The organism is Pseudomonas sp. P7758 (assembly GCF_013386485.1).
Classification (GTDB): Bacteria; Pseudomonadota; Gammaproteobacteria; order Pseudomonadales; family Pseudomonadaceae; genus Aquipseudomonas.
The window spans coordinates 1-57,671 of sequence record NZ_JACARS010000006.1; the positions used below are offsets into that span (position 1 = coordinate 1).

General features: G+C 61.0%; 51 protein-coding genes (1 of these 51 running past the window's edge). 26 read left to right on the plus strand and 25 right to left on the minus strand.

The genetic code is table 11. The features are described from left to right. The first annotated feature begins 74 nt into the window (after positions 1-74). The 7 genes from cobU (at position 75) to HX873_RS01110 (ending at position 5,362) form a co-directional block, all read left to right on the plus strand. Positions 75-596 carry a bifunctional adenosylcobinamide kinase/adenosylcobinamide-phosphate guanylyltransferase gene (gene cobU / locus HX873_RS01080; protein ID WP_102368348.1) on the plus strand — a complete coding sequence of 174 codons (522 nt, stop codon included), beginning with the start codon at positions 75-77 and terminating at the stop codon, positions 594-596. Then, positions 593-1,648, plus strand: coding sequence for a nicotinate-nucleotide--dimethylbenzimidazole phosphoribosyltransferase (gene cobT / locus HX873_RS01085; RefSeq protein WP_177122265.1), 1,056 nt, complete (start codon positions 593-595; stop codon positions 1,646-1,648). Before cobU ends, cobT begins: the two co-directional genes overlap by 4 nt. Then, the gene (gene cobC / locus HX873_RS01090) at positions 1,645-2,220 is read left to right on the plus strand and encodes an alpha-ribazole phosphatase family protein (protein WP_102368349.1); all 576 of its coding nucleotides are present in this window, start codon (positions 1,645-1,647) and stop codon (positions 2,218-2,220) included. The genes cobT and cobC overlap by 4 nt, the downstream gene beginning before the upstream one ends. A 2-nt stretch (positions 2,221-2,222) precedes the next feature. Then, positions 2,223-2,951 (plus strand): adenosylcobinamide-GDP ribazoletransferase, encoded by a 729-nt coding sequence (locus HX873_RS01095; protein ID WP_003214923.1) that lies wholly within the window; start codon positions 2,223-2,225, stop codon positions 2,949-2,951. Positions 2,952-2,993: 42 nt separating this feature from the next. Beyond that, entirely contained in the window at positions 2,994-3,398 is a 405-nt protein-coding gene (locus tag HX873_RS01100) for a MarR family winged helix-turn-helix transcriptional regulator (RefSeq protein WP_003214925.1), read from the plus strand. A gap of 62 nt (positions 3,399-3,460) precedes the next feature. Then, positions 3,461-4,660: an MFS transporter gene (locus tag HX873_RS01105; RefSeq protein WP_177008978.1), complete on the plus strand. Its 1,200-nt coding sequence runs from the start codon at positions 3,461-3,463 to the stop codon at positions 4,658-4,660. Positions 4,661-4,810: 150 nt separating this feature from the next. Next, positions 4,811-5,362, plus strand: a complete 552-nt coding sequence (locus HX873_RS01110; protein ID WP_177015439.1) for a glutathione peroxidase — start codon at positions 4,811-4,813, stop codon at positions 5,360-5,362. A 65-nt stretch (positions 5,363-5,427) separates the two neighbouring features. On the opposite strand, the gene HX873_RS01115 is transcribed toward HX873_RS01110, so the two are convergent. The 3 genes from HX873_RS01115 to HX873_RS01125 form a co-directional block, all read right to left on the minus strand. Further along, complete coding sequence (locus tag HX873_RS01115; protein WP_177122266.1) at positions 5,428-6,702, minus strand: OmpP1/FadL family transporter; 1,275 nt, start codon at positions 6,700-6,702, stop codon at positions 5,428-5,430. A gap of 146 nt (positions 6,703-6,848) precedes the next feature. Beyond that, on the minus strand, positions 6,849-7,331 hold the full coding sequence (locus HX873_RS01120; RefSeq protein ID WP_087695206.1) for a hypothetical protein: 483 nt from the start codon (positions 7,329-7,331) through the stop codon (positions 6,849-6,851). A 265-nt stretch (positions 7,332-7,596) separates the two neighbouring features. Next, positions 7,597-7,821: a hypothetical protein gene (locus HX873_RS01125; protein WP_003214941.1), complete on the minus strand. Its 225-nt coding sequence runs from the start codon at positions 7,819-7,821 to the stop codon at positions 7,597-7,599. 846 nt (positions 7,822-8,667) lie between these two features. On the opposite strand from HX873_RS01125, the gene HX873_RS01130 reads away from it, so the two are divergent. Then, positions 8,668-8,991, plus strand: a complete 324-nt coding sequence (locus HX873_RS01130) for a sel1 repeat family protein (protein WP_023659092.1) — start codon at positions 8,668-8,670, stop codon at positions 8,989-8,991. A gap of 175 nt (positions 8,992-9,166) precedes the next feature. Beyond that, entirely contained in the window at positions 9,167-10,531 is a 1,365-nt protein-coding gene (gene rmuC / locus HX873_RS01135; RefSeq protein ID WP_173406092.1) for a DNA recombination protein RmuC, read from the plus strand. Between the two features lie 102 nt (positions 10,532-10,633). Here the strand turns inward: rmuC and HX873_RS01140 are convergent, their stop codons facing one another. Both HX873_RS01140 and HX873_RS01145 read right to left on the minus strand, forming a co-directional pair. After that, entirely contained in the window at positions 10,634-14,104 is a 3,471-nt protein-coding gene (locus tag HX873_RS01140; protein ID WP_102368351.1) for a PAS domain-containing hybrid sensor histidine kinase/response regulator, read from the minus strand. A 120-nt stretch (positions 14,105-14,224) separates the two neighbouring features. Continuing rightward, positions 14,225-14,971, minus strand: coding sequence for a 3-oxoacyl-ACP reductase family protein (locus HX873_RS01145; RefSeq protein WP_177019643.1), 747 nt, complete (start codon positions 14,969-14,971; stop codon positions 14,225-14,227). 114 nt (positions 14,972-15,085) lie between these two features. On the opposite strand from HX873_RS01145, the gene HX873_RS01150 reads away from it, so the two are divergent. Continuing rightward, positions 15,086-16,009 carry a LysR family transcriptional regulator gene (locus HX873_RS01150; RefSeq protein ID WP_102605104.1) on the plus strand — a complete coding sequence of 308 codons (924 nt, stop codon included), beginning with the start codon at positions 15,086-15,088 and terminating at the stop codon, positions 16,007-16,009. Between the two features lie 118 nt (positions 16,010-16,127). Here HX873_RS01150 and HX873_RS01155 read toward each other — a convergent pair whose 3' ends face one another. The 3 genes from HX873_RS01155 to HX873_RS01165 form a co-directional block, all read right to left on the minus strand. Continuing rightward, the gene (locus tag HX873_RS01155; RefSeq protein ID WP_177122267.1) at positions 16,128-16,856 is read right to left on the minus strand and encodes an aspartate/glutamate racemase family protein; all 729 of its coding nucleotides are present in this window, start codon (positions 16,854-16,856) and stop codon (positions 16,128-16,130) included. Between the two features lie 13 nt (positions 16,857-16,869). Then, positions 16,870-18,399: an NCS1 family nucleobase:cation symporter-1 gene (locus HX873_RS01160; protein WP_008432689.1), complete on the minus strand. Its 1,530-nt coding sequence runs from the start codon at positions 18,397-18,399 to the stop codon at positions 16,870-16,872. 352 nt (positions 18,400-18,751) lie between these two features. After that, positions 18,752-19,486, minus strand: a complete 735-nt coding sequence (locus HX873_RS01165; protein ID WP_003214958.1) for a phosphoadenylyl-sulfate reductase — start codon at positions 19,484-19,486, stop codon at positions 18,752-18,754. A gap of 152 nt (positions 19,487-19,638) precedes the next feature. Between HX873_RS01165 and thrH the strand changes: the two genes are divergently transcribed. Then, entirely contained in the window at positions 19,639-20,256 is a 618-nt protein-coding gene (thrH, locus tag HX873_RS01170; protein WP_102368354.1) for a bifunctional phosphoserine phosphatase/homoserine phosphotransferase ThrH, read from the plus strand. Positions 20,257-20,359: 103 nt separating this feature from the next. Here the strand turns inward: thrH and HX873_RS01175 are convergent, their stop codons facing one another. The 6 genes from HX873_RS01175 to HX873_RS01200 form a co-directional block, all read right to left on the minus strand. Further along, positions 20,360-20,716, minus strand: a complete 357-nt coding sequence (locus HX873_RS01175) for a type II toxin-antitoxin system HigA family antitoxin (RefSeq protein ID WP_087695204.1) — start codon at positions 20,714-20,716, stop codon at positions 20,360-20,362. Then, the gene (locus HX873_RS01180; protein WP_177122276.1) at positions 20,716-21,018 is read right to left on the minus strand and encodes a type II toxin-antitoxin system HigB family toxin; all 303 of its coding nucleotides are present in this window, start codon (positions 21,016-21,018) and stop codon (positions 20,716-20,718) included. The genes HX873_RS01175 and HX873_RS01180 overlap by 1 nt, the downstream gene beginning before the upstream one ends. Positions 21,019-21,246: 228 nt before the next feature. Beyond that, a complete protein-coding gene (gene pabB, locus HX873_RS01185; RefSeq protein ID WP_087695202.1) occupies positions 21,247-22,587 on the minus strand; it encodes an aminodeoxychorismate synthase component I in 1,341 nt (446 codons plus the stop codon). 5 nt (positions 22,588-22,592) lie between these two features. Then, positions 22,593-23,579 (minus strand): alpha-L-glutamate ligase-like protein, encoded by a 987-nt coding sequence (locus tag HX873_RS01190; RefSeq protein ID WP_003214969.1) that lies wholly within the window; start codon positions 23,577-23,579, stop codon positions 22,593-22,595. After that, on the minus strand, positions 23,579-25,111 hold the full coding sequence (locus HX873_RS01195; RefSeq protein ID WP_003214971.1) for an inactive transglutaminase family protein: 1,533 nt from the start codon (positions 25,109-25,111) through the stop codon (positions 23,579-23,581). The genes HX873_RS01190 and HX873_RS01195 overlap by 1 nt, the downstream gene beginning before the upstream one ends. A 5-nt stretch (positions 25,112-25,116) precedes the next feature. Next, entirely contained in the window at positions 25,117-25,650 is a 534-nt protein-coding gene (locus HX873_RS01200) for an ATP-dependent zinc protease (RefSeq protein ID WP_023659091.1), read from the minus strand. A gap of 272 nt (positions 25,651-25,922) precedes the next feature. Here HX873_RS01200 and HX873_RS01205 point away from each other — a divergent pair, with 272 nt between their 5' ends. The 6 genes from HX873_RS01205 (at position 25,923) to prpD (ending at position 34,369) form a co-directional block, all read left to right on the plus strand. Then, a complete protein-coding gene (locus HX873_RS01205) occupies positions 25,923-26,636 on the plus strand; it encodes a GntR family transcriptional regulator (protein WP_177122268.1) in 714 nt (237 codons plus the stop codon). Continuing rightward, complete coding sequence (prpB, locus tag HX873_RS01210) at positions 26,633-27,526, plus strand: methylisocitrate lyase (protein ID WP_003214976.1); 894 nt, start codon at positions 26,633-26,635, stop codon at positions 27,524-27,526. The genes HX873_RS01205 and prpB overlap by 4 nt, the downstream gene beginning before the upstream one ends. Positions 27,527-27,566: 40 nt before the next feature. After that, the gene (gene prpC, locus HX873_RS01215) at positions 27,567-28,694 is read left to right on the plus strand and encodes a 2-methylcitrate synthase (protein WP_134325934.1); all 1,128 of its coding nucleotides are present in this window, start codon (positions 27,567-27,569) and stop codon (positions 28,692-28,694) included. A 201-nt stretch (positions 28,695-28,895) separates the two neighbouring features. Then, the gene (gene acnD / locus HX873_RS01220; protein ID WP_177122269.1) at positions 28,896-31,490 is read left to right on the plus strand and encodes a Fe/S-dependent 2-methylisocitrate dehydratase AcnD; all 2,595 of its coding nucleotides are present in this window, start codon (positions 28,896-28,898) and stop codon (positions 31,488-31,490) included. Positions 31,491-31,532: 42 nt separating this feature from the next. Next, positions 31,533-32,723 (plus strand): 2-methylaconitate cis-trans isomerase PrpF, encoded by a 1,191-nt coding sequence (gene prpF / locus HX873_RS01225; protein WP_177122270.1) that lies wholly within the window; start codon positions 31,533-31,535, stop codon positions 32,721-32,723. Between the two features lie 161 nt (positions 32,724-32,884). After that, positions 32,885-34,369, plus strand: a complete 1,485-nt coding sequence (gene prpD, locus HX873_RS01230) for a 2-methylcitrate dehydratase (protein ID WP_102368359.1) — start codon at positions 32,885-32,887, stop codon at positions 34,367-34,369. Positions 34,370-34,482: 113 nt separating this feature from the next. On the opposite strand, the gene HX873_RS01235 is transcribed toward prpD, so the two are convergent. The 7 genes from HX873_RS01235 to HX873_RS01265 all read right to left on the minus strand — a co-directional run bounded on the left by HX873_RS01235 (position 34,483) and on the right by HX873_RS01265 (position 43,232). Then, positions 34,483-35,805: an AAA-associated domain-containing protein gene (locus HX873_RS01235; protein WP_008432668.1), complete on the minus strand. Its 1,323-nt coding sequence runs from the start codon at positions 35,803-35,805 to the stop codon at positions 34,483-34,485. A gap of 14 nt (positions 35,806-35,819) precedes the next feature. Then, positions 35,820-37,565 carry an ABC transporter permease subunit gene (locus HX873_RS01240; protein WP_134325938.1) on the minus strand — a complete coding sequence of 582 codons (1,746 nt, stop codon included), beginning with the start codon at positions 37,563-37,565 and terminating at the stop codon, positions 35,820-35,822. A gap of 227 nt (positions 37,566-37,792) precedes the next feature. Continuing rightward, on the minus strand, positions 37,793-38,521 hold the full coding sequence (locus HX873_RS01245) for an alanyl-tRNA editing protein (protein WP_003214990.1): 729 nt from the start codon (positions 38,519-38,521) through the stop codon (positions 37,793-37,795). 2 nt (positions 38,522-38,523) lie between these two features. Next, complete coding sequence (locus tag HX873_RS01250) at positions 38,524-39,516, minus strand: serine O-acetyltransferase (RefSeq protein WP_003214992.1); 993 nt, start codon at positions 39,514-39,516, stop codon at positions 38,524-38,526. A gap of 22 nt (positions 39,517-39,538) precedes the next feature. Further along, complete coding sequence (locus tag HX873_RS01255) at positions 39,539-40,453, minus strand: PLP-dependent cysteine synthase family protein (RefSeq protein ID WP_043225528.1); 915 nt, start codon at positions 40,451-40,453, stop codon at positions 39,539-39,541. A 24-nt stretch (positions 40,454-40,477) separates the two neighbouring features. Further along, positions 40,478-42,337 (minus strand): molybdopterin-synthase adenylyltransferase MoeB, encoded by a 1,860-nt coding sequence (gene moeB, locus HX873_RS01260; RefSeq protein ID WP_134325939.1) that lies wholly within the window; start codon positions 42,335-42,337, stop codon positions 40,478-40,480. 1 nt (position 42,338) lies between these two features. Next, a complete protein-coding gene (locus HX873_RS01265) occupies positions 42,339-43,232 on the minus strand; it encodes a DMT family transporter (protein WP_166742189.1) in 894 nt (297 codons plus the stop codon). Positions 43,233-43,382: 150 nt separating this feature from the next. Between HX873_RS01265 and HX873_RS01270 the strand changes: the two genes are divergently transcribed. Next, positions 43,383-44,807 (plus strand): PLP-dependent aminotransferase family protein, encoded by a 1,425-nt coding sequence (locus tag HX873_RS01270; protein ID WP_102370226.1) that lies wholly within the window; start codon positions 43,383-43,385, stop codon positions 44,805-44,807. A gap of 190 nt (positions 44,808-44,997) precedes the next feature. Here HX873_RS01270 and HX873_RS01275 read toward each other — a convergent pair whose 3' ends face one another. After that, positions 44,998-45,816 (minus strand): pyruvate, water dikinase regulatory protein, encoded by an 819-nt coding sequence (locus HX873_RS01275; RefSeq protein ID WP_003215001.1) that lies wholly within the window; start codon positions 45,814-45,816, stop codon positions 44,998-45,000. 178 nt (positions 45,817-45,994) lie between these two features. Here HX873_RS01275 and ppsA point away from each other — a divergent pair, with 178 nt between their 5' ends. From ppsA to HX873_RS01315, 8 genes are all read left to right on the plus strand, one after another. Next, the gene (ppsA, locus tag HX873_RS01280; RefSeq protein WP_003215003.1) at positions 45,995-48,370 is read left to right on the plus strand and encodes a phosphoenolpyruvate synthase; all 2,376 of its coding nucleotides are present in this window, start codon (positions 45,995-45,997) and stop codon (positions 48,368-48,370) included. Between the two features lie 107 nt (positions 48,371-48,477). Further along, entirely contained in the window at positions 48,478-49,467 is a 990-nt protein-coding gene (locus HX873_RS01285; protein WP_003215005.1) for an alpha/beta fold hydrolase, read from the plus strand. Positions 49,468-49,689: 222 nt separating this feature from the next. Beyond that, complete coding sequence (rraA, locus tag HX873_RS01290) at positions 49,690-50,181, plus strand: ribonuclease E activity regulator RraA (RefSeq protein ID WP_003215007.1); 492 nt, start codon at positions 49,690-49,692, stop codon at positions 50,179-50,181. 25 nt (positions 50,182-50,206) lie between these two features. Next, positions 50,207-51,202 carry a zinc transporter ZntB gene (locus HX873_RS01295; protein ID WP_003215009.1) on the plus strand — a complete coding sequence of 332 codons (996 nt, stop codon included), beginning with the start codon at positions 50,207-50,209 and terminating at the stop codon, positions 51,200-51,202. 86 nt (positions 51,203-51,288) lie between these two features. After that, on the plus strand, positions 51,289-51,534 hold the full coding sequence (locus HX873_RS01300; RefSeq protein ID WP_003215011.1) for a hypothetical protein: 246 nt from the start codon (positions 51,289-51,291) through the stop codon (positions 51,532-51,534). A gap of 2 nt (positions 51,535-51,536) precedes the next feature. Continuing rightward, positions 51,537-52,361: a mechanosensitive ion channel domain-containing protein gene (locus tag HX873_RS01305; protein ID WP_008432650.1), complete on the plus strand. Its 825-nt coding sequence runs from the start codon at positions 51,537-51,539 to the stop codon at positions 52,359-52,361. Between the two features lie 87 nt (positions 52,362-52,448). Continuing rightward, complete coding sequence (sigX, locus tag HX873_RS01310) at positions 52,449-53,039, plus strand: RNA polymerase sigma factor SigX (RefSeq protein ID WP_003215014.1); 591 nt, start codon at positions 52,449-52,451, stop codon at positions 53,037-53,039. Between the two features lie 107 nt (positions 53,040-53,146). Next, the gene (locus tag HX873_RS01315) at positions 53,147-54,130 is read left to right on the plus strand and encodes an OmpA family protein (RefSeq protein WP_003215016.1); all 984 of its coding nucleotides are present in this window, start codon (positions 53,147-53,149) and stop codon (positions 54,128-54,130) included. A gap of 60 nt (positions 54,131-54,190) precedes the next feature. On the opposite strand, the gene cobA is transcribed toward HX873_RS01315, so the two are convergent. The 3 genes in view from cobA to nirD are tightly spaced (at most 9 nt apart) and all read right to left on the minus strand, a layout consistent with a single transcriptional unit that may run on beyond the window. Next, positions 54,191-54,934 carry a uroporphyrinogen-III C-methyltransferase gene (gene cobA / locus HX873_RS01320; RefSeq protein ID WP_177122271.1) on the minus strand — a complete coding sequence of 248 codons (744 nt, stop codon included), beginning with the start codon at positions 54,932-54,934 and terminating at the stop codon, positions 54,191-54,193. Positions 54,935-54,943: 9 nt separating this feature from the next. Then, on the minus strand, positions 54,944-57,652 hold the full coding sequence (locus HX873_RS01325) for a nitrate reductase (protein ID WP_177122272.1): 2,709 nt from the start codon (positions 57,650-57,652) through the stop codon (positions 54,944-54,946). After that, positions 57,652-57,671 carry the final stretch of a nitrite reductase small subunit NirD gene (gene nirD / locus HX873_RS01330; protein ID WP_003215022.1) on the minus strand. 298 nt of this gene lie beyond the right edge of the window, so 20 of the gene's 318 nt are visible here — the last part of the coding sequence; the start codon falls outside the window, past its right edge; its stop codon occupies positions 57,652-57,654. The genes HX873_RS01325 and nirD overlap by 1 nt, the downstream gene beginning before the upstream one ends.

Here is a 57,671-nt window from a genome sequence, read left to right on the forward strand (position 1 = left end):
TGTAAGAGCGGAACCAATAGATGCCGTTACCGAAATAACGGATATACACACCGTCAAAAACAGAGGCACACCCCTTGCTCCAGTTGATCCTCGGCGGCGCCCGCTCCGGCAAAAGCCGCCTGGCTGAAAAACTCGCCACCGACAGCGGCCTAAGCGTCACCTACATAGCGACCAGCCAACCCCTGGACGGCGAAATGACCGCACGCGTCGCCCACCACCGCGAGCGGCGCCCGACCGAATGGGGCCTGATCGAAGAGCCCATCGAACTGGCCCGTGTCCTCAAGGAAAACGCCACCCCGAACCATTGCCTGCTGGTTGACTGCCTGACCCTATGGCTCACCAACCTGCTGATGCTCGAAGACCCCGACCGTCTCAAAGAAGAGCGTGAGGCCTTGCTCCAAACCCTGGCCACCCTCCCAGGAGAAATCATTTTTGTCAGCAACGAGACCGGAATGGGTGTCGTCCCGCTGGGCGAATTGACTCGCCGCTATGTCGATGAAGCCGGTTGGCTGCATCAAGCCTTGGCCGAACGTTGTCAGCGCGTTGTCCTGACCGTCGCCGGCCTGCCCCTGACTTTGAAAGGTACTGCGTTATGACCGACACCTGGTGGCTCAACCCCTGCAAGGCGATCGACCCCCAAGCCCACGAACAAGCCCTGGCCCGCCAGCAGCAACTGACCAAGCCCGCCGGCTCCCTCGGCCGGCTGGAAGCCGTGGCCGTCCAACTGGCCGGCCTCCAGGGCCAGGTCAAACCCAGCGTCGACCACCTGTGGATCGCGATCTTCGCCGGCGACCACGGCGTCGTCGCCGAAGGTGTCTCCGCCTTCCCCCAGGAAGTCACCGGCCAGATGCTTCACAACTTCGTCACCGGTGGCGCCGCCATCAGCGTGCTTGCGCGCCAACTCGACGCCAAGCTGGAAGTGGTCGACCTCGGCACCATCACCCCGACGTTGAACCTACCGGGCGTCCGCCACCTGAATATCGGTCTCGGCACCGCCAACTTCGTCAACGGCCCGGCAATGACCGAAGCCCAGGGCCAACTGGCCCTGCAAGCCGGCCGCGACAGCGTGCACCGCGCTATCACCAGCGGTGCGCAACTGTTTATCGGTGGCGAAATGGGCATCGGCAACACCACCGCCGCCAGTGCCCTGGCCTGCGCGCTGCTGGATTGCCAGGTCAGCGACCTGACCGGCCCCGGCACCGGCCTGAACGCCCAGGGTGTCAGCCACAAGGTCGCCGTCATCGAGCGCGCCCTTGCGCTGCACGCCAGCGACCGCGACGACGCACTGAAAACCCTGTTCAACCTCGGCGGCTTTGAAATTGCCGCGCTGGTCGGCGCCTACCTGGCCTGCGCTCAAGAAGGGGTCGTGGTGCTGGTGGACGGTTTTATCTGCACCGTCGCCGCCTTGGTCGCCACGCGCCTGAACCCCGGCTGTCGTGAATGGCTGCTGTTCGGCCACCGCGGTGCCGAGCCCGGCCATCGTCACGTGCTGCAAAGCCTCAACGCCGAGCCTTTGCTGGAACTCGGGCTGCGCCTGGGTGAAGGCAGTGGCGCCGCGCTCGCTGTGCCGTTGCTGCGCCTGGCCTGCGCGCTGCACGGGCAGATGGCGACCTTCGCCGAAGCAGCCGTAGCGGATCGCCCGGCATGACTTTGCGCCTGGACCTGCTGCGCCACGGCGAAACCGAACTGGGCGGCGGCTTGCGCGGCAGCCTGGACGATGCGCTCACGGCCAAGGGCTGGGAGCAGATGCGTGAGGCGGTGGTGGCGCAGGGCCCTTGGGAGCGTCTGGTCAGTTCGCCGCTGCAACGTTGTGCGCGGTTTGCCGAGGAGTTGGGCACGCGCCTGAACCTGCCGGTCACCCTCGAAAAGGATCTGCAGGAACTGCACTTCGGCGCCTGGGAAGGGCAGAGCGCTGCAGCCTTGATGGAAACCGACGCCGACGCGCTGGGCCTGTTCTGGGCTGATCCCTACAGTTTCACGCCGCCGCAGGGCGAGCCGGTTTCACAGTTTTCCGCGCGTGTTTTGGGGGCTGTCGGCCGCTTGTATCAAGCTTATGCCGGCCAGCGAGTGCTGCTGATCAGCCATGGTGGAGTCATGCGTTTGCTGCTGGCCCAGGCGCGAGGCCTGCCGCGTGAGCAACTGTTGAATGTCGAAGTCGGCCATGGTGGCCTGTTCAGCCTGCAGGTCGAGGCGGATGGCGTATTAAGGGAAGGACGCTGAGCATGTTGCCGTTCTGGATCGCCTTGCAGTTTCTCAGCAGCCTGCCGATTCGCTTGCCGGGCATGCCGCAACCCCAGGAACTGGGGCGTTCGTTGCTGTTTTATCCGGTGGTGGGGCTGCTGTTCGGGCTACTGCTGTGGGGCTTGAACGCCGTGTTGATGGGCGCGCCATTGCTGCTGCACGCCGCGCTGCTGTTGACCGCGTGGGTGTTGCTCAGTGGCGGCCTGCATCTGGACGGCCTGGCCGACAGCGCCGACGCCTGGCTCGGTGGCTTCGGTGACCGCGAGCGCACCCTGACCATCATGAAAGACCCGCGCAGCGGCCCGATCGCGGTGGTCACCCTGGGCCTGGTGTTGCTGCTCAAATTCACCGCGCTGGTGGCATTGATCGAGCAGCACAACGGCGCCGCGCTGATCCTCGCACCGTTGATTGGCCGCGCTTCGATGCTGGCGCTGTTTCTCACCACGCGCTATGTGCGCGCCGGTGGTCTGGGGCAGGCCCTGGCGGATCATTTGCCACGGATCGTCGGCCAACAGGTGCTGATCCTCAGTGGTCTGGCGTGTATCTTGATCGGCGGTTTCAGTGGCGGGATTGCCGTGCTGGTGGCTGCCCTTTGTTTTATCGGCTTGCGCCAATTGATGGTCAATCGCCTCGGCGGCACCACCGGCGACACCGCCGGCGCGCTGTTGGAGCTGCTGGAAGTGGCGGTGTTGATCAGTCTGGTGCTGTAACACTTTCTTGCATTTCATTAATCCCGGGTATATACACGCTCCATGCTTGCCTCCCAATGTTTATGCACAAACCTGCGTCGCGCCGCTCGTGGCGTCAGCAGGCATTACGACGGCGCTCTCGACGGCTTCGGGATCAACGTTGCCCAGTATTCTTTGCTGTGTAATCTGCAGCGCCTCGATCAACCGAGCATTTCCAGCCTGGCCGACGCCATGGGCCTGGATCGCAGCACACTGGGGCGCAACCTGCGGGTGCTGGAAGGCGAGGGCCTGGTGCAGTTGGTGGAGGGCGATGACTTGCGCAACCGCCTGGTCTTGCTGACCGAGGCGGGTATCGAACGGCTCGCCGCCGCATTGCCGGCCTGGGAAGCGGCGCAGCAGAAATTGATTGATAAGTTGGGCGCCGAAAAGCGCGAAACCCTGTTGGCCTTGCTGGATGAACTCGCTTGACGCGAGTTTGTTCGATGATAAGCGGGTATATACCCGCGAACGGAGAATAAGAAATGACCTCGATGTGGCGCACCAGCGGCTGGATTCTTGTGGGGAGTGCGCTGATCCTCGCGTTGTCCCTCGGCGTGCGACATGGCTTCGGCCTGTTCCTGGCGCCCATGAGTGCCGAATTCGGCTGGGGCCGTGAAACCTTTGCCTTTGCCATCGCCCTGCAAAACCTGATCTGGGGCCTGGCACAGCCATTTACCGGCGCCCTGGCCGACCGCTTCGGCGCCGCCAAGGTGGTGATGATCGGTGGTGTGCTTTACGCGCTGGGCCTGGTGTTCATGGGCCTTTCGGATTCGGCGTGGTCGCTGTCCCTGAGTGCCGGGTTGCTGATCGGCATTGGCCTGTCGGGCACCTCGTTCTCGGTGATCCTCGGCGTCGTGGGGCGTGCCGTGGCGCCGGAAAAACGCAGCATGGCCATGGGTATCGCCAGCGCCGCCGGCTCGTTCGGCCAGTTCGCCATGTTGCCGGGCACCCTCGGTTTGATCGGCTGGCTTGGCTGGTCCGCCGCGTTGCTGGTGCTGGGCCTGATGGTGGCGCTGATCGTGCCGTTGGTGACCATGCTCAAGGATCGACCGTTGCCTGCGGTGGCTGGCCAGCAGACCTTGCGCGAAGCCTTGGGTGAGGCCTGCTCCCATTCAGGGTTCTGGCTGCTGGCGTTCGGCTTTTTTGTCTGCGGTTTCCAGGTGGTGTTTATCGGCGTGCACTTGCCGTCGTACCTGGTGGACCAGCACTTGCCGGCCTCGGTGGGGACGACCGTGCTGGCATTGATCGGCCTGTTCAATATCTTTGGCACCTATACCGCCGGATGGCTCGGCGGGCGCATGTCCAAACCCCGTTTGTTGACCGGTTTGTACCTGCTGCGGGCGGTGGTGATTGTGATCTTCCTGTGGGCGCCGGTGACGCAGACCAGCGCCTACCTGTTCGGCATGGCGATGGGCTTCCTGTGGCTGTCCACGGTGCCACTGACCAACGGCACGGTCGCGACCTTGTTTGGTGTCAGAAACCTTTCCATGCTAGGTGGGATCGTGTTCCTGTTCCATCAACTGGGCTCGTTCCTCGGCGGCTGGTTGGGCGGGGTGGTCTATGATCGAACCGGCAGCTACGATTTGATCTGGCAGGTGGCAATCGTCCTGAGCCTGGTGGCAGCGGCGCTGAACTGGCCGGTGCGCGAGCGCCCGGTGGCACGTTTGCAGGCGAAAATGGGGGTGGCATGAATTCGACCTGGCATTGGCTCGGCGCAGCAGGAGCAGGACTCTTGCTGCTGCTGGCGTGGTGGGGCTGGCAACAGGGCGGCCTGGCATTGATGCAGTTGGGCATGGCGATCTGTTAAGTTCTGTGTCTGAGACTTTTCAAGGACACCTCACATGCAGATGCGCTGGTTCGCAGTACCCGCTCTGATGGTGGCTTTTGGCGGTGTCGCCATGGCTGCCGATTGCCCGCCGTTGCTTGAAGGCCAGTTGCCCAAGCTGCGCGCCAAGGAATCCATCGACCTGTGCCAGCGCTTTGCCGGCAAGCCGCTGCTGATCGTCAACACCGCCAGCTTCTGCGGGTTTGCGCCGCAGTTCAAAGGGCTTGAAGCGTTGTACCAGCGCTACAAGGGCCAGGGGCTGGAAGTGATTGGCGTGCCGTCCGATGACTTCAAGCAGGAAGCCAAGACCGGGGAGGAAACTGCCAAGGTTTGTTACGTTAATTACGGCGTGACCTTCACCATGACCGAACCACAGAAGGTCAAGGGCCCGGACGCGGTGCATCTGTTCAAGATCCTGGCGCAGCAGAGCAGTGCGCCGAAGTGGAATTTCTACAAGTACGTGGTGGACCGCCAGGGCAAGGTGATCGCCAACTTCTCCAGCCTGACCAAGCCGGATAGCCCGGACCTGATCAAGGCGGTGGAAGAGGCGCTGGCTTCGAAACCCTGATGGGCACCCACTAAAAAGCCCCGCCTCTTTTGCAAGAGTGCGGGGCTTTTTTGTGCCGCTTTACATCAGAACTTGTACGTCACGCCCAGGCCGAAACCGTTGGCGCTGTTTTCGTACTTGGCGCTGTAGGAACCCAGTGCATTGGACTTGTTGACTTTGACCGGCTCTTCCTTGAGGTAGGAATAAGCCAGGTCGACAGTCATGTTATCCATCACCGCATAACCCAGGCCCACACTGAAGATGGTCCGGTCGCCAGTAGGAATACGTGGGGAACGGTCAGTGTTGTTGGTTGGCGACTGGTCGAAAGTCAGGCCGGTACGCAGTACCACTTGCTTGGTGACCTGGTACGAAGTACCAAGGGCGTAGGCCCAGGTGTCGTGCCAGTTCTGAGGTTCAGTGATAGTGCCGATGACCGACGGTGCGAGGAAGCCGTTGGCGCCCGTTACACCCTGGTTCTTGACAGTGATGTCTTTCAGGCGGCTCCAGCGGGTCCAGGTCGCACCGCCATAGAGTTTCCAGGCGTCAGTCAGGTCCTGGGTTACCGACAGGTCGTAAGATTCTGGCGTGTCGATGCTCAGCGAGGCGTCGTAGCGGCCACTGCCAATGGCACCGGCAGTCGGGGCAGGCGCTGTCACCTCGGTGTGGCCGTCAAGCTTGTAGCTGACCTTGGAGTGGTAGGTCAGGCCGACGCGCGTGGTATCGGTGGCCTGTACCAGTACGCCGACGTTGAAACCAATGGCGGTATCGTCGCCCTTGATCGTGACGTTGGTCGAAGGCACGGCAGGGTTCAGGGTCAGTTCGGACTCCAGCTTGCCGGAGATCCGGTTGATGGTAGGACCGAAACCGATGGAAACCCGGTCGTTGAATGCGTAGCTGACCGTTGGCTGCAGAGTGATTACAGATACTTTGCTGTAGCTGCCGAACCCGCTGCCCTGGAAGCCGCGTTCATAATCAGTCACCAGGCCGAACGGTGCGTAAACACCAAAGCCGACAGCCCACTGATCGTTGAGTTTGTTGGTGTAGAAGCCGAACGGTACGCCGGTGAAGGGCACCATGTCGCCTTTGTTGGTGCCCCTGGAACGGCCGCCGGCATCTTTGATGTCGGTCGAGGCATCGATGGCTGCAACACCACCCGTGATTTGCTGGCCTTCAAGGCGAGCCATACCGGCAGGGTTGCCATAAACAGTGCTTGCGTTATCGGCAGATGAAGAACGTCCCGCAAAACCGGTACCCATCCCGGCAACGTCTTGTTCGTTGAGGGCGAAGCCGCTCGCGAACACTTGGGAGGATGCCATTGCAACGGCGAGGCTAAGTGTCGTCTTGAGCATTACTTTTTTCATTATTAGAACTCCGTGGTGATCACCGCTGCGGAAAGTAACAATAAATTTATGTTTGCGCTATAGGCTCAAACACAGGAGATAGAGCGGTTTTGTAGGACAATCCGACCAAAATCAACGTTTTTAGCCGAATCTTGCAAATCGCCCGGTCAACAGGCGACGTGATTCATGGGTGAAACACAGGTTTGCCAGGCCTGGGTGAAATCCCGGAGCCGGCCTTGAGGGTGAAATATTTCTTTCCAGATACGTGCCATCGCCAATACGTCGTCGGCCGGTGGCAGGTTTGGGCGGTGTTGTTCCACCAGCAGCCAGGCGATGGCGGTGGCGTAACGCAGGTTGACCGTCAGCTCAAGCTGCGGCCCGCTGAGGAAGGCATGCTGGCTGGCGAGTCCGCGTACCAGGCTGGCGCGCTCGGGGTCCAGCGCCAGATAGTTATCCCACAGCGCGCGATGGCGCGGCTCGGTGATGCTGTAGAGGCCATGGCCGCGGCGGTCGTGCAGGGCTGAGCCGAGCGCCGACTGGCTGGCGGCGATGCCCAGCAGCAGGGATTCAGCCGTCTGGTTATGGCGACCCAGGTAAAGCAGGGTGGGCCGGATCACATAACGACACAATTCGCTGGCGGCGATGCCCATAAATGCCTCAATCCATGAAATTAATCGGCGATACCTGAGCGAGGGCTTGGCAGCGGTGAATCGGATCTCAGGTCCGCCGGAAGCGGATCATGCCGCTTGAGTTGAAGTGTAGTGTCATATTTACGATGTAAAGGACTGTTTTTAAAATATTTTCATCATTTAGTTATATCGTTTATATCAATTTAAACTTAGCGCGCCTGAATTTCAGGCAATAAAAAACCCCGGGTTTTAACCGGGGTTTTTGTGTTTCAGCGATTCGGGTCGATCAGGCAACAAGTGCCTGGCGAGTACGATCGATCACGGCCTGCAGCGGTTCTGCGCTGGAGTATTGATCGGGGTACAGGCGTTCGCTGTGACGAGCGATGCCGTGTTCGTTGACCAGGGTAAAGCTGAAGCAGCCTTTGCGAGCGGCCATGATCAGGCAGTTCATTGGTGCAAAAGCGTTGGTGAGGGTGCGAATGGCATCCTGAGTGTGGATTTGAGTGGACATATTATTGGTGTTCCTACAAATGACACGGTTAAGAACCGTGCAACGTTAAAACGTTCCAGTGACGTTGATCACCATTGATCGAACGAAGAACCCGACTGGAACAAAGCAGCCAGTTTGAAGCGCTATTAAGTTGGCGCGCTTGGGCTGGCAGGTAGGTACTTAGGAGGGCAGGCAACACAACAGGGGCAAAGGTTCTGGGCCCGGGGTGAAGATCCTGATCAATTTGCAGGTTGGTTCTTTCAGAGTATGGAAACTTCGCGACACCCTTTGCATTGTTCAAAGGCCGTGTCGTCGCAAGTGATACCTGGAAACCATCGAGGTGGTCGATCCCTTTTTGTCGGCGGTGCCGTGAGGGAGTTGTTCGACCAGAATTGACTTTCAGCTTGGTACTAACGCCGCGGATAGTAACGGATTGAAACGATGAAAGGAAGTGTGCTAGGCAAAAAACTTTTCGTGCCCTGGGCCTGCGGTAACATTCCTCAGCCGCTGTCTGAGCAAAAAACCCGGTTGATATAACCGGCAAGTGGGTAGTTGTGCACATTGGTGGCGCCCTGTGTAACTGAACTGACATACGCCCCGCAAAGCGCCCGGGTGCCTGCAACTAAAATTTAAGTCAATGAAAAATCGAGCTTTTTTTTATTGGTGAAAAAATCGTCAGTTTGACTGCGGCCCCCGTTCCATGGGCCTTTGCGGGACTTACAAAACGGTTGTCCACTGAGTTATCCACAGCTTCTGTGGATTGTCCCAAGCGCTTGCTCTAGAACGGGCGTGCAGGCTTTTTTCAGCTTTACCTGTACGAAAAAAAGAGTAGAGTGGCGCGCCTTCCGTTCTGTCCCACAGTGCTTTATGAAGTTTCGCTCAGTATCACCTTCTGTTACCGACAGCCCTCAGGTTGTTACCGCACCCAAGCGTTTTTCCCTGAAAGTTGCCTTGTGGTTGCTCGACAGCCCGCGCCTGGGCCACAGCCCCAACGTCAAACATTTTGCAGGGCATTTGCTCAAGCAACCGGCTCGTGCTGGCGTGGTGGTGGCGCAAAGCCGTCTGGGCCAGTTGATGTGCCGCGAGTGCGGCAATGCCCGCGACCGCCGTATCGGCCACGAACTGCTGCGCCAGGCCGCCCGCGCCGGTGACCGCATCGCCCAGCGTGAACTGGGCCAGATCGAAGACTGAGCTGTCCTCAATGCGCTGGCTTGGTTAACCTTCTTCTTTTCGGGTGACGGCAGGAATCGCTATGGCTTTTGACTGGACCAGTGTTGTGCTGGGTCTCGCCGCTGCTGGGTTGCCGCTGTTGGGGCTGTGCTGGCAGATTCAGCGCCGACTGAGCGCGCGAATGGCCGGCTGGGAATTGCTCGAAGAGCGCCTGGCCACCGCACAACTGGCCCAGGAAGGGCTCGCCGCGCAGTTGGACGCCAGCCGTGACGAAATCAGCGACCTGAGCCAGGCCAACGCTGCCAAACAGGCTGATTTGGCCGCCGTGCGCCGGGAAGTCGAACTGCTGCAGATCGACCGTGACAACGCCCGCGACGCCGCCCACGCCTGGAACCTCGACCGTTCCGCCAAGGAAACCGAACTGCGCCGCCTGGATGCCTTGTCCGCGTCCCTGCGCGCCGAATTGCGCGAGCAACAGGAAAGCCATCAGCAACGCCTCAGCGACCTGCAAGGTTCCCGTGATGAGCTGCGCGCGCAGTTCGCTGAACTCGCCGGGAAGATCTTCGACGAGCGCGAGCAACGCTTCGCCGAAACCAGCCAGCAGCGCCTCGGCCAATTGCTCGACCCGCTCAAGGAGCGCATCCAGTCGTTCGAAAAGCGCGTCGAAGAAAGCTACCAGAGCGAAGCCCGCGAGCGGTTTTCCCTGGCCAAGGAGCTGGAGCGCCTGCAACAGCTGAACCTGCGCCTGTCCGATGAAGCCACCAACCTGACCCGCGCCCTCAAGGGCCAGAAAACCCAGGGCAACTGGGGCGAGTTGATCCTGGAGCGGGTGCTGGAACATGCCGGTCTGGAAAAGGGCCGCGAGTACCAGACCCAGGTCAACCTCAAAGGCCCGGACGGCGAACGCTTCCAGCCCGACGTGTTGATCATGCTGCCGGGGGACAAGCAGGTAGTGGTGGACTCCAAGGTCAGCCTGACCGCCTATCAACAGTACGTCGCCGAGGACGACCAGGCGATCGGCCAGGCAGCCCTCAAGCAGCACGTACTGTCCTTGCGCAACCACGTCAAAGGCCTGGCCGGCAAGGACTACAAACGTCTGGAAGGCCTGCACAGCCTGGATTTCGTGCTGCTGTTCGTGCCCATTGAAGCCGCATTTTCGGCGGCGCTTCAAGCCGAGCCGAACCTGTTCCAGGAAGCCTTCGACCGCAACATCGTGATCGTCAGCCCGACCACGCTGTTGGCCACCTTGCGGGTGATCGACAGCCTGTGGAAACAGGAACGGCAAAGCCAGAACGCCCGGGAAATTGCCGAGCGCGCCGGTTGGCTGTACGACAAGTTCGTGCTGTTTATCCAGGACCTGGACGAGGTAGGCAACCGCCTGCAGCAGTTGGACAAAGCCTACAGCGCAGCGCGCAACAAGCTGACCGACGGACGCGGAAACCTGGTGAGCCGTACCGAGCAACTGAAGCTGCTCGGCGCCCGCGCCAGCAAAAGCCTGCCGGCCGACCTGCTGGAACGGGCGATGACCGATGAAGACGGCGTGGCGCAGTTGCCAGAATAGTCACCGGTCTCTGTGGGAGCTGGCTTGCCTGCGATGCAGGCGCCTCGTTCCTCCAGATACACCGAGGCGATGCCATCGCAGGCAAGCCAGCTCCCACATGGGCTAAAGCGGCAGGTGCCGGCTCAACAAGGCCCGCAACGCCGCCGGCTTCACCGGCTTGGCCAGGTAATCCAACCCTGCCGCATGCACCTGGGCCACCATCTCCGGCCGCCCGTCGGCACTGATCACCACACCCGGAATCGGCTCTGCCAGTTGTGCCCGCAGCCAGCCCATCAACTCGGTGCCGGTCTCGCCGTGGTCGAGGTGGTAATCCACCAGGGCCAGTTGCGGCCGCACACCCTCGGCCAGCAACGCGGCACATTGCGCCTGGTCGCGGGCGGTCCAGACTTCACAGCCCCAGCGCGTGAGCAAACTGCGCATGCCGATCAGGATGCTTTCTTCGTTATCCACACACAGCACCTGTGCACCGCTCAACGGCTGGCCGCTTTCCTGCGCCGGCTTGGCAGGCGCGCTGACCTGAGTGCGCGCCAACGGCACACGCACGCTGAACACGCTGCCCTTGCCCGGCCATGAACGCACGCTCAAGCGGTGCCCGAGCACGCGGCACAGGCCATCGGCAATCGCCAGGCCCAGTCCCAGGCCTTTCTCGGCACGGGTCTGGTGACTGTCCAGGCGTTTGAATTCCTCGAAGATGACTTTTTGCTTGTCCTGGGGAATCCCGGGACCACGGTCCCATACTTCCAGGCACAACTCGCCGCGACGGCGCCGCGCACCCAATAGCACCGGCCCGTCGGCGTACCGGAATGCGTTGGTGAGGAAATTCTGCAACACCCGCCGCAGCAACTTGATGTCGCTGTCGACCCGCAAACGGCTGCCCCGCAGGCGGAAGCGCAAACCCTGCTCCTGAGCCAGAGCCTTGAACTCGGCGCCTAGCGTATCGAACAGTTCATTGAGCACGAAGGGCTGGCGCTGCGGATTGATCTTGCCGTTTTCCAGGCGGGAAATATCCAGCAGGTCGCTGATCAGGTCTTCTGCCGAACGCAACGAGCTGTCCAGATGCTGCACCAACTGCCGGGCGTCCGGCGACATGCCGTCGTTCTGGTGGGAGAGGGCGGCAGAGAACAGCCTTGCGGCGTTCAACGGTTGCATCAAGTCGTGACTGACCGCTGCGAGGAACCGGGTTTTCGACTGGCTGGCGGTCTCGGCCACGCCCTTGGCATCGGTCAGCGCGACGTTGAGTTGCGACAGTTCGTGGGTTCGCTCGGTCACCCGCTGTTCCAGGCCTTCATTGGCCTCGGTCAACGCCTGCTCGGCTTCGCGGAACGCGGTGATGTCGGTGAAGCTCATCACAAACCCGCCACCCGGCATCGGGTTGCCGATCAGTTCGATCACCCGACCATTGGGAAACAGCCGCTCGGAGGTATGCGCACGGCCCTGGCGCATCCAGTGCAGGCGGCGCGCCACGTGCACTTCGGCCTCGCCCGGGCCGCACAGCCCGCGCTCGGCGTTGTAGCGAATGATGTCGGCTATCGGCCGGCCCACACTGATCAGGCCTTCGGGGTAATTGAACAGCTCCAGGTACCGCCGGTTCCACGCCACCAGCCGCAGGGACTGGTCGACCACGCTGATGCCCTGGGTGATGTTTTCGATGGCGCCTTGCAGCAGTGCCCGGTTGAACTGCAGTACTTCCGACGCTTCGTCGGCGATGCGAACTACGTCCTCCAACTGCATTTCCCTGCCTTCAATGGCGGCTTTCACCACTGCGCGGGTCGATGAAGCCCCGAGCACACCAGCCAACAGGCGTTCGGTGTGGGCAATCCAGTCATTGTCGGCGTTCTGGTTGGGGTTGAAACCTTTGCCTTGCCGGTAGGCGAAGCGCACAAAACTCTGGTGCGCCCGTTCTTCACCGACAAACCGCGCTGCCAGGCTGAGCAAGTCGTTGATCTGCACCGAAAGCATCGAGCGAGCGCTGGCCCGCTGGCTGATTTCCTGGCCGATAAAACGCCCGGCCTGCCAATGCTCCGACACCCGCGTGCGGGACAACATCGAGACCCACACGAACAACGTGAAGTTGCCCGCGAGGGAAAATACGGTGCCCAGCGTCAGAGAAGTTACCGACAAGCCCAGCGGATGCGAATGCAGCCACGTCATGCCCGGGAAAAGGCTGAACGACCAGCCCAGACTTTTCGCGGTGACCGGCAGGACCAAGGTGTAGAACCACAGGAACGTACCCGCCGCCAATCCGGCAAACACGCCGCGCCGGTTGGCCTGTTTCCAGTACAGCGCACCCAGCATCGCCGGTGCCAGTTGGGTCACGGCGGCGAACGCAATCTGGCCAATGGTTGCAAGGCTGGCGGAGGACCCCAGCAGCCGGTAACTGACGTAAGCCAGCAGCAGGATGATGACAATGCTCACCCGGCGTACCGACAGCATCCAGTGACGGAACACTTCGAACGGCCGCTCGGCACTGGAACGGCGCAGCAGCCAGGGCAGCAACATGTCGTTGGAGACCATGGTCGACAGGGCGATGCTCGCGACGATCACCATGCCCGTAGCCGCCGAAGCGCCGCCGATAAACGCCAGCACCGCGAGCGCCGGGTGGGCTTCGGCCAACGGCAGGCTGATCACGTAGGAATCCGGCAATACCGAACCCGGCAGCAGCATCTTCCCGCCGAGGGCAATCGGGATCACAAACAGGGCGGCCAGGATCAGATAGGCCGGGAATACCCACTTGGCCAGGCGCAGGTCCTGGGGGTCGATATTTTCCACCACGGTGACATGGAATTGCCGGGGCAGGCAGATGATCGCCATCATCGCGACGCCGGTCTGCACCACCATCGAGGGCCAGTTGACGGTCTCTTTCCAGTATTCCTCCAGCCGTGGCGCGAGCATCGCCTGGCTGAACAAATCGTCGAAACCGTCGTACAGGCCGTAGGTCACAAACGCACCGACGGCGAGAAACGCGAACAGCTTGACCAACGATTCAAAGGCAATCGCCAGCACCATGCCGCGGTGGTGTTCCGTGGCGTCCAGGTTGCGGGTACCGAACACAATGGTGAACAACGCCAATACCAGCGACACGATCAGCGCCGTGTCCTGGGAGCGGGTGCCCGTGGTGTCGGCGCTGGCGCCGATCAGCAGGTTCACCCCCAGCACGATGCCTTTGAGTTGCAAGGCTATATAAGGCAGGACGCCCACCAGGCAGATCAGCGCCACCACCACCGCGAGGGATTGGGATTTGCCGTAACGGGCGGCGATAAAGTCGGCGATGGAGGTGATGTTTTCCTGCTTGCTGATCAGCACCATCTTCTGCAGGACCCACGGCGCGAGCACCAACAGCAGCACCGGTCCCAGGTAGATCGGTAAAAACGCCCACAACTGTTCGGCTGCCTGGCCTACGGCACCAAAGAATGTCCAACTGGTGCAATACACCGCCAGCGACAGGCTATACACCCAGGCACGCATCCGCGGCGGCAGCGGCGCATGGCGACGGTCACCGTAAAAGGCGATGGCAAACATAATGGCCATATAGGCCAGGGCAACGGCGGCGATCAGCCCGCTGGACAGCGTCATGAGAACTCCAGACATAAGAACGCCCGGGCATTCCCGGCCCGGGCGAACAGTCTCGCATGATGCTTGGCGTTAGTCAGTGTCGACCAAGGTCGGAGCGTGGTGTGATGTCGCAGCGTTGGTTCAGGCGCCGAAACCACCGTCGATGGTCAGGCTGGCGCCGGTGATGTAGCCGGCCTCAGGGCCTGCCAGATAGGCGACGAAACTGGCGATCTCTTCTACATGGCCATAACGGCCCACGGCCATGAAGCCGATCAGGCTTTCGGCGAAATCACCGCTTGCCGGGTTCATGTCGGTGTCCACCGGGCCTGGCTGCACGTTATTGATGGTGATGCCCCGTGGGCCCAGGTCGCGGGCCAGGCCTTTGGTCAGGCCGACCAGCGCCGATTTGCTCATGGCGTACGGGCCGCCACCGGCAAACGGCATGCGATCGGCATTGGTGCTGCCGATGTTGATGATGCGGCCACCTTCGCCCATGTGCCGCGCGGCTTCCTGGGTGGCGACAAATACGCTGCGTACGTTGATGGCGAGGGTGCGGTCGAAGTCTTCCAGCTTGAAATCTTCCAGCGGGCCGACGGCCAGCACGCCTGCGTTGTTGACCAGGATATCCAGGCGCCCGAACGCTTCGACGGTGGCGTTGACGGCGCTGCGGATGGCGTCTGCGTCGGCGCTGTCGGCATGAATCGCCAGGGCTTTGCCGCCTTGGCTGATCACGCTGTTCTGCAACGCTTCAGCCTTGGCAGCCGAACTGACGTAGGTAAAGGCGACGGCAGCGCCCTGTGCGGCCAGGCGCTTGACGATGGCGGCGCCGATACCGCGGGAACCGCCCTGGATCAAGGCGACTTTGCCGCTGAGGTTTTGTGTGGTCATGTCGTTCTCCAAAAGGTGTGTTGAGGTTGGAGTCGAGTATCGACCTCACCCGGCGCGCCCGGTAGACCGTGATTGCTATAGTCTGTGTAAACCAAAAGTTTAGAGTGGGGCGATATGGAAAGCTTTGGCAGTATCGAATGCTTCGTGCGCAGCGCCGAAGGCGGCAGTTTTGCCGAGGCTGCCCGGCACCTGAGCCTAACCCCGGCGGCCGTGGGCAAAAGTGTGGCCAAGCTGGAGGCGCGCCTGGGTGTAAGGCTGTTCCAGCGCAGTACCCGGCGCCTGACGCTGACTGAGGCCGGCAAGCTCTTCCTCGAAGAAGTCAGCGGCAGCCTCACCACCATTCAAAACGCCGTGGCTAACCTGGCCAGTGCCGAAGGGCGGCCAGTGGGCACGCTGAAAGTGAGCATGGGCACGGTGTTCGGCAACCGTTATGTGGTGCCGTTGCTGGGGGAGTTTCTAAAGCGCTTTCCTGATATCAACCCCGACTGGCATTTTGATAACCGCCAGGTGGACCTGATCGGCCAGGGTTTCGATGCCGCGATCGGCGGTGGTTTTGAGCTGCCCCAGGGCGTGGTCGCGCGCAAGCTGGCGCCGGCGCACCGGATCCTGCTGGCCTCACCGGAATACCTCGCCAAACGCAAGCCGGTAGTCGCGCCCGAGGACTTGTCTGTGTGCAACGGCATCCTGATCCGCTCACCGCAAACCGGGCGCGTGCGTTCGTGGCAACTCACCCACCGCACGCGCGAACAACGCCCGCTGGTGCTCAAGCCGCGCATGACCATGAGCGACTCGGGCGCTGCCTGCTGCGCCAGCGCCCAGGGCCTGGGGATTGCGCTGGTCAGCATGCCGATGGCGGTGCCGTATCTGGACAGCGGGCAACTGGTGCGAGTGCTGCCCGACTGGTACGTCGACGACGGCAACATCTCGCTGTACTACGCCGAACACAAGCTGCTGCCCGGCAAGACCCGGGCGTTTGTGGATTTCATCCTGGAGCAGTTTGTCGAACGCGAGTTGGGGCGGCGGTTCAGCGCCATTTGATCCTTGTGGGGATCAAAGTGTGGGAGCGGGCTTGCTCGCGAAGGCGGTGTGACAGTCACCACATGCATCGACTGATCCACCGCTTTCGCGAGCAAGCCCGCTCCCACCTTTCGGATCTTCAGTGTCCGAACTTTCTGGGCCAGCCGATCACTTTCTTCGGCCTCGGCGTCGCAAACGTGCGGATCTTCGAGGTCGACAGTCCCAACCGCACCAGGCCTTCGGCAATGGTGACCGCCGAGGTCACGCCGTCCACCACCGGCACACCCGTGCGGTAGCGAATCTGCTCATCCAGCCCGGCCATGCCGCCGCAGCCCAGGCAGATCACTTCGGCCTTGTCTTCGCTGATCGCCAATTCAGCCTGGCGCACGATGGCCTCCATGGCCCGCAGCGGGTCTTCCTCCAGTTCCAATACCGCCATGCCGCTGGCCCGTACCGACGCGCACCGCTGATATAAGCCGGCCAGTTTCAGCCGGTCCTCGATCAGCGGCACGGTGCGGTCCAGAGTCGTCACCACGGAGTAGGCATGTCCGAGGAACATCGCGGTGCTGGCGGCCGCTTCGGTGATGTCCACCACCGGCACGTTGAGCAACTCCTGCAAGCCTTCGCGGCCATGTTCGCCGTAGCCCGCCTGGATTACCGCATCGAACGGCTGGTCGTAGGCCATCACCCGGTCCATCACCGCGATGGCCGCCAGGTAGCTTTCGAAATTGCCTTCCACCGATTCGGCACCGAAAAACGGAGTCAGGCCGACGATCTCGGTGCCGGGGGACGCCACCGCCCGTGCCTGTTTGGCGATGGCCTCGGTGATGGACTCGGTGGTGTTGACGTTGACCACAAGGATGCGCATGGAATGTCCTTACTTAATGACTGACGTTATCGACTGCAATGCTTTCGCCGCTCACATCGGCGTAGTACGGCTGGCGCTTGGCGAAGAGCAGGTACAGCAGCCCTGCAATACCGGCGCCAATCAGCCAGGAGAAGGGCGAGACGAGGGCGAAACCGGGCAGCAGGGCCAGGAGAATGGCGATCACCGCGGCAGGAATGAAGGCCGCCACGGCGCGCAAATTGATCCCGCGGCTGTAGTAATAAGCGCCATTCGGGTCTTCGCTATACAGCTGCGGCACGTCCACCTGGCTTTTGCGGATCAACCAGTAGTCGACCATGATCACCCCGTACAACGGCCCCAGCAGTGCGCCCAGCCCTGAGAGGAAATACACGATCACCAGCGGGCTGTTGTAGAGGTTCCACGGCAGGATCAACACCGCCACGGTGGCGCTGATCAGCCCGGCGCGGCGGAAGTTCAGGTACTTGGGCGCCAGGTTGCTCAGCACAAAGGCCGGCGCGACGAAGTTGGCCATGATGTTCACCGCCACGGTCACAATCAGGAACGCCAGGCAGCCCAGCACCAGGAAGAATGTGTTGGGTATCGCCGCAATGATTTCCGTAGGGCTCTCGATCACCCGGCCATTGAGGTGGAACTGCCCGCCGCACAGCAGCACGGTGATGGCCGCGAACACCAGGATATTCACCGGCAGGCCCCAGAAGTTGCCGACCTTGATGGTCTTGCGGCACGGCGAGGAGCGGGCGAAGTCGCAGAAATTCAGGATCAGCGTGCCGTAGATCGCCAGCCACAGCGCGCCGCCGGCAAAGATATTGCGCCACATCTCACCACCGGTCAGCGGCTCGCGGATCGACCAGGCGATCTGGCCGCCGGCCTGGAAATACATCCAGCCGGCCAGGGACGCTACTGTCAGCAGAATCACCGGCCCGGCGAAGGCTTCATAGCGGCGCACCATCTCCATCCCATAGGCGAGGATGGCGAGCTGCACAAACCAGATCGCCACAAAACACGCCCAGCCCAGGGTGGACAGGCCGAGGATCGAGTTGTGGTCGTAGTCGGCAAAACCTGGATGAACCGCTGTCAATAGCACGCGGAAAACCACCGAGGCCAGGTAGGTCTGTATCCCGAACCAGGCAATCGCGATCACCGCACGAATCAGTGCCGGAATCTGCGCACCATGGATGCCAAAACTGATGCGGCTGATCACTGGAAACGGTACGCCGGTCTTCTGCCCCATATAGCCCGACAGGTTCATGAAGAAGTACACCAGCGCCGCGCCGATCCCCAGGGACAGCAGAATCTGCCAGCCACCCAGGCCCAGCGCATACAGGCCGATGGCGAAGGAGTAGTTGGCGATGTTGTGCACATCGTTGGTCCACAAGGCAAAGATGCTGTAGCGGCCCCAGCGCCGGCCTTCGGCCTTGGTGGGTGCCAGGTCCTTGTTGTGCAGGCGCGGGCTGAGGACCAACGGGCCGGGGCTCGTGGCCTCGGGGTTCAGGGTGGAGGAGGGCAGATCCAGTGCGATGTTATTGGAGAGACTTGTACGCATTCCGGCAGGCTCCTGGACATCAGCAGGAGAGCGGCTGATGTCAAAGTGTATGTATCTTTTTTATTAATTGTATACAAAGTGTGTTTTGCCTTAAGCCACATGCGTGCCAGATTTTCGCCGGGTGAAATACACGGCGATTTGGTTTTTAGCGTGATTGGAAATAACAGACTGAATTTAAAGCGATATAAATTGACCGTTTGAACAGCTATTTATTTTGTAGCGCAGAGAGGGGCGGGGATTTTAGAAGAGGTGTGACGAGGGAGGATGTAACTTTTCGGTGCAGGATCTTATAAGTGAACACAAAAATGGCACCGATGGTGACATTTCTGTGTACAGGATTCTGGCTCAGGCGTTACGCCTTGCTGATGATGTTCCCGGCGTGCAACCCGCATTCTTTTTGGGTTGCTTCTTCCCACCACCAACGGCCTTCGCGTTCGTGCTGGTTCGGCAGTACCGGACGGGTGCACGGCTCACAGCCGATGCTGATAAAACCGCGCTCGTGCAGGCTGTTGTACGGCAACTCCAGCATGCGGATGTAACCCCATACTTCCTCACTGGTCATCTGCGCCAGCGGGTTGAACTTGTACAGGGTGCGTTCCGGGGTGGAAAAAGCCGTATCGATTTCCAGCGCGGCCACCTGGCTGCGGGTGCCGGGGCTCTGGTCGCGGCGCTGGCCGGTGGCCCAGGCGCTCACACCGGACAGCTTGCGGCGCAGCGGTTCGATCTTGCGCACGCCACAGCACTCGCCATGGCCGTCCTTGTAGAAACTGAACAGGCCCTTTTCCTTGACGAAGGGTTCCAGCTTGCTCTGGTCCGGCGAGATCAGTTCGATGTCGATCTTGTAGAACTCACGCACCTGCTCGATAAACCGGTAGGTCTCCGGGTGCAGGCGACCGGTGTCGAGGCTGAACACCTTGACGTTCTTGTTCAGCTTCCAGGCCATGTCTACCAGCACCACGTCCTCGGCACCGCTGAAAGAGATCCACAGGTCGTCGCCAAACTGGCTGAAGGCCAGCTTGAGAATGTCCTGGGCGGATTTGTTGGCGTAAGTCGCGGCGAGTTCAGCGACGTCGAAGGCTTGGTTCATCAGGACGGTTCCTACAGGTCAGTGGCGCTGAGCGCTCTATAGGGGGGCGATGGTAACAAAATCCCGCCTGCGTTGCGGCGGCCAGCGTGAATCGCTAGAGTTCGGCAGTCCTTTTGCTCGCTCAACTCAATAACTTTAAATGGGAGTGTCTTGTGGAAATTGCCTGTCTCGACCTGGAAGGGGTGCTGGTTCCGGAAATCTGGATCGCCTTCGCCGAAAAAACCGGTATTGAATCCTTGCGGGCCACCACCCGGGACATCCCCGACTACGACGTGCTGATGAAACAGCGCCTGCGCATTCTTGATGAGCATGGGCTGAAGCTCTCGGACATCCAGGAAGTGATCGCCACCCTCAAGCCGCTGGACGGCGCCATCGAGTTCGTCAACTGGCTGCGCGAGCGCTTCCAGGTGGTGATCCTGTCTGACACCTTCTATGAGTTCTCCCAGCCGCTGATGCGCCAACTGGGTTTCCCGACCTTGCTGTGCCACCGGTTGATCACCGACGAGAGTGACCGGGTGGTGAGCTACCAGCTGCGTCAGAAAGATCCCAAGCGTCAGTCGGTGCTGGCCTTCAAAACCCTGTACTACCGCGTGATTGCCGCTGGTGATTCCTACAACGACACCACCATGCTGGGTGAGGCCGACCGTGGGATTCTGTTCCACGCGCCGGAGAACGTGATTCGCGAGTTCCCGCAGTTCCCGGCGGTGCATACGTTTGAGGACTTGAAGAAAGAGTTCATCAAGGCGTCGAATCGGCAGTTGAGCCTGTAAGTTATTGGGTGTGGCTGATGGAAGCCAGCTCCCACATGTTGACCGCGCTCCCATGTGGGAGCCGGGCTTGCCCGCGATGGGGCCGGTATGGCCACTGCACAGCCTAGACCCCTGCCAGCAAACTCTCATAAGGAATGCGCAAGCCTTCATGCAGGCGTTTGATCATCGACAAGCTCAGCTTGCGCTTATGATTCAACACTTCGGAAACCCGCCCGCTCGGACCTATGAAAGGCTCCAGGTCACGGGCGGTCAGGCCTAGTTGCTCCATTCGAAATTTAATCGCTTCTACGGGATCCGAAGGCGGCATTGGGAAATGCTCCGCTTCGTACTTTTCGATAAGTATCGCGAGAATTTCCAGCTCGTCACCCTCGGGCGAGCCGATTTCCGCTTCCCATAGCTGTTCGACGCGCGCGAGCGCAGCGGTCAGGTCTTCCTGGGAATGAATGGGTTTGATGTTCATCACACGGTCTCCGCATTGATCTGATCGTACTGCGCGTGGGTCCCCACGAAGCGTATGAACGCAAGCTGTCGCTGATAATTGATCGCCATGATCACTCGATACTTGTTGCCGCCTATGTTGAACACAACCCTGCCCCCTTTGAGAATGCTCGCTGTCCTTAGCTCTGCCTTGAGGGCCTGAGGGGTTGGGTAAACAGCTTTTTCCATATGGCGATACAGCTCGACCAGCGGCGTTTTGGCATCCATGCAACCAGCGTGGTTTTCCCAGAATATTCGTAGGCCAGACAGAGCGATTATCCGCATCGCTGCGACCTCCCAATTTGGGAGATAATAGGTGCGGTTGAGGGCAGATGCAATCTCGGAAATCTTTCCTGACAAGTAGGCAGTCGTTTCATGTGATCCTTCACAGACGGCTGGTGGACGGTTGAAACCGGACGCTATCCTCCGGCTTCGACCCCGTCTACTTCGGTACTGATTCAGGTCTTTTCTGCTGCGTGGCTCTACGTCAGCGAGCCAGGAAGGGGCTGGGTGCTACAGGCTTTCCAAGGTTTGTAACAACACCCGCACCTTGGTCATCGACTCCTGATACTCCGCCTGCCACTCCGAGTCCGCGACAATCCCGCCGCCGCCCCAGCAGCACACCTGACCATCCTTGACCAACAGGCTGCGAATGGCGATGGAGCTGTCCATCTCGCCGCGCACGTCCAGATACACCAGCGAACCGCAATACAACCCGCGCCGGGTCGGCTCCAGCTCGTCGATGATCTGCATCGCGCGAATCTTCGGTGCGCCGGTGATGGAGCCGCCGGGGAAGCTGCCGGCGATCAGGTCGAGGGCGTCTTTATCGTCCGCCAGCTCACCGGTGACGCTGCTCACCAGATGATGCACGTTGGGATAGCTTTCCAGGCTGAACAACTCCGGCACTTTCACCGAGCCGGTACGGCAGGTGCGGCCCAAGTCGTTGCGCAGCAGGTCGACGATCATCAGGTTTTCGGCACGATCCTTGGGGCTGGCCAGCAATTCAGCGGCGTTGGCTGCATCTTCCTCAGGCGTCGCACCCCTTGGCCGGGTGCCCTTGATCGGGCGGGTTTCCACCTGGCGCTGGCTGATTTTGACGAAGCGCTCCGGCGATAAACTCAATACCGCGCCATCATCCGGCAAGCTTTGGAACCCGGAAAACGGTGTTGGGCAGGCTTCGCGCAAGGCGCAGTAGGCCACCCACGGATCGCCACTGCACGGAGCACGGAAACGTTGGGCAAAGTTGACCTGGTAGCAGTCACCGGCCTGGATGTAGTCCTGGATACGGGCGAGGGCGTGCTGGTAGGTGTCGGCTGTCACGTCCGGGGCCATTGGGCCTTGCAGCTTGAAGGTGGCCGATGCGCTGATGGTCGGCTGACCGAACAAGGTAATCAGGCGTTGCCGTTCGCTTTCCGCCAGTTTGGGGTGGAACACCAGTTGGCTGGTCTGCGCCTGGTGATCGCTGATCAAGGCCCAGGCGTACAGGCCAAAGCGTGCATCCGGCAGGTGCAGGTCGTCCACCGCCAGGTGCGGCAGGTGCTCAAGATGACGACCGAAGTCGTAGCTCAGGTAGCCGATGAGGCCACCGGCAAACGGCAGTTCGTAGGGCGCGGGGATCGTGGCTTCACCCAGCAACGTCAGGTTTTCCCGCAGGCGCTGCAGGAAATCACTGCCGCTTTCGTCGGGCAGTACCGCCAGGGTCGTCTCGGGCCAGGCGCTCAGCAGGTCATAACGGCCGCGCTCGGCCGCCGGTCGGCCACTGTCCAGCAGCACCGCGCCGGGCGCATGGCGGATTGCTGCAAAGTATTCGGCAGGGTTGGCCCGGTAGGGCAGCGGGTGTACGGAGCAGGTCACTGGGTTTATCCCTCGACCGCCGGAATATGCCCAAACATTTCCTGCACAAACTTAACCCGTTCCTCCGGTGTTTCCGTCACGCCCGCCGCCTTCAGCTCTTCCAGTCGAGCCTCCACGGCATGGGTGCGCAAGGTCAGGCCGCAGTCGTTGGCAATCTGGATGTTCAGCCCCGGGCGAGCGTTAAGTTCCAGGATCAGGGGACCCTTTTCCTGGTCCAGCACCATATCCACGCCGATATAGCCCAGGCCGCACAGCTCGTAGCAGCCGGCGGCGAGCTTCATGAAACCGTCCCAGTTGGGCAGTTGCACGCCGTCCACCGCATTGGTGGTGTCGGGGTGCTTGGTGATGATGTTGTTCAGCCAGGTGCCGCGCAGGGTCAGGCCGGTGGCGAGGTCGACACCCACGCCAATCGCGCCCTGGTGCAGGTTGGCCTTGCCGCCGGACTGGCGGGTGGGCAAGCGCAGCATGGCCATCACCGGGTAGCCCATCAGCACAATGATGCGGATGTCCGGTACGCCTTCGTAGCTGATGCTCTTGAAGATCTGGTCGGGCACCACCCGGTATTCGATCAGCGCGCGGTCACGGTGGCCGCCGAGGGAATACAGGCCGGTGAGGATGCTGGAAATCTGATGCTCGATTTCTTCATGGCTGATGATCTTGCCGGAGACCGTTCGATAGCGCCCTTCAAAACGGTCGGCGATCACCAGGATACCGTCACCACCGGCGCCCTGGGCCGGCTTGATCACGAAGTCGCTGCGCCCGCCGATGATCTCGTCGAGCTTGTCGATTTCCTTCTCGGTGGAAATGACCCCGTACATTTCCGGCACGTGGATGCCGGCGGCCATGGCCCGTTCCTTGGTGATGATCTTGTCATCGACGATCGGATACAGGCTGCGCTTGTTGTACTTGAGCACGTAGTCGGCATTTCGCCGGTTGATGCCCATGATCCCCCGCGCTTCCAAGGCCTTCCAGGTCTTCCAGAAGCCGAACATTACGAGTCAGCCTTGAGGAAGGCCTTGAAACGCACCAGTTCGGTCAGGCGGTAGCCGCGATAACGACCCATGGCCAGCATGAAGCCCACCAGGATCAACAGGATCGCCGGGAAGGTGAACACGAAGTAGATCAGTTCCGGCACGCTCATGATGATGTGCGCCAGGGAAGCGGCGAACAGCGTGCCGATCGCGACTTTCATCGCATGGCCGCCACCGCGTTCTTCCCAGGTGATCGACAGGCGTTCGATGGTCATGGTCAGGATCACCATCGGGAACAGTGCCACCGACAACCCGCGCTCCAGGCCGAGCTTGTGGCTGAACAGACTGATGGCGGCGATCAGCACCACCACGAAGGTCAGCACCACCGAGAGCCTCGGCAGCATCTGCAGCTTCAAGTGTTCCAGGTAAGACCGAAGCGACAGCCCCAGCGCCGTAATAATGGTGAACAGCACAATCCCGAAGCCCAGCTGTGTCTCGCGGAACGCCAGGGCAATCAGCACCGGGGTAAACGTGCCGAGGGTCTGCAGGCCGATCAGGTTGCGCAGGATCAGGATCACCAGCACGCCAATCGGGATCATCACCATGATCATGAAGGTCTGCTGGGTTTGCAGCGGTAGGCCGTACAGCGAGTACTCGAGGAAGTTGGCGTCGGTGTTTTCGTCCGTCAGCTTGGCCAGGCGAATCGCGTTCATTTCGCTGTTGTTGAGGCTGAAGGTCACCATGGCCTTCTTGCCGCCGTCGACGGTGATCAGGTTTTCATCACCGGTCCACCACAGCAGGCGGTCGGCCGGCAGGCCTTGCTCGCCGGTGTCGGGGTTGAAGTACAGCCAGTCGTTGCCATTGAAACTGCGCAGCCAGAGTTCCGGGGTTTGCGGCTGGTCGGCCACCAGGCGGATGGTGTGGACCTTTTCCACCGGCACGTGGGCGATGGACAGCAGCAACTCGACGATCTTGGCCTTGTGCGGCGTCGACGGGTCGCCCGCCAGCAGCAGCTTCACGTTGTCGTCGTTGAGGTTGTTGGTGCGCTTGATGGCTTCGCTGATAAAGGTCTCGACGTCGGCCGAGTGCTGGCGGATCGGCGCCAGCAGGGCTTCGGCGGCGATTTTTTCCGGGCCTTCGACGGCGATGCTGTCGCGGAAGGTCGGGCCCTTGACCTTGACCTTTTCACCGCTGTAACGCTTGGTCAGCACCAGGCGGTAGTAGAGGGTCTGGTTGCCCTTGGCCCGGCGTGCCGACCAGGTGACCTTGCGGTTGCCGTCGAGGCGATTGACGCTGACGCCGTAGTTATTCGAGATAAAGCTTTCATTCAGGCTGACGAAGTCGCGGCTCAGGGGCGGCACGAACATCTGGATTTTCACCGGGTCCTTGGCGCTGGCGACGAACTCGACCTTGGCGTCGATGTTCCACAGGTCGTCGGTGGCGTCCTCGGTGACGGGAATCCCCAGCACGAAAATCTGATAGGCGGTGACCGAAATGCCCAAGACCACCAAAACGGCGATCAGGATTTTCAGGTGCAGATTAAGAGAGCGCATTCAAATTACTCAGCGGTATGAGCGTCGGAGGCGCAGGCAGGTTTGCCCGCCGCGTATTTAAGACTGGGGTCGACCAGCGCATCAAAGCGTTTCAGCGCTTCGGAGCCGATCAGCAGCGGGTATTGGAAGGCGCTGCGGTCAGTCAAGTTCACTTCGATACTGCGTAAAGCGGTGCCCATGCAGATGTCCAGGGCGATGACTGGACGGGCGGTGTAGTTCTTGTCTTCATCGGGGTCGTAGTCACCGGCGCGGCGCTTGATCTTGCTAACGCGGGCCAGGGGACGCTCGATGGGGTGGGAGTGTGCGGTGTCGATGGCCAGGTAGAAGCGCACCCAGGACTCGCCGTTGCGCTTGAAGCGCTTGATGTCGCGGGCGCTCAAGGACGCGGTCTTGGCCCCGGTGTCGAGCTTGGCGGCCACTTCCAGGTCAATGCCGGCCAACTTGGCGTATTCATTGAGTCCATAAACGGTCTTCTCGGCAGCAACGCCAAGGCCCGGGATAAACAGTAGAAGCAAAAGGGGGAAGGGCTTGAGTCTCATAAATCCTGACGCGGTGCAGTGCGATGTTCAATTCAAGGCGACTGGCATTGCTGCGCAAGCTCCCTCGTGCGCCTTTTCATCCAGGGATGTGAGGCAAAAGTGGCCGGCATTCTAACATGAAGGTTTTCTGGCGCCAGCGCTGGCAGCCGGCCATGCCCCGATAGAGTGCAAGGCGGGTTATTAGACGATTGTCGACAATGTGTATTTATTCTTTGACTATCCGGGGCTGATTGGCTAGTTTTTGCGGCATTGCTTTTAAAGGTGTCGACAATATGCTGGATCAACTGGAATCCCCAGTGATGGCCCAAGACGATTCCCAGACCATGTCCGAGAACGTCTTCCGGCGTATCCAGGCCGCCATCGTCAAGGGCGAAATCGCCCCCGGCAGCAAGATCTCCGAGCCGGAACTGGCGCGCACCTATGGCATCAGCCGTGGCCCGCTGCGCGAGGCGATTCATCGCCTGGAAGGCCAGCGCCTGCTGGTGCGCATCCCCCATGTGGGCGCGCGAGTGGTCTCGTTGAGCCATGAAGAACTGATCGAACTCTACGAAATCCGCGAATCCCTGGAAGGCATGGCCTGCCGCCTGGCCGCCGAGCGCATGACCGACGCCGAGATCGAAGAGCTGCGCCAGGTGTTGCACACCCACGAGCGCGATGCGGCCTTCCAGGCCGGTGTCGGCTACTACCAGCAGGAAGGCGACTTCGATTTTCATTACCGGATAATTCAAGGCGCCGGTAATCGCACCCTGACCCAAATGTTGTGCGGCGAGCTGTATCAGTTGGTGCGCATGTACCGCATCCAGTTCTCCGCCACCCCCAATCGTCCACGCCAGGCCTTTGCCGAGCATCACCGCATTCTTGACGCGATTGCCGATCGCGACGGTGAACTGGCCGAGTTGTTGATGCGCCGGCATATCGGCGCCTCCAAACGCAACATTGCCCGTCACTTCCCGGACGGCGCTCCCCAATCACGAGGTGAGTCATGAGTTCCAATAACAACACCACTCCAGGCCAGCGTTTCCGTGACGCGGTTGCCAGCGAGCACCCGTTGCAGGTAGTCGGCGCGATCAACGCCAACCATGCGCTGCTGGCCAAGCGCGCCGGCTTCAAGGCGATCTACCTGTCGGGTGGCGGGGTGGCTGCCGGCTCCCTCGGTGTGCCGGACCTGGGCATCACCGGCCTGGATGACGTGCTGACGGACGTGCGCCGCATCACCGACGTGTGCGACCTGCCGCTGCTGGTGGACGTGGACACCGGTTTCGGCTCCTCCGCGTTCAACGTGGCGCGCACCGTCAAGTCGATGATCAAGTTCGGCGCGGCGGCGATCCATATCGAAGACCAGGTGGGCGCCAAGCGTTGCGGCCATCGCCCGAACAAAGAAATCGTGTCCCAGCAGGAAATGGTCGACCGCATCAAGGCTGCGGTGGATGCGCGTACCGATGACAGCTTCGTGATCATGGCCCGCACCGACGCACTGGCCGTGGAAGGTTTGGAATCCGCCCTGGAACGTGCGGCCGCCTGCATCGAGGCCGGTGCCGACATGGTGTTCCCGGAAGCCATCACTGAGCTTGAGATGTACAAGCTGTTCGCCTCCCGGGTGAAAGCGCCGATCCTGGCCAACATCACCGAATTCGGTGCGACACCTCTCTATACCGTCGATCAACTGAAATCTGCGGATGTTTCCATCGTCCTGTACCCGCTCTCGGCCTTCCGCGCCATGAACAAGGCGGCCGAGAACGTCTACACCGCGATCCGTCGCGACGGCACCCAGCAGAACGTGATCGACACCATGCAAACCCGCATGGAGCTTTATGATCGCATCGACTACCACACCTTCGAGCAGAAGCTCGACGCGCTGTTCGCCGCCAAGAAGTAACGCGAGCGCCTCACTAATAACTACAAGATTGGAGATAACCATGGCCGAAGCAAAAGTACTCAGTGGAGCTGGCCTGCGTGGCCAGGTTGCCGGGCAAACCGCACTGTCCACCGTGGGCCAGGCCGGTGCCGGCTTGACCTATCGCGGCTACGACGTGCGCGAACTCGCCGCCGATGCCCAGTTTGAAGAAGTCGCTTACCTGCTGCTCTACGGCGAACTGCCGACCAAAGCCGAACTGGCCGCCTACACCGCCAAGCTCGGCAAACTGCGCGACCTGCCCCAGGCGCTGAAAGAAGTGCTGGAACGCATCCCCGCCGACGCGCACCCGATGGACGTGATGCGCACCGGTTGCTCGTTCCTGGGCAATATCGAGCCGGAGAAAGACTTCTCCGTGCAGCGCGACGTGACCGACCGCCTGCTGGCCGCGTTCCCGGCGATCATGTGCTACTGGTACCGCTTCAGCCACGACGGCCAGCGCATCAACTGCGTGACCGACGAGCCGAGCATCGGCGGGCACTTCCTGCACCTGCTGCACGACAAGAAGCCCAGCGACTTGCACGTCAAGGTGATGAACGTGTCGCTGATTCTCTACGCCGAGCACGAATTCAACGCCTCGACCTTCACCGCCCGCGTGTGTGCGTCGACCCTGTCGGACCTGTATTCCTGCGTGACCGCCGCCATCGGCTCCCTGCGTGGCCCGTTGCACGGTGGTGCCAACGAAGCGGCGATGGAGATGATCGAGCGTTTCTCTTCTGCCCAGGAAGCGGTGGAAGGCACCCTCGGCATGCTGGCGCGCAAGGACAAGATCATGGGCTTTGGCCACGCGATCTATAAAGACAGCGACCCGCGTAACGAGGTGATCAAGGGCTGGTCGAAAAAACTCGCCGACGAAGTGGGCGACACCGTGCTGTTCCCGGTTTCCGAAGCCATCGACAAGACCATGTGGGAGCAGAAGAAACTGTTCCCCAACGCCGACTTCTACCATGCCTCGGCGTACCACTTCATGGGCATCCCGACGAAGCTGTTCACCCCGATTTTCGTCTGCTCGCGGCTGACAGGATGGGCAGCTCACGTGTTCGAGCAGCGAGCCAACAACCGCATCATCCGTCCGAGCGCCGAGTACATCGGCGTTGAGCAGCGCAAGTTCGTGCCAATCGAACGTCGCTGAGTGGAGAAACCGCTGATCTTGGGGTGAAACCGGATCAAAAAGGTGGGAGCGGGCTTGCTCGCGAAGGCGGTGTGACAGTCGCCATGTGTGTTGCATGACACACCGCTTTCGCGAGCAAGCCCGCTCCCACATTTTGATCGCATTCCACCTTGGATCAGCAACGGTTCTTCCTTTTGCAACTACCGTGACCGAGTCCTGACGATGAACACTGAACACCGCAAACCGCTCCCCGGCAGCCGCCTCGATTTCTTTGACGCCCGCGCGGCAGTCGATGCAATCACCCCCGGCGCCTACGCCACACTGCCGTACACCTCCCGCGTACTCGCGGAAAACCTGGTGCGTCGCTGCGACCCCGCAACCCTCAATGCCTCCTTGAGCCAACTGATCGAACGCAAGCGCGACCTCGATTTCCCATGGTTCCCGGCCCGCGTGGTATGCCACGACATCCTCGGCCAGACCGCCCTGGTGGACCTTGCCGGCCTGCGCGATGCCATCGCCCTGCAAGGCGGTGACCCGGCCCAGGTCAACCCGGTGGTGCCGACCCAACTGATCGTCGACCACTCCCTGGCCGTCGAAGCCGGTGGTTTTGACCCGCAGGCGTTCGAGAAAAACCGCGCCATCGAAGACCGTCGCAACGAAGACCGTTTTCACTTTATCGAGTGGACCAAAAAGGCCTTCAAGAACGTCGACGTGATCCCGCCGGGCAACGGCATCATGCACCAGATCAACCTGGAGAAAATGTCTCCGGTGATCCAGGTACGTGACGGCGTGGCCTTCCCGGATACCTGCGTCGGCACCGACAGCCACACGCCTCACGTTGATGCCTTGGGCGTGATCGCCATCGGCGTTGGCGGCCTTGAAGCAGAGAGCGTGATGCTCGGCCGCGCCTCGTGGATGCGCCTGCCGGAAAGTGTTGGCGTGGAGCTGACGGGCAAGCTGCAACCGGGCATCACCGCCACCGACATGGTGCTGGCGCTGACCGAGTTCCTGCGCAAGCAGAAGGTCGTCGGTGCGTGGCTGGAGTTCTTCGGTGAAGGTGCTTCGGCGCTGACTCTGGGCGACCGCGCCACCATCTCCAACATGGCCCCGGAATATGGCGCCACCGCCGCGATGTTTTACATCGACCAACAGACCATCGCCTACCTGAAACTCACCGGTCGTGAAGACGAGCAAGTCACCCTGGTGGAGCAGTACGCTCGCCACACCGGCCTGTGGGCGGACGACCTCAAGGGCGCGCAATACGAGCGTGGCCTGAGCTTCGATTTGTCCTCGGTGGTGCGCAACATGGCCGGCCCGAGCAACCCCCACGCCCGCGTCGCCACCAGCGACCTGGCGGCCAAGGGCATCTCCGGCCAGTGGGATGACGTGCCGGGGCAAATGCCCGACGGCGCGGTGATCATCGCCGCCATCACCAGTTGCACCAACACCAGCAACCCGCGCAACGTGATTGCCGCCGGCCTGCTGGCACGCAATGCCAACAAGCTCGGCCTGCCCCGCAAGCCGTGGGTCAAGTCGTCCCTGGCACCGGGTTCGAAAACCGTCGCGATGTACCTCGACGAAGCCGGGCTGACCACCGAACTGGAGCAACTCGGTTTTGGTGTCGTGGCGTTCGCCTGCACCACCTGCAACGGCATGTCCGGCGCACTCGACCCGGTGATCCAGCAAGAGATCATCGACCGCGACCTGTACGCCACCGCCGTGCTTTCGGGTAACCGCAACTTCGACGGCCGTATCCACCCGTACGCCAAGCAAGCGTTCCTCGCGTCGCCGCCGCTGGTGGTGGCCTATGCGATTGCCGGCACCATCCGTTTCGACATCGAAAAAGACGTGCTGGGCCTGGACGCCAACGGCAAGGAAATCCGCCTCAAGGACATCTGGCCAAGCGACGAAGAAATCGACGCGGTGGTCAAGGCGTCGGTCAAGCCGGAGCAGTTTCGCCAGGTGTACATCCCGATGTTCGCGATCCACGAAGACACCGGCCCGAAGGTCACGCCGCTGTACGACTGGCGCCCGCAGAGCACCTACATCCGTCGCCCGCCGTACTGGGAAGGTGCCCTGGCCGGTGCACGTCCGCTCAAGGGCATGCGCCCGCTGGCGGTGCTGCCGGACAACATCACCACCGATCACCTGTCGCCGTCCAACGCGATCATGCTCGACAGCGCCGCGGGCGAATACCTGGCGAAAATGGGCCTGCCGGAAGTCGACTTCAACTCCTACGCGACCCACCGCGGCGACCACTTGACCGCGCAGCGCGCCACCTTCGCCAACCCGAAACTGTTCAATGAAATGGTGGTTGAAGACGGTAAGGTCAAGCAGGGTTCGCTGGCGCGCCTGGAGCCGGAAGGCAAGGTCACGCGCATGTGGGAAGCCATCGAAACCTACATGGAGCGCAAGCAGCCGCTGATCATCATTGCCGGCGCCGACTACGGCCAGGGTTCGTCCCGGGACTGGGCGGCCAAGGGCGTACGCCTGGCCGGTGTTGAAGCGATTGCCGCCGAAGGTTTCGAGCGCATCCACCGCACCAACCTGGTGGGCATGGGCGTGCTGCCGCTGGAGTTCCTGCCGGGCACCGACCGCAAGACCCTGAAGATCGACGGCACGGAAACCTACGACGTGATCGGCGAACGCACCCCGCGTGCGCAACTGACGTTGCTGATCAACCGCAAGAACGGCGAGCGTGTCGAGGTGCCGGTGACCTGCCGGCTGGACACGGCTGAAGAAGTGTCGATCTACGAGGCGGGCGGCGTGTTGCAACGTTTTGCCCAGGACTTCCTGGAATCGGCTGTAACTGCCTGATAACTGCGGCCGGGGTCAACGCCCCGGCCCATGAGGACCACCATGGCACACGTACCGCAGATCAAGATTCCCGCCACCTACATGCGTGGCGGCACCAGTAAAGGCGTGTTTTTCAGCCTCAAGGATTTGCCCGAGTCGGCCCAGGTGCCGGGCGCGGCGCGGGATGCATTGTTGTTGCGGGTGATCGGCAGCCCCGACCCGTATGACAAGCAAATCGACGGCATGGGCGGCGCGACTTCCAGCACCAGCAAAACCGTGATCCTGGCCAAAAGTACCCGAGCCGATCACGACGTGGATTACCTGTTCGGACAGGTGTCCATCGACAAACCGTTCGTGGACTGGAGCGGCAACTGCGGCAACCTGTCGGCGGCGGTGGGTTCGTTCGCCATCAGCGCCGGCCTGGTAGATGCCGCGCGCATTCCGCACAACGGCGTGGCCGTGGTGCGGGTGTGGCAGGCGAATATCGCCAAGACCATCATCGCTCACGTACCGATCACCGACGGTGCGGTGCAGGAAACCGGCGACTTCGAACTCGACGGCGTGACCTTCCCGGCCGCCGAGGTGCAGTTGGAATTCATGGACCCGGCGGCGGAAGAAGAGGGCGGCGGTGGCTCGATGTTCCCTACCGGCAATCTGGTGGATGACCTGGACGTGCCGGGTGTCGGCACATTCAAGGCGACGCTGATCAACGCCGGGATTCCCACCATCTTCATCAACGCCCAGGACCTGGGTTACACCGGTACCGAGTTGCAGGGCGCGATCAATGGCGACCCCAAGGCCCTGGCGATGTTTGAAACCATCCGCGCCCATGGTGCGCTGCGCATGGGCTTGATCAAACACCTGGACGAAGCGGCCCAGCGTCAGCACACGCCGAAGGTGGCGTTTGTGGCGCGGCCTGCGGACTACGTGGCGTCCAGCGGCAAGGCGATCAGGGCGGGTGATGTCGACCTGCTGGTGCGGGCGCTGTCCATGGGCAAGTTGCACCACGCGATGATGGGCACGGCGGCGGTGGCGATTGGCACGGCGGCGGCGATTTCCGGCACGCTGGTGAATTTGGCGGCGGGCGGCGTGGAGCGCAATGCGGTGCGGTTCGGGCATCCCTCCGGGACGTTGCGCGTAGGCGCCGAGGCCAGCCAGATCGACGGTGAATGGGTCGTGAAAAAAGCCATCATGAGCCGCAGTGCGCGAGTGTTGATGGAAGGGTTCGTACGCGTCCCCGGCGACTCTTTCTAACCGATCGTTCCCACGCTCTGCGTGGGAATGCATCCCGTGACGCTCTGCGTCACCCTTTTACGGGACGCAGAGCGTCCAAGGCGGCATTCCCACGCAGAGCGTGGGAACGAACACCCTGACCCTGAGGATGGACCACACCTAACCCACTTTGGAGTACTGCCATGAGCGCCAACGTCGACCAGAACAACCGCCCCGACTACGACCAGGTCCTGCAGGACATCGCCGACTACGTACTGAATTTCAGGATCGAATCCCGCGATGCCCTCGACACCGCCCGCAACTGCCTGATGGACACCCTCGGTTGCGGCCTGCTGGCCCTGCGTTTCCCGGAGTGCACCAAGCACCTGGGGCCGATCGTCGAAGGCACGGTGGTGCCGTTCGGCGCACGGGTGCCGGGCACCTCGTTCCGCCTGGACCCGGTCAAGGCCGCATGGGACATCGGCTGCATCGTGCGCTGGCTCGACTACAACGACACCTGGCTTGCCGCCGAATGGGGTCACCCTTCCGATAACCTCGGTGGCATCCTCGCGGTCGCCGACCATCTCTCGCAAAAACGCGTGGCCAACGGCGACGCACCGCTGACCGTGCGGGCCGTGCTTGAGGCGATGATCATGGCCCACGAAATCCAGGGTGTGATTGCCCTGGAAAACTCCTTCAACCGTGTCGGCCTTGACCACGTGCTGCTGGTGAAAGTCGCCTCCACCGCCGTCACCGCCAAGCTGATGGGCGCCAACCGTGAGCAACTGCTGTCGGCCCTGTCCCAGGCGTTTGTCGATGGCCAGGCATTGCGTACTTATCGTCATGCGCCGAACGCCGGTTCGCGCAAGTCGTGGGCGGCGGGGGATGCGTCGAGTCGCGGGGTGCGCCTGGCGGATATCGCCATGCGCGGCGAGATGGGCATTCCCGGTGTGTTGAGCGCGCCGCAGTGGGGCTTTTACGACGTGCTGTTCAGCCACACCAACAAGGACCTGGCGCTCAAGCCCGAAGACAAGCGCGCCTTCAGCCTGTCGCAGCCCTACGGCACGTATGTGATGGAGAACGTACTGTTCAAGATCAGCTTCCCCGCCGAGTTCCACGCACAAACCGCCTGCGAGGCAGCAGTCACCCTGCACCCACAGGTGAAGCACCGCCTGCATGAGATCGACAAGATTGTGATCACAACTCACGAATCGGCGATCCGGATCATCTCCAAGGTCGGGCAGTTGGCCAACGCGGCGGACCGCGATCATTGCCTCCAGTACATGACCGCCGTACCGCTGGCGTTTGGCAACCTGGTGGCCGAGCAATACGAAGATGAATTCCACGCGGCCCATCCGATCATCGATGAGCTGCGCGAAAAGATGGTGATTGTCGAGGAGCCGCGCTACAGCCGCGAATACCTGGAGGCCGACAAGCGCTCCATCGCCAATGCGGTGCAGGTGTTCTTCAAGGATGGTTCCAGCACCGAACAGGTGGCCGTGGAATACCCGATTGGCCACCGTCGCCGTCGGGTGGATGGCATTCCGTTGCTTGAAGACAAGTTCAAGGCCAACCTGGCGACCCGGTTTACCGCGCAGCGCAGTGCCGAGATTTTTGCGCTGTGCAAGGATCAGGCACGGCTTGAGGCCACTCCGGTAAACCGGTTTGTGGACCTGTTCGTCATCTGAAGAACACCACTGGTCAAATGTGGGAGCGGGCTTGCTCGCGAATGCGGAGTGTCAGCCAATACATATATGGCTGATCCACCGCATTCGCGAGCAAGCCCGCTCCCACATTGAACCTACATGCTGCCTTCCACATCATCCAGGCTGAATGTCTCGGTATGGTCGTCATAGGAGAAAATCTCCGCATACCGCCCCCAGGCCACCACGCTTTCCAGGGTTTTCTCCACAAAGGCTTCCGTCATCGAGTCTTCCAGCTCCTGCTCGAAGCGCACCCGTGGCGCCCGGTGGCCGCTGCGCTCAAGCAACACCTGGTGAATGCGCGCGGCCAATGGCACGTGGCGGATCAAGTGTTCGGCGAACAGGGTTTTACGCTCCTGGGTGCCGTAGTCGGCGAACAGTTTGCCGGCATCGGTCAGGGTGATATCGGCACCCTTGAGTTCGGCGAAACCCAAATGCTCAAGCATCTCCGCCACCGGGAACAGATCGTCGACTTCCAGCAAACGCCGTTCAGCCACGGTCGGCAGGCCGGCGTGGCCATTGTAGGGCTCGGCGGCCAGGGTTTCGATCAGGCCAGCCATCAGGTTGGTGGAGACTTCCGGCAACAGGCTGCCCATTTTCAGCTCAGGCAAACCTCTGCTCGCGTCGGCGCTGCGGCGGTCGGTCATCAGGGCGTAGATGTCGTCGACCATTTGCCGGAAGGTCGGGTCCAGGCGGTTGCGCGGGTGGGCAAACGGCACCTTGATCTCGGCCACCACCCGGCCAGGGTTGGACGACAGCACCAGGATACGGTCGCACATCAGCACCGCTTCTTCGATGTTGTGGGTCACGATCAGGATCGACTTGATCGGCAGTTGCTTGCCGCTCCACAGATCCAGCAGGTCGGTACGCAGGGTTTCGGCGGTGAGTACGTCCAGCGCCGAGAACGGTTCGTCCATCAGCAGCAGGGTCGGGTTCACCACCAGCCCGCGGGCGAAACCCACGCGTTGGCGCATGCCGCCGGACAGTTCGCGCGGGTAGGCGTTTTCAAAACCGTCCAGGCCGATCAGGTCGATGGCCGCCAGGGCGCGCCTGCGGGATTCCTTGCGCTCGACCTGCAAGGCTTGCAGGCCGGCCTCGACGTTTTCCAGCACGGTCAGCCACGGGAACAGCGCGAAGGTCTGGAACACCATGGCCACGCCTTCGGCCGGGCCGGTGAGTGGCGCGCCGTTGTAGCGCACTTCGCCCGACGACGGCTGAATCAGCCCGGCGATGATGCGCAGCAAGGTCGACTTGCCCGAGCCGGACCGGCCGAGCATGCCGACAATCTCGCCTTCGTGCAGGCTCAAGTTCACGCCGCTGAGGACTTGCAGCTCGTCTTTACCTTTGCCGAACACCCGGTTCACGTTTTTCAACGAGTAGATTTCCGGAGTGTCGGCGGCATGCTCGGTATAGGTAGTCATCACAGCGAGTCCCATCAATTCAGACGAAGTTTGTTTTCAGCCATGGCGTACATCGGCCGCCACACAGCGCGGTTGAACGCCACCACGAAGATCGACATCACCACCACGCCCAGGGCGATCTTCGGGAAGTCGCCGGCCGCGGTGGTCTGGGCGATGTAGGCGCCCAGCCCGTGGGCGACCACGTTGTCGTGGCCCCAGGACACGTACTCGGACACGATACTGGCGTTCCAGGCACCCCCCGAGGCGGTAATCGCGCCGGTGACGTAGTACGGGAAAATCCCCGGCAGCATCACCTTGCGCCACCACAACCAGCCGCGAATGCGGAAGTTGGCGGCGGCTTCCTTGAAGTCATTCGGGAACGCGCTGGCTCCGGCGATCACGTTGAACAGGATGTACCACTGGGTGCCCAGCACAATCAGCGGGCTCAGCCAGATATCCGGGTTGAGGTTGTAGTGCAGGATCACGATGACGAACACCGGGAACAGCAGGTTCGCCGGGAAGGCCGCAAGGAACTGCGCCAGCGGCTGGATTTTTTCCGCAAGCGCAGGGCGCAAGCCGATCATCACGCCCAGCGGCACCCAGATCAGCGAGGCGATCAGGATCAGGCCAGCCACACGCAGCAGCGTGATGAAGCCCAGCACAAATACGTGGCCGACTTCGGCCAGGGTCACTTCGGTGCCGACGTACTGCACGATGTGGTACAGCGCATAAGCGGCCAGCAGCGCGATGAGTGCGCCCCATACCCAGTCGATCACTTTTGACGCTTTCGGGGTTTCTGCCGGCAGCGCCTTGAGTGCACCGCCCGCCAGGCTGAAGCGCTTGTTGCCAATGCGGCTGATGGCGCGGGTGACAGGCCGCAGGATGCGCTGGACGATGCGCGTGCGCTGGATCAGGTTCAGCAGCCAGGATTGCGGCGCGGCACCCTGGGAGGCGGTGGTTTCCATGCGGAACTTGTCGGCCCAGGCCACCAGTGGGCGGAACAGGAACTGGTCGTACATCAGGATGACCACAATCATCGCCAGGATCACGTAGCCCACGGCGTGCAGGTCTTTCTGGGCAATCGCCAGGGCCAGGTATGAGCCCACGCCCGGCAAGGTGATGGTCTTGTCGCCGACGGTAATGGCCTCGGAGGCGACCACGAAAAACCAGCCGCCGGACATGCTCATCATCATGTTCCACACCAGCCCGGGCATGGCGAAGGGCACGTCGAGCTTCCAGAACCGCTGCCAACCGGAAAGTCGCAGGTTGGTCGACACTTCCACCAGGTCATGGGGCAGCATGCGCAGCGACTGGTAGAAGCTGAACGTCATGTTCCAGGCCTGGCTGGTGAAAATCGCAAAGATGGCCGCGAACTCCGCGCCGAGCACACGCCCGGGGAACAGCAGCAGGAAGAACGTCACTGTGAACGAGATGTAACCCAGCACTGGTACTGATTGCAGGATGTCGAGCACGGGCACCAGCAGTTTCTCGGCGCGCCGGCTTTTGGCGGCCAGGGTGCCGTACAACAGGGTGAACACCAGCGCTGCAACCATCGCCGCCAGCATGCGCATCGTGGTGCGCATCGCGTATTCCGGCAGGTTGGCCGGGTCCAGCGAGATCACTTCACTCTGCAGGGTGGCGATAGGCGCCCAGGTTTCCCGCGCAGTGATGGAGAAAAACAGTAAAAAGCCGATCACCAGGGGCAGGGCGACCAAATCCCAGCGGTTGGGGAGCAAGCGCAATGTGGATGCAGGGATGTAGTGACGGAACACTCTTTTCATAGGCAGTCATTCCTGCAGCGTTCAGGTTCAGGGGCGTGATGGGAGTGAGCTTAGCTGCTGCACGAATGACCCACCGAGAAGGGCGGGCGCTGTTTTCGCGAGTCAGGGGCAACGAGGCGTTGCTGGCGGGATTGTACGTTTCTGAATGTTACAAGCGCATAAATTTGCTGTCAGTTTCCTGTACGAACGGCGACTAGGGCGTCGGCGCCCCGGTCGTCGCTCGGCGGTTATTCAAACCGCAGGATCACCCTGCGATTGTGTTTGCTCTTCTTCTCGATTTTTTCGCAGAACACCCGGCCGATTTCCTCGGTATTGGTCACATGGGTGCCGCCGCAGGGCTGGATATCGATCCCGGCGATTTCAATCACCCGAACTGCCCCCTGGATGACCGGTGGCGCCACCGCCTGGGTGCGAGTGATCTGCAGCAGGGTTGAATACTCCGAGGCGGGCATGGACAGGGTTTTCACCCCATGAGCCTGTTCGATCAAGGCATTGAGGTCACGGGTGATGGTCTCTTTGTCGAGGGTCATTTCCGGCAGGTCGAAATCCAGGCGGCCCTTGTCGGCGCCGATGCTGCAACCGGTCACCGGAGCGTCGATGATCGAGCACAGGAGGTGCAGGCAGGTGTGCATTTTCATGTGCTGGTAGCGACGTTCCCAGTCCAGGCTGGCGTCTACCTGCATCCCGGCGGCCAGTTGCTCGGGGCAGTGTTCTACCTGGTGCCAGATGATCGAGCGCAGCACCGGGTCACGCACGGTGCCGGTGATGTCGACGCGGCTGCCGTCGGGCAGGATGAAATGGCCGGTGTCCCCCGGTTGGCCGCCGCCGGTGGGGTAGAACAGCGTGTGCTCCAGGGCGATTCCCTGTTCGCTGACGGCAATCACCCGCGCACTGAAGGCATTCTGGTAAGGCGCGCTGTCGAACAGCGCGAGGGTTTCCATGGTGTGCACGGACATGTTCAACCTCCGACGATCAGTGGGCTGGCTTGCAGCAGGCGACGAACCATCGCGCTCAAGCCAGGAGGAGATAGCAGGGTGATTTCAAATTCGGGCCCGGTCACTTTCAGGTTCAGCGGCAGGCGCGGCGGGTAGGCGTTGGTTTCGATGTGCCGCAGGCGGAATTGCAGGTGATGACGTTCCTTGACTGTCGGCTCCAGCAGCAGGCCGGGCAGGGGATGAAAGTCAGCGTCCAATACCGTCACCTTGTGGCTGGCGTTGACTTCGCCCACCACGTGCAGGCGTTCGTCGAGGGCAAACGCGCCGAGGTAATTGCTGTGGTCCGACTCATCGTTTTTCTGCAACTGGATCTGGTTGACCACCTTGACCTTGGTGCCGGCCGGCACGTCCTGGGTGATCACGCAGGACGGGCTGATGAACACGTTGTCGCCGATCAGCACGTAACCGAGCACCCGTGCGCCGGAGCCGACTTCCACGTTGTTGCCCAGCCGCGGGTGGCGCTTGCCGTCCGGGTTGTTGGCGATGCCCCGGGCGCCGAGGGTCACGCCGCAGAGGATGTAGCAGTCGTTGCCGATCTCGCAGGTTTCACCTATGACCGTGCCGTAACCGTGGTCCAGCACAAAGCGCCGGCCGATCCGCGCCGCGGGGTGAATTTCGGCGCCGGACAGGATCTTGCCCTGGTTGCTCAGCTTCAGGGCGATGGCGGAAAACACGCCGTTGTTCTTGTCCGGGAAATTCCACACCAGGTGGGCCAGGCGGTAATACAGCACGGCCTTGAACGAGGCGTAGGACTCGAGGATCAGCTCTCCGCGCCCACGGGACGCCGGGTCGCGCCAGGCATAGGCGATCAGGTCTTCGGCCACCGCCTGGGCCGCCGCCTGGATCAGCGGCGCGAGATGCGCCTCCAGCTGCTTCAACTGCGCAGGCGTAAGCGTGGTGATGAGGTGGGTGAGCAACTCATCGTGCAGTTGTTGCATGTCGATAAAGCCCCCCATGGAGGCACCCCCGCAATAGTTGTTATTCAAAACAGGGCAGATAGCTGTCGGCACTGTCGTAGACCATGGTCAGCACGACGGTGTCGGTGGGCAGCTCCGGCGCCAGCTTGGCGATGGCTACCATGTTGGCGGCCGACGACAGCCCGAGGCTGATGGCGTCGGTGCGCATGATGCGTTTGATCATGTCGAGGCATTCCTGGCGCGACACCTTGAGCATTCCGTCAATGATCGCGACGTTGAGAATGCTCGGGATCAAGCCGATCGACAGGCCCTGGATATGGTGCGGCGCATGGCGGTCGCTGAGCAGGTCGCACTCTTCCGGCTCCACCCCCATCACGCGGATCGCCGGCCAGGTGCTCTTGAGGGTTTCGCCGATGCCGGTGATATGGCCCCCGGTGCCGATGCCGCTGACGAAGTAGTCCACACGCAGCTCGCCGAAGGCGCGGATGATTTCCCGGGCGGTGGTGTCACGGTGGGTCTGCGGGTTGGCGCCGTTGCGCTGCTGGTTGAGCATCACGTAGCTGGGGTTTTCCAGCTGCAGCTCCATGCACTTTTCGCCGTGGGAATTGTTGCCCAGGCGGCTGTCCGACAGCACCACCCTGGCGCCGTACAGGCGCAGCAGTTTCTGCTTCTCGGGGCTGTAGTTGTCGGGGATCACCAGCACCACTTTATAGCCCAGCACGTTACCGGCCATCACCAGGCCGATGCCGGTGTTGCCGCCGCTGGGCTCAATGATGGTTTGCCCTGAGCCACGAATCAGAATGCCCCGGCGCTCGGCGTCGAGGATCATGCCCAGGGCGATGCGTGCCTTGTGGCTTCCGCCGGGGTTGAGGGATTCCAGCTTGGCGTAGACCTCGATGCCGAGGTCTTCGGAAAACTGTTCCAGGCGCACGATGGGCGTTTGGCCAATGGCGTCGAGTATCGAGTTATGCAACATCAAGTAAGAGCCCATGGCCGCTGATCAGTACAAAGGCATGTCGGGTTCGACGTCGCGAACCCAGTGTTTCATGCCACCTTGCAGTACTTTGGTGTTGGCGAATCCGGCGGCCAGCAAGGTGCTGGCGGCTTGCTCCGCGCGGGTCCCGGCGTAGCAGATGAGGTAGTGCGTGTTGTCGCGGCTGAGGTTGGCGAGTTGCCCGTCGAGCTCGGCCAGCGGGATGTGCACCACCCCCGGCAACTTGCACACTTCCAGCTCGCTGGCGTCCCGCACATCCAGCAGTACGTCGGCCTTGCTGTGTTGCTCGAGCAGTTGCTTGAGCACCCGCGGCTTGATGTAGCGTTCTTCGGCCAGGGAAGGTTGGCTTGGCAGGGCGTCGGCGCAGACGGCGGGGGCGATGGTTTGGCTGTGGCGCAGTTCCGAGCAGCAAGGGCAGTCGGCGCGGCGCTTGAAGCGGATCTCGCTGAACTTCATCGCCAGCGCATCAAAGCGCATCAGCCGGCCCGAGAGTGGTTCGCCAATGCCGATCAGCAGCTTGATCGCCTCGGTGGCCTGGATCATCCCGACCACCCCGGGTAATACGCCGATGACCCCGCCGGCGCTGCAGTTGGGCGCCAGTTCCGCCGGTGGTGCCTGGGGAAACAGGCAGCGATAGCACGGCCCGCCTTTATAGTTGAGCACGCTGATCTGCCCGTCGAAGCGGTAGATGGCGCCGTACACCAACGGCTTGCCCAACTGCACGCAGGCGTCGTTGACCAGGTAGCGGGTTTCGAAATTGTCGGTGCCGTCGATCACCAGGTCATAGGCGCCCACCAGTTCCAGGGCGTTGTCGGTGTTGAAGGCGGTGTCGTAGGTGTTGATCTGGATGTGGCTGTTGAGGTCCTGCAAGCGCTGCTTGGCGGACTCGACCTTGGGCAGGCCCAGGGTGCTGTTGCCGTGGACGATCTGGCGTTGCAGGTTGCTGCTTTCCACCACGTCGAAATCCACCAGCCCCAGGGTGCCGATGCCGGCTGCCGCCAGGTACAGGCTGATGGGCGAACCGAGGCCGCCGGTGCCGATGATCAGCACGCGGGCTTTCTTCAGGTTCAACTGGCCTTCGCGGCCGACGCCGGGCAGGGTGATGTGGCGCACGTAGCGCTGCACTTCTTCGTTGCTCAGTTGGTCGACGTCCATGCCGCCGGAAGTGGCCAGCAACACTTCGATTTTGGCTTTTTCGGGCAACCGGTCGTTGGCGTCGATCAGTTCCTCTTCGGCGGTGAACAGGAAGTGTTCCTTGAGCTGGTTGTTCTCGTAGAGCAGGTGCGCCCGCAATTGCGGGTGCTCGATGCAGAGGTTTTCAATGACTTCGCGCAATGTCGATCCGGCACCCTCGAGGGTCGATGCTGGCAGCTTGGCCACGCGGACCAGGATGTCGGGGAAAGAGACAGCGTTCATGCACAACTCCGTTTGCAGGTCGTTGAAGGGTTTTTGGGCGAAGTGTTTGCCATCCCAGGCAAACAGCTTGGAACCTTGGGTCTTGCCCTGGCGAACATCCACCACCAGGTAGCTTACGGGGTAGATCGGCTCGCCCATGAAAAGGGCCTTGTCCTGGTCTTCGTCGCTGAAATACGCGCCGACGTCAGGGTGGGAGTGGTAGATCACCACCACCGGGTTATCACTGCGAAACGCCTTGTTCATCATCAGCGTGTCGGCCACCGAAAAGGTGTAGCCGTTGGCGGCGCTGCGTGAATACATATCCGGGTTCTTGCTGTGCAGCTCGTTCTGGATGTTGCTGCCCAGGTACACGCTGCCATCGGCGAAAACGAAACCGCAGCATTCCTCGGGGTAGCTGCGGTCGGCGTGGGCGTAGATCTGCTCCAGTGCGCTTGGGCTCAGGACCTTCATCTCAGTTTTTCTTCGCCAGGAGCTTTTCGATGGGCAGCTTGGTGATGGCAAAGCCGGCCAGCAGGATCGCCGAATACATCATCAGGTCCCTGGAAATCTGCACGCCCTCGTACCAGGCCCCGATGATCACCGCGAACACCGGGAAGATGATGAACACGAAGGACAAAATGATCGGGCTCAGGCGCTTGAGCAGCATGAAATACACGATAAAGCCGCCCACCGAGGCCACCAGCCCGAGGTAGAACAGCGCACTCCAGGACCGCAGGGTGATGTCTTCAAAGGTCGGGGTTTCAAACCACAGCCCGGCGACAAACAGCATCAACCCGGCGATGCCGATGGGCAGGGTGTTGTAGGTGATCACGCTGATGGCACTGCCTTGTTTCTTGGTAATCACGTAGCACAAGGCATGCATGATCGCCGCAGCCAGGATCGCCAGCACGCCGAAGAACTCGGCGTGGTCCAGGTGCAGGCCCTGGCTCTTGATGATCATGTACAGGCTGCCGAAACCGATGGCGATACCGATCACCTGGGAAAAGTAGATGCGCTCGCGCAGGAACAGCGCGGAGAAAATCAGGATAAACACCGGCATGCAGCTGAACAGCAGCGCGGTAAGGCCGGACGAAACATGCATCTCGCCGTAGTTGAGCAGGTAATACGGAACGCTGAAGTAGGACAGCGTCACAAACACGAAAAACCAGCGGCTTTCCCGGGGAAACAGGATCGGCTCGCGGCGCACCCAGGCGAAACACAGGAACAGCGGAAACGCGATCAGGAACCGCAGCCCGGCGGAGGTCAGCGGTGGCACGCTTTCCACAGCGATCTTGATGCCCAGCCAGGTAGTGCCCCAGCTGAGACACACGATCAGGAACATCACACTGGTAATCAGCCCGGCCAACCACTGCTTGTGAGTTTTTGTTTTTTCAGCATTTTCGAGAACGGCGGACATTGGCATCGTGACATTGCTTCCATGAGACCGAATTGACCTCTATATTGAGTGCCATGATTCGGTGATTGAACCCGTAAAAGCACACTATTAGGGCGAATGATGGCTGTCAAAACAAATATTGACATGGTGTCAATTATGCGAGAAGGACTCTCCAACGGGCAGGGCGTGAAGTACAAGCGCCTGTCCGATGTCATGGAGCGAGGCATCCTTGAAGGCTTGATTGAACCGGGAAGAAAACTGCCGCCTCATCGGGTGCTTTCCGACAATCTGGGGGTCACCATTGGCACCATCAGCCGCGCCTACGGTGAGCTGGAACGCCTGGGGCTGGTAGTGGCGCGGGTCGGCGACGGCACTTTCGTACGCAAGCGTGGGATGGAGCGCCAGCGGGATGAAGGCTTTCGCAACTTCAGCGACGAGCCGCGGCAATACTTTGATATGAGCCGCAACATGCACATCCCCGGGCAGGAGACCACGTTCCTGGCCCAGAGCTTCCAGACGCTGGCGAACAACGCCAAGTTCTTGCAGGACATCAGTGCCTACACCCCGGATGCCGGGCTGCCGCGTTACCGGGCGGCGGGTGCGCAGTGGCTGGTGCAGCGGGATTTCCACCCGATTCCCGAGCAGGTGATTTGCGTGAACGGCGGCCAGCATGGGTTGCTCTGCGCAATGATGGCGCTGTTGCGAGCCGGCGATACGGTGGTGACCGAACAGTTGACCTATCCGGGGTTGATCACCGCCGCGCGCATGCTGGGCATTCGCCTGATCGGCCTGGAAATGGATGAAGAAGGGCTGCTGCCGGGGGCGCTGGATGAAGTCTGCCGCAATCACCGGGTGTCGGCGTTGTACTGCACGCCGACCATCCAGAATCCTACGACAGCGGTGCTATCGGTCCCGCGCCGTGAGGCATTGGTGAAGGTCTGTCGGGAACACAACCTGCTGATTCTCGAGGATGAGGCCCACGGTGTGCTGGTGGAAGACCGTCCGCCGCCCCTGAGTCATTTTGCCCCGGAGCGTACGATTCTGATCAGCAGCCTGAGCAAGGCGGTATCGGCAGGCTTGCGAGTTGGGTACGTGCATGCACCGCCGGCGCTGGTCAGCCGGATTTCTGCGGCCCTGCGTTCCACCTGCTGGATGGCCACGCCGGTCACCCTGGAACTGGCGACCCAGTGGATCGAAAACGGCACGGCGGAACACCTGTTGCACCAGCAGATCCAGGAAATCAGCCGCCGCAAGGCACTGGTGGAAGGTTTGTTGATCGGGCTGGAGTACCGCACTCACCTGAACAGCCCGCACTTCTGGATCGAAGTCCCGGAGCCATGGCGCGCGTCGGAAATCGAGGCGGAGTTAAAGCAGAACAATTACCTGATCGCGACAGCCGAAGCGTTTGCCGTGGGGCAGACGGCGGTGCCGCAATTCATTCGGGCGAGCATCTGCAATACGTCGGGGGATGATCAGTTGCTGCTGGATGGGTTCGATGCGCTGGCGACGGCGCTGGGGCAGGGCGGGGGGCGGTTTCACCTGTGAACCCAACAGCTTGTTGTGAACATGACCCCTGTGGCGAGGGAGCGTGCTCCCGCTGGGCTGCGAAGCAGCCCCAAAGCCATTCACTAAATACCAGTCGTCTGGTTTGCGACTGCTGCGCAGTCGAGCGGGAGCAAGCTGCCTCGCCACAGAAGCTCCCTCGCCACACAAGCACCTTGGCCAGAGCGCGGAGTTACTTGAACCGCCGCTCCACCCCTTTCTCCACCAGAATCTTCGCCGAAATCTCTTCCACCGAAAAATGCGTGGAATTGATGTGCGCAATATTTTCCCGGCGGAACAGATTTTCCACCTCCCGCACTTCAAATTCGCACTGCGCATAGCTGGAGTAACGGCTATTGGGCTTGCGCTCGTTGCGAATCGCCGTCAGGCGGTCCGGGTCGATGGTCAGCCCGAACAGCTTGTGCTGGTGCGCGCGCAGGGCGCTCGGCAGCGTCAGGTGCTCCATGTCGTCTTCGGTCAGCGGGTAGTTGGCCGCGCGAATCCCGAACTGCATGGCCATATAAAGGCAGGTCGGCGTCTTGCCGCAGCGGGACACGCCCACCAGGATCAAATCAGCCTTGTCGTAGTAGTGGGTGCGGGCGCCGTCGTCGTTGTCGAGGGCGAAGTTCACCGCCTCGATCCGCTCCATATAGTTGGAGTTATGGCCAATGGAGTGAGATTTTCCGACAGAGTATGACGAATGTTCACTTAACTCTTGTTCCAGCGGCGCCAGGAAGGTAGAGAAGATGTCGATCATGAAACCATTGGAGGTGGCGAGGATCTCACGAATGTCCTGATTGACGATGGTGTCGAAAATGATCGGACGAAATCCGTCTTTTTCGGCCGCCAGATTGATTTGTTGTACCATGGCTCGCGCTTTATCCACGCTATCGATATAGGGTCGCGTGAATTTGCTGAAGGTAATGTTTTCGAACTGCGCCAGCAGGCTTTGACCCAGGGTTTCGGCTGTAATGCCGGTGCCGTCGGAGATAAAGAAAGCAGATCGTTTCATTTGAGCCTTGGGCCTTAAGCTGATGACGAATCTTGGATATGATAGGCGCGATTTTGCCGTCCCGCAGTGGGCCGCATTCTCACTTATTTTCCAGGTCCAGGCCACAAACGCCGGTAACCGCTCCTACTGAGCCGCCGGCGTCCTGAGCTTTTCCAACACAGAAAGTGGAGAGATCACCTTGGTAGAGTACGTAGTTTCCCTCGATAAGCTCGGCGTCCATGATGTAGAGCACGTAGGGGGCAAGAACGCATCCCTGGGCGAGATGATCAGTAATCTTGCGGGCGCCGGTGTATCGGTGCCAGGTGGTTTTGCCACCACCGCCCAGGCTTACCGTGATTTCCTCGAGTTGAGCGGCCTCAACGATCAGATCCATGCCGCCCTCGATGCGCTGGACGTCGATGACGTCAACGCCCTGGCCAAGACTGGCGCCCAGATCCGTCAATGGATCATGGAAGCCGAGTTCCCCGAGAAGCTCAACGCCGAGATCCGCACCGCGTTTGCCACGCTGTCGGCCGGTAACCCCGACATGGCTGTCGCCGTGCGCTCCTCGGCCACCGCCGAAGACCTGCCGGACGCCTCCTTTGCCGGCCAGCAAGAAACCTTCCTGAACATCCGCGGCGTGGAAAACGTGATCCGCGCAGCCAAGGAAGTGTTTGCCTCCCTCTTTAACGACCGTGCTATTTCCTACCGCGTACACCAGGGTTTCGACCACAAGCTGGTGGCCCTGTCTGCCGGTGTGCAGCGCATGGTGCGTTCGGAAACCGGCACCGCCGGCGTGATGTTCACCCTGGACACCGAATCGGGCTTCCGCGACGTGGTGTTCATCACCGGCGCCTACGGCCTCGGCGAAACCGTCGTACAAGGCGCGGTGAACCCGGACGAATTCTACGTCCACAAACACACCCTTGAAGCCGGCCGCCCGGCCATCCTGCGCCGCAACCTGGGCAGCAAGGCGATCAAGATGATCTACGGCGACGAGGCCAAGGCCGGTCGCTCGGTGAAAACCGTTGATGTCGACAAGGCCGAACGCGCGCGTTTCTGCCTGACCGACGCCGAAGTCAGCGAACTGGCCAAACAAGCGATGATCATCGAGAAGCACTACAAGTGCCCGATGGACATCGAATGGGCCAAGGACGGCGACGACGGCAAGCTGTACATCGTCCAGGCCCGCCCTGAGACCGTGAAGAGCCGCACCTCGGCCAACGTCATGGAACGCTACCTGTTGAAAGAAACCGGCACCGTGCTGGTGGAGGGCCGTGCCATCGGCCAGCGCATCGGCGCCGGCAAGGTGCGGATCATCAAGGACGTGTCCGAGATGGACAAGGTCCAGCCAGGCGACGTGCTGGTCTCCGACATGACCGACCCGGACTGGGAACCGGTGATGAAGCGCGCCAGCGCCATCGTCACCAACCGTGGCGGGCGTACCTGCCACGCGGCGATCATCGCCCGCGAGCTGGGGATTCCGGCAGTGGTCGGTTGCGGTAACGCCACCCAACTGTTGAAAGACGGCCAGGGCGTGACCGTGTCCTGCGCTGAAGGCGACACCGGCTTCATCTTCGAAGGTGAGCTGGGCTTCGATATCAAGCAAAACTCCATCGACGCCATGCCCGACCTGCCGTTCAAGATCATGATGAACGTCGGCAACCCGGACCGCGCCTTCGATTTCGCGCAATTGCCGAACGCCGGTGTGGGCCTGGCCCGCCTGGAGTTCATCATCAACCGCATGATCGGTGTGCACCCCAAGGCTCTGCTGAACTACGACGGCCTGCCGCCGGACATCAAGGAAAGCGTCGACAAGCGCATCGCCGGCTACAACGACCCGGTGGGCTTCTACGTCGAGAAGCTGGTGGAAGGCATCAGCACCCTGGCAGCGGCGTTCTACCCGAAAAAGGTCATCGTGCGCCTGTCGGACTTCAAGTCCAACGAGTACGCCAACCTGATCGGCGGCAAGCTTTACGAGCCGGAAGAAGAAAACCCGATGCTGGGCTTCCGTGGCGCCTCGCGCTACATCAGCGAAGCCTTCCGCGACTGCTTCGAGCTGGAATGCCGTGCCCTCAAGCGCGTGCGCAACGAGATGGGTCTGACCAACGTCGAAATCATGGTGCCGTTCGTGCGCACCCTGGGTGAAGCGAGCCAGGTGGTGGACCTGCTGGCTGAAAACGGCCTGTCCCGTGGCGAGAACGGCCTGCGCGTCATCATGATGTGCGAGCTGCCATCCAATGCCATCCTGGCTGAAGAATTCCTGGAGTTCTTCGACGGCTTCTCCATCGGTTCCAACGACCTGACCCAGCTGACCCTGGGCCTGGACCGCGACTCCGGGATCATCGCCCACCTGTTCGACGAGCGTAACCCTGCGGTCAAGAAGCTGCTGGCCAACGCCATCCAGGCGTGCAACAAGGCCGGCAAGTACATCGGGATCTGCGGCCAAGGCCCTTCCGATCACCCGGACCTGGCCAAGTGGCTGATGGAGCAGGGCATCGAAAGCGTCTCGCTGAACCCCGATTCCGTACTGGAAACCTGGTTCTTCCTGGCTGAAGGCCAAGCCCAGGCGTAACACGCAACACCCAAAAGTGCCGGTCAACCTTGCGGTTGGCCGGCATTTCTCATTCTGTACAGGGCGGAACTCCTTCCGGACGCCGCCCTTTTTTGTGCAAGAGCATTATGCAAAGCAGCAGCAACCTGTTTCCCGTCGCCTTGATCAGCGCTGAGCGTCGTGGCGACCTGAGTGAAGATGTGTATCGGCTGAAACCCGGCAACAGCCCTGACGGTACCGTCGAGCTGGCCGTGACCCGCCTGGGCCTGGCTGACGTCCCGGAAAACCGGGGCGTGCCGGTGGTTTTGTTGCATGGCAGTTTTTCCAACCGCCGCTTCTGGTACTCGCCCAAGGGGATCGGCCTGGGCGCCTACCTGGCGCGCGAAGGGTTTGACGTCTGGATCCCGGAAATGCGCGGTCACGGGCTGTCCCGGCGCAATCAGGACTACGCCAGGAATCGTGTCGCCGACTATGCTCGCTACGACTTGCCGGCCATTGCCGCCTTCGTGCGTGAGCAAAGCGGGCAGATTCCCCACTGGATCGGGCATTCCCTGGGTGGCACAACCCTGGCTGCGGCCTTGGGTGGGCAGCACCTTGGCGCGCCGGCAGTGGCCTCGGTGGCGCTGTTTGGCTGCCAAGTCAGTCGCACGCATTGGCCGTTGAAGTTGCCACCGGTGGAGTGGACCGGTCGCCTGCTCTTGAAACGTTTCGGCCAATTGTCCGGCGCTCGGTGGAAACGCGGCCCGGAGGACGAGCCGGCGGGTGTATTGATTGAAGCCATGCGCTGGAATGGGCTGTTCGGCCGCTTTGGCGAAGGTAAGCAGGATTGGTGGAAAGGCCTGGCCGAGGTTGACGTGCCGCTGTTGGCGGTGAGCGCCGCCGGCGATCACCAGGACCCGGACTGGGCCTGTCGCAAGCTCTTTGAGCAGGTCGGCTCCGAGCATCGCCAATACCTGTGCCTGGGGCGCCAGCAAGGGTTCAGCGGGGATTTCGGGCATGTCGAGATGCTCGTCAGCAAGGCCGCCCAGGCTGAAGTGTGGCCGCTGGTGACGCGCTGGTTGAAAAATCCGCTTACACCTCTGCTGGGGGCGCAGGCGCAGGAACTGGCAGCGGTTTGAGCGCAAGGCTCTATCAGGGGCGTTTCGCTTGTTTGCCGTAGAGGCTAAGATATGACGCGTTGGGTGGTTCTGGTCATATTCAGTCGCGCAGTGGGTCTTGCGTTGCTATCCGATGGGCCTGACTATTCGGCCCGGATTAAAGAACCTTCACGGCAAAGCGTTTCCAGATGTAAGTAAACAGTGGGATGTTTGACACCTTCTTTCACCTACAGGAGTTTCTCGATGAACCATTACCTTACCCCCGACCTGTGTGACGCCTATCCGGAGCTGGTGCAGGTGGTTGAGCCGATGTTCAGCAATTTCGGCGGCCGGGACTCCTTTGGTGGCGAGATCGTGACCATCAAGTGCTTTGAAGACAATTCCCTGGTCAAGGAACAAGCCGAACTCAATGGGGCCGGCAAGGTGCTGGTGGTCGATGGTGGGGGTTCCCTGCGCCGCGCGTTGCTGGGCGACATGATCGCCGAGAAAGCCGCGAAAAACGGCTGGGAAGGGCTGGTGATCTACGGCTGCATCCGCGATGTCGACGTAATCGCCCAGACCGATCTGGGCGTGCAGGCCCTGGCCAGCCACCCGATGAAGACTGATAAGCGCGGTATTGGCGATTTGAACGTGGCGGTGACATTCGCCGGCGTGACCTTCCGCCCGGGCGAGTACGTGTACGCCGACAATAACGGTGTGATCGTCTCCCCCAGCCCGCTGAAGATGCCTGAATAAACAGCAGTAGCCGACAGGGGTGAGGATGTTCGAGGAAGAAAACGCGCAGTGGGGGCTGGTGCATGCCCTGGTGCTGGACGGTAAAGGTGGTGCGCGTTCGATTGCCCGGACAGAGCTTGATGAGCTGCAACTGCAGCCTCAGGAAAGCCTGTGGCTGCATTGGGACCGTAGCCATCCCCAGACCCAGACCTGGTTGCGCAAATCCAGCGGCCTCAGCGAATTCGCCTGTGACCTGCTGCTGGAGGAGAACACTCGCCCACGCCTGTTGCCGCTGCCGGATGCCGAACTGCTGCTGTTTTTGCGCGGGGTCAACCTCAATCCCGGCGCCGAACCGGAAGACATGGTCTCGGTGCGGATCTTTGCCTCGGCAGCGCGGGTGATTTCCCTGCGTTTGCGCCCATTGCGCGCCACCGACGAGTTGCTGGTGCAACTGGCAGACGGCAAGGGGCCGAAGACTTCCTCGGAACTGGTCCTGTATATGGCGCAGTACCTGACCAACAAGGTTCAGGATCTGGTCAGCGACTTATCCGAAATCGTCGATATCGAAGAAGAAAAACTGGATGCCGACGAACGGTATACTCCGGAGCACGGCAGCGTTTTGCAGATCCGTCGGCGCGCCGCCGGGCTTAAACGTTTCCTGTCGCCGCAGCGGGATATTTTCGCGCAGTTGACCCGGATCAAATTGCCCTGGTTCTGTGACGACGATGCTGACTACTGGAACGAATTGAACAACAGCCTGACCCGCTACCTGGAAGAGCTTGAGCTGGCCCGGGAGCGCGTGGGGCTTGTGCTGGAGACCGAAGACCGGCGTTTGAGCCTGCGCATGAACCGCACCATGTACCGCTTCGGGATCATCACCGGGATCTTCCTGCCGATGAGTTTCCTGACCGGTTTGCTGGGCATCAATGTAGGCGGAATTCCGTTCTCTTCCAGCCCTTACGGGTTCCTGATTGCCTGCCTGATGATGGTCACGGTGGCGGTCGGGCAATGGTGGTTGTTTCGACGGTTACGTTGGGTTTGAGCTGAATGTGACCTGAACGTGGAAAGAGGTCATGTGACCCGAAGAATTTTACCCTCGTCTTTTAAATCACTTGCGAGAGGTTTTTTATGCACGATCCGTTCGAACAGTCTTTGCGTGACATGCTCAATGCCTCGCCGTCCAACCGGGACGACGATGCTTGCCTGGGTCGCGTCTTGAAAACCGCCAACCGCCAGGTCGGGGCGGGGGATCTGTTCGGTCTGCTTGGCCGCTGGTTGCCGGCGTTGATGATGGCCTTGAACAATGGTTCGGCCCATGTCTCACCGGTTTCCCGTCGTAAACCTCTTGCTCGCACTGCTGATAAGGCTGAATGAATATGGAACTCGATCTCTGGACCCAGAGTCTGGTAACTGCAATGACTGCGTTGTGGACCAAGGTGGCGAATTTCATTCCCAACCTGTTTGGTGCACTGGTGGTGGTACTGCTGGGTTTTGTCGTGGCCAAGCTGCTCGACACCCTGCTTTCCAAATTGCTGGCTAAGCTGGGTCTTGATCGATTGATGGGTGGCACCGGCCTGACCAAGATTTTGGGGCGTGCCGGGTTGCAAGTGCCGATCTCGACACTGATCGGCAAGATCGTTTATTGGTTTGTTTTGCTGATTTTTCTGGTTTCTGCGGCTGAATCCCTTGGACTTGAGCGAGTTTCAGCTACGCTCGACATGCTGGCGCTGTATTTGCCGAAAGTATTCGGTGGCGCGCTGGTGTTGCTGGTAGGGGTTTTGCTGGCGCAACTGGCCAATGGCCTGGTGCGTGGCGCGGCTGAAGGCGTGGGTCTGGATTACGCCAGCGGCCTGGGGCGAATTGCCCAGGGTCTGGTGATTATCATCAGTATTTCGGTCGCGATCAGCCAGCTGGAGGTCAAGACCGACCTGCTGAACCATGTGATTGTGATTGTTTTGATTACCGTTGGTCTGGCCGTTGCGCTGGCCATGGGACTGGGAAGCCGGGAAATTGCCGGGCAGATTCTTGCGGGAATCTATGTGCGTGAGCTATATCAGGTTGGGCAACAAGTGCGTGTGGGCGAGGTCGAAGGGCAGATCGAGGAGATCGGCACGGTCAAGACGACAGTGCTGACGGACGATGGCGAACTGGTTTCGCTTTCGAACCGGATCCTGCTGGAACAGCATGTGACTAGCCGCTAACCCGGCGAATCCTGCTAATGTACGCCGCCGCAAACCTGGGTATCCAGGCCATGGCGGACATTGACCTGACTGTCGGCACGACTTGTTTTGAATAAAGCCCAAACGCTGTCCACGCGCTATGACCCCCGTGAGCTCTCTGATGAGGAGTTGGTCGCGCGCTCGCACACGGAGCTGTTTCACGTAACACGCGCGTACGAAGAATTGATGCGCAGGTATCAACGCACTCTGTTCAACGTTTGTTCAAGGTATTTAGGGAACGATAGAGATGCGGATGATGTCTGTCAGGAAGTGATGCTCAAGGTGCTATACGGCCTGAAGAACTTCGAGGGAAAATCGAAGTTCAAGACATGGCTCTATAGCATCACGTACAACGAGTGCATCACGCAGTATCGGAAGGAACGGCGAAAGCGTCGCTTGATGGATGCTTTGAGTCTGGACCCCCTTGAGGAAGCGTCTGAGGAAAAGGCGCCTACCCCGGAAGAAAAGGGCGGACTCGATCGCTGGTTGGTGCATGTGAATCCGATTGATCGGGAAATTCTGGTGCTACGATTTGTCGCAGAGCTGGAGTTTCAGGAGATCGCTGACATCATGCATATGGGTTTGAGTGCTACAAAAATGCGTTACAAACGCGCTCTTGATAAATTACGTGAGAAATTTGCGGGCAGCACTGAAACTTAGTGCGTGGCAAATATCTCTTACGTGTAGGCAAGTTCTGTTAGACTTGTCGCCGAGTTGTCCCCCGGTATGTGGGACTGCTTTACAATCACCAGATGGGGATTTAACGGATGAAACTGAAAAACACCTTGGGCTTGGCCATTGGTACTCTTATTGCTGCCACTTCTGTCGGCGCTCTGGCACAAGGCCAAGGCGCAGTTGAAGGCCAGCTGTTTTACAAAAAGCAGTTCAACGATAGCGTCAAACATATCGAAGACGGCTTCAATCCTGGCGCCAGCATCGGTTACTTCCTGACCGACGACGTGTCGATCAACCTGAACTACGACACTACCAACCACACCCGTTCGAACGACGGTACTGGCAACCAGAAGATCAAAGGTGATACCGGCAGCGTTACTGCCCAGTACCACTTCGGTCAAGCTGGCGTCGACTCCCTGCGTCCATACGTAGAGGGCGGTTTCGGCCACCAGAGCCGTACCAACGTTGAAGCTGATGGTCACAAAGGTCGCGATCAATCGACCCTGGCTATCGCTGGCGCTGGTGTGAAGTACTACTTCACCGACAACCTGTTCGCACGTGCTGGTGTTGAAGCTGACTACGCTATCGACAACGGCAAGTGGGACTACTCCGCACTGGTTGGCCTGGGCGTAAACTTCGGCGGCAACGCTGGCAAAACTGCTCCAGCTCCTACCCCAGCACCAGCTCCAGAGCCAACCCCAGAGCCAGAAGCTCCGGTTGCTCAGGTTGTTCGTGTTGAGCTGGACGTGAAGTTCGACTTCGACAAGTCGGTTGTTAAGCCTAACAGCTACGGCGACGTGAAAAACCTCGCTGACTTCATGAAACAGTACCCACAAACCACCACCGTTGTTGAAGGTCACACTGACTCCGTCGGTCCTGACGCTTACAACCAGAAGCTGTCCCAGCGTCGTGCTGACGCTGTTAAGCAAGTCCTGGTCAAAGACGGTATTGCTCCTAACCGTGTAAGCTCGGTTGGTTATGGCAAATCCCGCCCAGTTGCTGACAACGCAACTGAAGCTGGCCGTGCTATCAACCGTCGCGTAGAAGCCTCGGTAGAAGCACAAGCAGCTCAGTAATTACTGAGTTGTAGAAAAAAGCCCGGCTTAGGCCGGGCTTTTTTTCGCCTGTAATTTGCCTCAGGCCGTGGCGCTGGCCAGGGCCGCAAGCGCCTGCGTCGCTTGCGCAACCCGGCCAATCACCAGGATAGCCGGGCTCTTGAGCGCGAATTCGTGCGCATCATCCTGCATCCGGCCGAGGCTGCTGCGGCATTCGCGCTGTTGTGGCAGCGAAGCGTTTTCAATCATCGCCACCGGCATGTCATCGCTCATGCCACCTTCCAGCAATTGGCGGCGGATTTCCCCCAGTTTCGCCACCCCCATATAGATCACCAGCGTCGTGCCGCCCTCGGCCAGGGCCCGCCAATTGAGGCTGCTGTCGTCCTGGGTATGGGCCGTGACCAACGTGACGCCACGGCTGACACCGCGCAACGTCAGCGAGATATCGCAGTTCGTTGCCCCGGCCAGCCCTGCCGTAATGCCGTTGACCAACTCCACTTCCACCCCTTGCTGCCTGAGCCACGCCGCCTCTTCGCCGCCGCGACCAAAAATGCACGGGTCTCCGCCCTTGAGCCGCACCACGCATTTACCCTGCCGGGCATAACGCAACATCAGGCGATGGATAAACGCCTGTGGGGTGGAACGGCAGCCACCGCGTTTGCCCACGGTGATCAGCCGTGCAGCGGGGCAATGCTCCAGCAGCGCCGGGTTGACCAGATCATCGATCAGCACCACATCGGCTTCCCGCAGGGCTCTCACCGCCTTGAGTGTCAGCAGTTCCGGATCGCCGGGGCCTGCGCCCACCAGCCAGACTTTTGCGCTCATATGCTTGCCTCACACTCTGATCGCGATTGGCTGCTTGCCGCTCGCCAATAACCGTTTGATTTCCGGCACACAGGAGCCGCATTGCGTGCCGCAACCCAGTTCCTGCTTCAGCCCGTTCAGGTCCAGGCCCCGGGCAATGCCGGCGCAGACCGCGCTTTCGCTGACGTTCTTGCAGTTGCACAGCGTCTTGTTGCTGCTCGAGCCGCCCCCCGGTGGCGCACTCAATGGTGCCAACAACCAGCGGCGTAACTGCTCATCGGTGCGACCTTCCAGCCACAGGCTTTGCAGCCAGTGGCGAGCCAGGGTTTCGCCAGCCAGGCGGATCGCGGTGATACGGCCTTTTTCAATCTTTACCCGCTTGCCAATGGAGCGCCGCGGGTCGTCGTACGCCATCACGGGGCCGTCGTTGAGGCCCAGCAGTTGGTCGATATGCTTGAGCAGTTCAAGGGCGGGCGCCTCGTGATGCGCCGCACGAATCAGCAGGGCAGGCCGCTCGCGTCCGGTCAGGCTCAGGCTGACGTAGGCAAAGCCGTCACACAGCGGTCGCAACGCTTCGAAGTGTTGCTGCACATCGCCTTCAATCAGCGCAAACAAGTGCCAGGGCAGCCGCACCGCCTCCAGGCGCACGCCGCTGTGCTTGAGTTCCGGCTGTTTGGACAGCGGGTCGAATGCCGGCTGGGTCAGCGCATTTACGCCGCCTTTAAGAAAACGGTCGCCCCAGTGCATCGGCAGGAAAGCCTGGCCGGGACGCACGCTGTCATCGCTGCCGACGGCCACAATCACGCTGCCGCGCCGGCTTTTCAGGCTGACCAGATCACCTTCCTTCAAGCGATGGCGACGCAGTTCGTCCGGGTTCAGGCTGAGCACTGCTTCACTGACATGGCCGAACAGCTGCGCAGCGGTGCCGGTGCGGCTCATGCCATGCCATTGGTCCCGCAGGCGGCCGGTGATCAGGGTGAGTGGGAAGCGCGCGTCACGCTGCTCCTTGGCGGCGCGATAAGGGTCGGCGACAAAGTGCGCGCGGCCAGTCTCCGTAGGGAAAAATCCGTCGGTGTACAGCCTTGGTGTTCCGCCCACCGCATCGGCCGGGAATGGCCATTGCTGCGGGCCTATCCGGTCCAGCAGCGCGTGGCTGATACCCGACAGGTCCAGGTCACGCCCACGGGTCAGCAGCTTGTATTCATCAAAGATCTGCGCCGGTTGCTCAAAGGCAAAAAGCCCCGATTTTTCGGGACAAAGACGCTGCTCCAGGCGTTGGGCGAAATCCACGGTGATTGCCCAGTCCGGCCGCGCTTCTCCAGGTGGGGCGATGGCTCGGCGAACGTGGGAAATGCGCCGCTCAGAGTTGGTCACTGTGCCTTCCTTCTCGCCCCAGCTCGCGGCTGGCAGCAACAGGTCGGCGTAACGCGCCGTCTCGGTTGTACGAAAGGCTTCCTGTAGCACCACGAACGGACACGCTTCCAGGGCCTGGCGCACGGTGTTCTGGTCGGGTAGGGATTGGGCGGGGTTGGTGCACGCGATCCACAAGGCCTTGATCTTGCCGGCCTGCATCTGTTCAAACAATTCGATGGCGGTCAGCCCGGTGCTGGCCGGCAGTTGGTCGACCCCCCAATACGCGGCTACTTCTGCCCGATGTTCGGGGTTGGCAGCCTCACGATGGCCAGGCAGTAAATTCGACAAACTGCCGGTTTCCCGCCCACCCATGGCATTCGGCTGACCCGTCAGGGAGAAAGGTCCGCAGCCAGGGCGGCCGATGGTGCCGGTCGCCAAATGCAGGTTAATCAAGGCGCTGTTCTTCGCGCTGCCGGCGGTGGACTGATTGAGCCCCATGCACCACAACGACAGAAAACTCGCCGAGGTGCCGACCCATTCCGCACACAGACGCAGTTGCTCGACACTGATCCCGCACAACTGCGTGACCATTTGCGGTGTGTAGTCGTGAACCAGGCGTTTGAGTTCGACCAGGCCGTCGGTATGGGCCTGGATAAAGTCGCGGTCGATCCAGTCTTCCCACAACAACAAGTGCAGGATCCCATGGAACAATGCGACATCCGTACCCGGCAAAATCGCCAGATGCAGGTCCGCCAAGTCGCAGGTGTCGGTGCGCCGGGGATCAATTACCAGCACTTTCATCTGTGGCCGGCGGGCCTTGGCTTCCTCCAGGCGTCGGAACAACACCGGATGCGCGTAGGCCATATTGCTGCCGACGATCATCACGCAGTCGCTCGACTCCAGGTCCTCGTAGCTGCACGGTGGCGCGTCGGCCCCCAGGCTGCGCTTGTAGCCGACCACCGCCGAAGACATGCACAGCCGCGAGTTGCTGTCGATGTTGTTGGTGCCCACCAGCGCCCGCGCCAGTTTGTTGAAGCTGTAGTAATCCTCGGTCAGCAACTGCCCGGAAATATAGAACGCGACGCTGTCCGGCCCGTGTTCAGCGATGGTTTCGGCAAACACGTTCGCCGCGTGCTCCAGGGCGGTATCCCAGTCGGTGCGGCTGCGGGCCAGGCCTTTGCCCAGCCGCAGTTCCGGGTACAACGCGCGGGCCGCGAGGTCTCCGGTGAGGTGCAGGCTGGAGCCCTTGCTGCACAATTTTCCGAAGTTGGCCGGATGACTCGGATCGCCACTGACGCCGAGGATCTGCGAGCCATCATGCTCGATCAGTACGCCGCAACCGACCCCGCAGTAGCAGCAGGTGGACGCGGTGGTCTGGCGGTTCATCAACCGGCGTCCCGCAGGG

Coding starts and splice junctions, on each gene's coding strand:
- cobT (WP_177122265.1), top strand. CDS start 593: ATGACCGACACCTGGTGGCTCAACCCCTGCAAGGCGATCGACCCCCAA.
- cobC (WP_102368349.1), top strand. CDS start 1,645: ATGACTTTGCGCCTGGACCTGCTGCGCCACGGCGAAACCGAACTGGGC.
- HX873_RS01095 (WP_003214923.1), top strand. CDS start 2,223: ATGTTGCCGTTCTGGATCGCCTTGCAGTTTCTCAGCAGCCTGCCGATT.
- HX873_RS01100 (WP_003214925.1), top strand. CDS start 2,994: ATGCTTGCCTCCCAATGTTTATGCACAAACCTGCGTCGCGCCGCTCGT.
- HX873_RS01105 (WP_177008978.1), top strand. CDS start 3,461: ATGTGGCGCACCAGCGGCTGGATTCTTGTGGGGAGTGCGCTGATCCTC.
- HX873_RS01110 (WP_177015439.1), top strand. CDS start 4,811: ATGCAGATGCGCTGGTTCGCAGTACCCGCTCTGATGGTGGCTTTTGGC.
- HX873_RS01115 (WP_177122266.1), bottom strand. CDS start 6,702: ATGAAAAAAGTAATGCTCAAGACGACACTTAGCCTCGCCGTTGCAATG.
- HX873_RS01120 (WP_087695206.1), bottom strand. CDS start 7,331: ATGGGCATCGCCGCCAGCGAATTGTGTCGTTATGTGATCCGGCCCACC.
- HX873_RS01125 (WP_003214941.1), bottom strand. CDS start 7,821: ATGTCCACTCAAATCCACACTCAGGATGCCATTCGCACCCTCACCAAC.
- HX873_RS01130 (WP_023659092.1), top strand. CDS start 8,668: ATGAAGTTTCGCTCAGTATCACCTTCTGTTACCGACAGCCCTCAGGTT.
- HX873_RS01140 (WP_102368351.1), bottom strand. CDS start 14,104: ATGACGCTGTCCAGCGGGCTGATCGCCGCCGTTGCCCTGGCCTATATG.
- HX873_RS01145 (WP_177019643.1), bottom strand. CDS start 14,971: ATGACCACACAAAACCTCAGCGGCAAAGTCGCCTTGATCCAGGGCGGT.
- HX873_RS01150 (WP_102605104.1), top strand. CDS start 15,086: ATGGAAAGCTTTGGCAGTATCGAATGCTTCGTGCGCAGCGCCGAAGGC.
- HX873_RS01155 (WP_177122267.1), bottom strand. CDS start 16,856: ATGCGCATCCTTGTGGTCAACGTCAACACCACCGAGTCCATCACCGAG.
- HX873_RS01160 (WP_008432689.1), bottom strand. CDS start 18,399: ATGCGTACAAGTCTCTCCAATAACATCGCACTGGATCTGCCCTCCTCC.
- HX873_RS01165 (WP_003214958.1), bottom strand. CDS start 19,486: ATGAACCAAGCCTTCGACGTCGCTGAACTCGCCGCGACTTACGCCAAC.
- HX873_RS01175 (WP_087695204.1), bottom strand. CDS start 20,716: ATGAACATCAAACCCATTCATTCCCAGGAAGACCTGACCGCTGCGCTC.
- HX873_RS01180 (WP_177122276.1), bottom strand. CDS start 21,018: ATGCGGATAATCGCTCTGTCTGGCCTACGAATATTCTGGGAAAACCAC.
- HX873_RS01190 (WP_003214969.1), bottom strand. CDS start 23,579: ATGTTCGGCTTCTGGAAGACCTGGAAGGCCTTGGAAGCGCGGGGGATC.
- HX873_RS01195 (WP_003214971.1), bottom strand. CDS start 25,111: ATGCGCTCTCTTAATCTGCACCTGAAAATCCTGATCGCCGTTTTGGTG.
- HX873_RS01200 (WP_023659091.1), bottom strand. CDS start 25,650: ATGAGACTCAAGCCCTTCCCCCTTTTGCTTCTACTGTTTATCCCGGGC.
- HX873_RS01205 (WP_177122268.1), top strand. CDS start 25,923: ATGCTGGATCAACTGGAATCCCCAGTGATGGCCCAAGACGATTCCCAG.
- prpB (WP_003214976.1), top strand. CDS start 26,633: ATGAGTTCCAATAACAACACCACTCCAGGCCAGCGTTTCCGTGACGCG.
- prpC (WP_134325934.1), top strand. CDS start 27,567: ATGGCCGAAGCAAAAGTACTCAGTGGAGCTGGCCTGCGTGGCCAGGTT.
- acnD (WP_177122269.1), top strand. CDS start 28,896: ATGAACACTGAACACCGCAAACCGCTCCCCGGCAGCCGCCTCGATTTC.
- prpF (WP_177122270.1), top strand. CDS start 31,533: ATGGCACACGTACCGCAGATCAAGATTCCCGCCACCTACATGCGTGGC.
- prpD (WP_102368359.1), top strand. CDS start 32,885: ATGAGCGCCAACGTCGACCAGAACAACCGCCCCGACTACGACCAGGTC.
- HX873_RS01235 (WP_008432668.1), bottom strand. CDS start 35,805: ATGACTACCTATACCGAGCATGCCGCCGACACTCCGGAAATCTACTCG.
- HX873_RS01240 (WP_134325938.1), bottom strand. CDS start 37,565: ATGAAAAGAGTGTTCCGTCACTACATCCCTGCATCCACATTGCGCTTG.
- HX873_RS01245 (WP_003214990.1), bottom strand. CDS start 38,521: ATGTCCGTGCACACCATGGAAACCCTCGCGCTGTTCGACAGCGCGCCT.
- HX873_RS01250 (WP_003214992.1), bottom strand. CDS start 39,516: ATGGGGGGCTTTATCGACATGCAACAACTGCACGATGAGTTGCTCACC.
- HX873_RS01255 (WP_043225528.1), bottom strand. CDS start 40,453: ATGTTGCATAACTCGATACTCGACGCCATTGGCCAAACGCCCATCGTG.
- moeB (WP_134325939.1), bottom strand. CDS start 42,337: ATGAAGGTCCTGAGCCCAAGCGCACTGGAGCAGATCTACGCCCACGCC.
- HX873_RS01270 (WP_102370226.1), top strand. CDS start 43,383: ATGGCTGTCAAAACAAATATTGACATGGTGTCAATTATGCGAGAAGGA.
- HX873_RS01275 (WP_003215001.1), bottom strand. CDS start 45,816: ATGAAACGATCTGCTTTCTTTATCTCCGACGGCACCGGCATTACAGCC.
- HX873_RS01285 (WP_003215005.1), top strand. CDS start 48,478: ATGCAAAGCAGCAGCAACCTGTTTCCCGTCGCCTTGATCAGCGCTGAG.
- rraA (WP_003215007.1), top strand. CDS start 49,690: ATGAACCATTACCTTACCCCCGACCTGTGTGACGCCTATCCGGAGCTG.
- HX873_RS01295 (WP_003215009.1), top strand. CDS start 50,207: ATGTTCGAGGAAGAAAACGCGCAGTGGGGGCTGGTGCATGCCCTGGTG.
- HX873_RS01300 (WP_003215011.1), top strand. CDS start 51,289: ATGCACGATCCGTTCGAACAGTCTTTGCGTGACATGCTCAATGCCTCG.
- HX873_RS01305 (WP_008432650.1), top strand. CDS start 51,537: ATGGAACTCGATCTCTGGACCCAGAGTCTGGTAACTGCAATGACTGCG.
- HX873_RS01315 (WP_003215016.1), top strand. CDS start 53,147: ATGAAACTGAAAAACACCTTGGGCTTGGCCATTGGTACTCTTATTGCT.
- cobA (WP_177122271.1), bottom strand. CDS start 54,934: ATGAGCGCAAAAGTCTGGCTGGTGGGCGCAGGCCCCGGCGATCCGGAA.
- HX873_RS01325 (WP_177122272.1), bottom strand. CDS start 57,652: ATGAACCGCCAGACCACCGCGTCCACCTGCTGCTACTGCGGGGTCGGT.